This window comes from Roseateles sp. P5_E1 (assembly GCF_054049335.1).
Map to the genome: position 1 here is coordinate 55,305 of NZ_JBFUMN010000014.1, position 52,415 is coordinate 107,719.

The 52,415-nt window shown below is 68.5% G+C and carries 43 protein-coding genes and 1 riboswitch (1 of these 44 only partly in view); of the genes, 20 read left to right on the top strand and 23 right to left on the bottom strand.

The features are described from left to right. The 3 genes from ACXJKJ_RS14055 to ACXJKJ_RS14065 form a co-directional block, all read left to right on the top strand. Positions 1-1,543: the 3' portion of a M13 family metallopeptidase gene (locus ACXJKJ_RS14055; protein ID WP_457390548.1), read on the top strand. 458 nt of this gene lie to the left of the window's left edge; 1,543 of the gene's 2,001 nt are visible here — the last part of the coding sequence; its start codon lies beyond the left edge, outside the window; its stop codon occupies positions 1,541-1,543. Positions 1,544-1,692: 149 nt separating this feature from the next. After that, complete coding sequence (locus tag ACXJKJ_RS14060; RefSeq protein ID WP_056192339.1) at positions 1,693-3,576, top strand: potassium transporter Kup; 1,884 nt, start codon at positions 1,693-1,695, stop codon at positions 3,574-3,576. Positions 3,577-3,714: 138 nt separating this feature from the next. Further along, positions 3,715-5,034, top strand: coding sequence for an APC family permease (locus ACXJKJ_RS14065; protein WP_457390549.1), 1,320 nt, complete (start codon positions 3,715-3,717; stop codon positions 5,032-5,034). On the opposite strand, the gene ACXJKJ_RS14070 is transcribed toward ACXJKJ_RS14065, so the two are convergent. Next, entirely contained in the window at positions 5,031-5,801 is a 771-nt protein-coding gene (locus tag ACXJKJ_RS14070) for a class II glutamine amidotransferase (RefSeq protein ID WP_457390550.1), read from the bottom strand. The genes ACXJKJ_RS14065 and ACXJKJ_RS14070 overlap by 4 nt on opposite strands. Positions 5,802-5,992: 191 nt before the next feature. On the opposite strand from ACXJKJ_RS14070, the gene ACXJKJ_RS14075 reads away from it, so the two are divergent. Genes ACXJKJ_RS14075 through ACXJKJ_RS14085 form a run of 3 tightly spaced genes read left to right on the top strand, consistent with a single transcriptional unit; the run spans position 5,993 to position 9,943 of the window. Continuing rightward, positions 5,993-7,171, top strand: coding sequence for a benzoate/H(+) symporter BenE family transporter (locus ACXJKJ_RS14075; RefSeq protein ID WP_457390551.1), 1,179 nt, complete (start codon positions 5,993-5,995; stop codon positions 7,169-7,171). A 58-nt stretch (positions 7,172-7,229) separates the two neighbouring features. After that, the gene (gene gshB / locus ACXJKJ_RS14080) at positions 7,230-8,177 is read left to right on the top strand and encodes a glutathione synthase (RefSeq protein ID WP_457390552.1); all 948 of its coding nucleotides are present in this window, start codon (positions 7,230-7,232) and stop codon (positions 8,175-8,177) included. Next, positions 8,174-9,943, top strand: a complete 1,770-nt coding sequence (locus tag ACXJKJ_RS14085; protein ID WP_457390553.1) for a DUF885 domain-containing protein — start codon at positions 8,174-8,176, stop codon at positions 9,941-9,943. Before gshB ends, ACXJKJ_RS14085 begins: the two co-directional genes overlap by 4 nt. Before the next feature lie 150 nt (positions 9,944-10,093). Here the strand turns inward: ACXJKJ_RS14085 and ACXJKJ_RS14090 are convergent, their stop codons facing one another. Together ACXJKJ_RS14090 and ACXJKJ_RS14095 are read right to left on the bottom strand one after the other, a co-directional pair. Beyond that, positions 10,094-12,007, bottom strand: coding sequence for a hypothetical protein (locus ACXJKJ_RS14090; RefSeq protein WP_457390554.1), 1,914 nt, complete (start codon positions 12,005-12,007; stop codon positions 10,094-10,096). A gap of 33 nt (positions 12,008-12,040) precedes the next feature. Continuing rightward, the gene (locus ACXJKJ_RS14095; protein WP_457390555.1) at positions 12,041-13,264 is read right to left on the bottom strand and encodes a flavin-dependent oxidoreductase; all 1,224 of its coding nucleotides are present in this window, start codon (positions 13,262-13,264) and stop codon (positions 12,041-12,043) included. A gap of 64 nt (positions 13,265-13,328) precedes the next feature. Between ACXJKJ_RS14095 and ACXJKJ_RS14100 the strand changes: the two genes are divergently transcribed. Genes ACXJKJ_RS14100 through ACXJKJ_RS14120 form a run of 5 tightly spaced genes read left to right on the top strand, consistent with a single transcriptional unit; the run spans position 13,329 to position 20,492 of the window. After that, entirely contained in the window at positions 13,329-13,832 is a 504-nt protein-coding gene (locus tag ACXJKJ_RS14100; protein ID WP_457390556.1) for a MarR family winged helix-turn-helix transcriptional regulator, read from the top strand. A 26-nt stretch (positions 13,833-13,858) separates the two neighbouring features. Continuing rightward, positions 13,859-14,818 (top strand): Bug family tripartite tricarboxylate transporter substrate binding protein, encoded by a 960-nt coding sequence (locus ACXJKJ_RS14105; protein WP_457390557.1) that lies wholly within the window; start codon positions 13,859-13,861, stop codon positions 14,816-14,818. Positions 14,819-14,845: 27 nt separating this feature from the next. Then, entirely contained in the window at positions 14,846-17,266 is a 2,421-nt protein-coding gene (locus ACXJKJ_RS14110; RefSeq protein ID WP_457390558.1) for a tetratricopeptide repeat protein, read from the top strand. Then, on the top strand, positions 17,263-19,389 hold the full coding sequence (locus tag ACXJKJ_RS14115; RefSeq protein WP_056192374.1) for an FUSC family protein: 2,127 nt from the start codon (positions 17,263-17,265) through the stop codon (positions 19,387-19,389). Before ACXJKJ_RS14110 ends, ACXJKJ_RS14115 begins: the two co-directional genes overlap by 4 nt. Positions 19,390-19,391: 2 nt before the next feature. Further along, on the top strand, positions 19,392-20,492 hold the full coding sequence (locus ACXJKJ_RS14120) for an S-(hydroxymethyl)glutathione dehydrogenase/class III alcohol dehydrogenase (protein WP_457390583.1): 1,101 nt from the start codon (positions 19,392-19,394) through the stop codon (positions 20,490-20,492). Between the two features lie 590 nt (positions 20,493-21,082). Here the strand turns inward: ACXJKJ_RS14120 and ACXJKJ_RS14125 are convergent. The 4 genes from ACXJKJ_RS14125 to ACXJKJ_RS14140 all read right to left on the bottom strand — a co-directional run bounded on the left by ACXJKJ_RS14125 (position 21,083) and on the right by ACXJKJ_RS14140 (position 25,088). Then, positions 21,083-21,391 (bottom strand): DUF1272 domain-containing protein, encoded by a 309-nt coding sequence (locus ACXJKJ_RS14125; RefSeq protein ID WP_457390559.1) that lies wholly within the window; start codon positions 21,389-21,391, stop codon positions 21,083-21,085. 1 nt (position 21,392) lies between these two features. Continuing rightward, the gene (locus tag ACXJKJ_RS14130; RefSeq protein ID WP_457390560.1) at positions 21,393-22,073 is read right to left on the bottom strand and encodes a glutathione S-transferase family protein; all 681 of its coding nucleotides are present in this window, start codon (positions 22,071-22,073) and stop codon (positions 21,393-21,395) included. Between the two features lie 82 nt (positions 22,074-22,155). Then, positions 22,156-23,109, bottom strand: a complete 954-nt coding sequence (locus ACXJKJ_RS14135; RefSeq protein ID WP_056192383.1) for a complex I NDUFA9 subunit family protein — start codon at positions 23,107-23,109, stop codon at positions 22,156-22,158. Continuing rightward, entirely contained in the window at positions 23,106-25,088 is a 1,983-nt protein-coding gene (locus ACXJKJ_RS14140) for a transglycosylase SLT domain-containing protein (RefSeq protein ID WP_457390561.1), read from the bottom strand. The genes ACXJKJ_RS14135 and ACXJKJ_RS14140 overlap by 4 nt, the downstream gene beginning before the upstream one ends. 245 nt (positions 25,089-25,333) lie before the next feature. On the opposite strand from ACXJKJ_RS14140, the gene ACXJKJ_RS14145 reads away from it, so the two are divergent. Continuing rightward, a complete protein-coding gene (locus tag ACXJKJ_RS14145; protein WP_457390562.1) occupies positions 25,334-25,906 on the top strand; it encodes a DUF4114 domain-containing protein in 573 nt (190 codons plus the stop codon). Position 25,907: 1 nt separating this feature from the next. Here ACXJKJ_RS14145 and ACXJKJ_RS14150 read toward each other — a convergent pair whose 3' ends face one another. Next, positions 25,908-27,542: a hypothetical protein gene (locus ACXJKJ_RS14150; RefSeq protein WP_457352634.1), complete on the bottom strand. Its 1,635-nt coding sequence runs from the start codon at positions 27,540-27,542 to the stop codon at positions 25,908-25,910. A gap of 113 nt (positions 27,543-27,655) precedes the next feature. Between ACXJKJ_RS14150 and ACXJKJ_RS14155 the strand changes: the two genes are divergently transcribed. Together ACXJKJ_RS14155 and ACXJKJ_RS14160 are read left to right on the top strand one after the other, a co-directional pair. Then, positions 27,656-28,198, top strand: a complete 543-nt coding sequence (locus ACXJKJ_RS14155) for a 5-formyltetrahydrofolate cyclo-ligase (RefSeq protein WP_457390563.1) — start codon at positions 27,656-27,658, stop codon at positions 28,196-28,198. 6 nt (positions 28,199-28,204) lie between these two features. Continuing rightward, positions 28,205-29,860 carry a cation:proton antiporter gene (locus ACXJKJ_RS14160; protein ID WP_457390564.1) on the top strand — a complete coding sequence of 552 codons (1,656 nt, stop codon included), beginning with the start codon at positions 28,205-28,207 and terminating at the stop codon, positions 29,858-29,860. Here ACXJKJ_RS14160 and ACXJKJ_RS14165 read toward each other — a convergent pair. The 3 genes from ACXJKJ_RS14165 to ACXJKJ_RS14175 are packed head-to-tail and all read right to left on the bottom strand — an operon-like array spanning position 29,857 to position 32,024. Beyond that, the gene (locus ACXJKJ_RS14165; protein WP_457390565.1) at positions 29,857-30,483 is read right to left on the bottom strand and encodes a LysE family translocator; all 627 of its coding nucleotides are present in this window, start codon (positions 30,481-30,483) and stop codon (positions 29,857-29,859) included. The two genes, ACXJKJ_RS14160 and ACXJKJ_RS14165, sit on opposite strands and share 4 nt — an antisense overlap. Positions 30,484-30,493: 10 nt before the next feature. After that, a complete protein-coding gene (locus ACXJKJ_RS14170) occupies positions 30,494-31,027 on the bottom strand; it encodes a DUF4199 domain-containing protein (protein ID WP_457390566.1) in 534 nt (177 codons plus the stop codon). A gap of 40 nt (positions 31,028-31,067) precedes the next feature. Next, on the bottom strand, positions 31,068-32,024 hold the full coding sequence (locus tag ACXJKJ_RS14175) for a LysR substrate-binding domain-containing protein (protein ID WP_457323066.1): 957 nt from the start codon (positions 32,022-32,024) through the stop codon (positions 31,068-31,070). A gap of 90 nt (positions 32,025-32,114) precedes the next feature. Here ACXJKJ_RS14175 and ACXJKJ_RS14180 point away from each other — a divergent pair, with 90 nt between their 5' ends. After that, positions 32,115-32,411, top strand: coding sequence for a DUF2917 domain-containing protein (locus ACXJKJ_RS14180; protein WP_082532395.1), 297 nt, complete (start codon positions 32,115-32,117; stop codon positions 32,409-32,411). Here ACXJKJ_RS14180 and ACXJKJ_RS14185 read toward each other — a convergent pair. Beyond that, the gene (locus ACXJKJ_RS14185) at positions 32,361-32,768 is read right to left on the bottom strand and encodes a TfoX/Sxy family protein (RefSeq protein ID WP_457390567.1); all 408 of its coding nucleotides are present in this window, start codon (positions 32,766-32,768) and stop codon (positions 32,361-32,363) included. The two genes, ACXJKJ_RS14180 and ACXJKJ_RS14185, sit on opposite strands and share 51 nt — an antisense overlap. A gap of 6 nt (positions 32,769-32,774) precedes the next feature. Next, a complete protein-coding gene (locus ACXJKJ_RS14190) occupies positions 32,775-33,902 on the bottom strand; it encodes a sterol desaturase family protein (protein ID WP_057298115.1) in 1,128 nt (375 codons plus the stop codon). A 99-nt stretch (positions 33,903-34,001) separates the two neighbouring features. Here ACXJKJ_RS14190 and ACXJKJ_RS14195 point away from each other — a divergent pair, with 99 nt between their 5' ends. The 4 genes from ACXJKJ_RS14195 (at position 34,002) to ACXJKJ_RS14210 (ending at position 37,993) form a co-directional block, all read left to right on the top strand. After that, positions 34,002-34,571, top strand: coding sequence for a 5-formyltetrahydrofolate cyclo-ligase (locus ACXJKJ_RS14195; protein ID WP_457390568.1), 570 nt, complete (start codon positions 34,002-34,004; stop codon positions 34,569-34,571). A 655-nt stretch (positions 34,572-35,226) separates the two neighbouring features. After that, positions 35,227-35,466: a DUF1161 domain-containing protein gene (locus tag ACXJKJ_RS14200; RefSeq protein ID WP_457390569.1), complete on the top strand. Its 240-nt coding sequence runs from the start codon at positions 35,227-35,229 to the stop codon at positions 35,464-35,466. Between the two features lie 8 nt (positions 35,467-35,474). Continuing rightward, positions 35,475-36,791 (top strand): Xaa-Pro dipeptidase, encoded by a 1,317-nt coding sequence (pepQ, locus tag ACXJKJ_RS14205; RefSeq protein ID WP_457390570.1) that lies wholly within the window; start codon positions 35,475-35,477, stop codon positions 36,789-36,791. Positions 36,792-36,943: 152 nt separating this feature from the next. Further along, positions 36,944-37,993 (top strand): hypothetical protein, encoded by a 1,050-nt coding sequence (locus ACXJKJ_RS14210; RefSeq protein ID WP_457390571.1) that lies wholly within the window; start codon positions 36,944-36,946, stop codon positions 37,991-37,993. On the opposite strand, the gene ACXJKJ_RS14215 is transcribed toward ACXJKJ_RS14210, so the two are convergent. From ACXJKJ_RS14215 to ACXJKJ_RS14250, 8 genes are all read right to left on the bottom strand, one after another. After that, positions 37,990-40,236 (bottom strand): xyloglucanase, encoded by a 2,247-nt coding sequence (locus ACXJKJ_RS14215; protein ID WP_457390572.1) that lies wholly within the window; start codon positions 40,234-40,236, stop codon positions 37,990-37,992. The genes ACXJKJ_RS14210 and ACXJKJ_RS14215 overlap by 4 nt on opposite strands. Before the next feature lie 173 nt (positions 40,237-40,409). Beyond that, positions 40,410-40,877 (bottom strand): low molecular weight protein-tyrosine-phosphatase, encoded by a 468-nt coding sequence (locus ACXJKJ_RS14220; protein ID WP_457390573.1) that lies wholly within the window; start codon positions 40,875-40,877, stop codon positions 40,410-40,412. A gap of 12 nt (positions 40,878-40,889) precedes the next feature. Then, entirely contained in the window at positions 40,890-43,187 is a 2,298-nt protein-coding gene (locus tag ACXJKJ_RS14225) for a TonB-dependent receptor plug domain-containing protein (RefSeq protein ID WP_457390574.1), read from the bottom strand. Positions 43,188-43,260: 73 nt separating this feature from the next. Beyond that, the gene (locus ACXJKJ_RS14230) at positions 43,261-43,875 is read right to left on the bottom strand and encodes an OmpW/AlkL family protein (RefSeq protein ID WP_457390575.1); all 615 of its coding nucleotides are present in this window, start codon (positions 43,873-43,875) and stop codon (positions 43,261-43,263) included. 126 nt (positions 43,876-44,001) lie between these two features. Next, positions 44,002-44,841 carry a methylenetetrahydrofolate reductase [NAD(P)H] gene (gene metF / locus ACXJKJ_RS14235; RefSeq protein ID WP_457352611.1) on the bottom strand — a complete coding sequence of 280 codons (840 nt, stop codon included), beginning with the start codon at positions 44,839-44,841 and terminating at the stop codon, positions 44,002-44,004. Beyond that, the gene (locus tag ACXJKJ_RS14240) at positions 44,838-45,584 is read right to left on the bottom strand and encodes a TlyA family RNA methyltransferase (RefSeq protein WP_457390576.1); all 747 of its coding nucleotides are present in this window, start codon (positions 45,582-45,584) and stop codon (positions 44,838-44,840) included. Before ACXJKJ_RS14240 ends, metF begins: the two co-directional genes overlap by 4 nt. Positions 45,585-45,590: 6 nt before the next feature. Beyond that, complete coding sequence (gene ahcY, locus ACXJKJ_RS14245) at positions 45,591-47,003, bottom strand: adenosylhomocysteinase (protein ID WP_457390577.1); 1,413 nt, start codon at positions 47,001-47,003, stop codon at positions 45,591-45,593. Positions 47,004-47,079: 76 nt separating this feature from the next. Further along, positions 47,080-47,161: riboswitch (S-adenosyl-L-homocysteine riboswitch) on the bottom strand. Between the two features lie 10 nt (positions 47,162-47,171). Continuing rightward, complete coding sequence (locus ACXJKJ_RS14250) at positions 47,172-48,071, bottom strand: AraC family transcriptional regulator N-terminal domain-containing protein (RefSeq protein WP_457390578.1); 900 nt, start codon at positions 48,069-48,071, stop codon at positions 47,172-47,174. 156 nt (positions 48,072-48,227) lie between these two features. Here ACXJKJ_RS14250 and ACXJKJ_RS14255 point away from each other — a divergent pair, with 156 nt between their 5' ends. After that, entirely contained in the window at positions 48,228-49,229 is a 1,002-nt protein-coding gene (locus ACXJKJ_RS14255; RefSeq protein ID WP_457390579.1) for an aldo/keto reductase, read from the top strand. Here the strand turns inward: ACXJKJ_RS14255 and ACXJKJ_RS14260 are convergent. Further along, complete coding sequence (locus tag ACXJKJ_RS14260; RefSeq protein ID WP_457390580.1) at positions 49,219-50,442, bottom strand: MFS transporter; 1,224 nt, start codon at positions 50,440-50,442, stop codon at positions 49,219-49,221. The two genes, ACXJKJ_RS14255 and ACXJKJ_RS14260, sit on opposite strands and share 11 nt — an antisense overlap. Then, on the bottom strand, positions 50,443-51,942 hold the full coding sequence (locus tag ACXJKJ_RS14265) for a hypothetical protein (protein ID WP_457390581.1): 1,500 nt from the start codon (positions 51,940-51,942) through the stop codon (positions 50,443-50,445). It lies immediately after the preceding gene. Positions 51,943-52,415 lie beyond the last annotated feature (473 nt).

Here is a 52,415-nt window from a genome sequence, read left to right on the forward strand (position 1 = left end):
TGCCGACTTCAAGCAGCCCGGCATCAACCGCCTGACGCTGAACCAGACCGGCCTGGGCCTGCCGAACCGCGACTACTACCTGAAGGACGACGCCCGCATGGCGGCGGCCCGCACGGCCTACCAGGCGTATTTGCAGACGCTGGCCAGCGCTGCCGGCCTGCCCGAGGGCGCTGCGGCGCGCGCCTACGCCGTCGAACAGCGCCTGGCCGAAGCGCAGTGGCCGGCGGAGGACAACCGCGACCCGCAGAAGATCTACAACCCCATGACGCCGGCCGAACTGGCCACCAAGCTACCGGGCCTGGACTGGACGGCATTGCTGGCCGCCGCATCCGTGCCGTCACCGGACCGCGTCATCGTGGCCCAGCCCAGCTACGCCGCTGCCGCCGCCAAGCTGCTGGCCGAGGCGCCCCTCGACGACCTGCGTGCCTACCTGGTGCTGCGTGCGCTGGATGGCCGGGCCGACGTGCTGCCCCAGGCCTTCCGCGAGGCCCGCTTCACCTTCCGCGGCACGGCGCTCAGCGGCGCCAAGACCGAGCAGCCACGCTGGCAGCAGGCCGTGACCGACCTGAACAACGCGCTGGGCGAGGCGGTCGGCGAAGCCTATGTGAAGCGCAACTTCCAGGCCGCCGACAAGGCCCGCATGCTCAAGCTGGTCAACAACCTGATGGCCGCCTATGGCGAGTCCATCGACGGCCTGGGCTGGATGACGCCCGCCACCAAGGCCAAGGCCAAGGACAAGCTCTCCAAATACCTGGTCAAGATCGGCTACCCCGATGTCTGGCGCAGTTATGCCGCGCTGGACGTGAAGGTGGGAGATCCGCTGGGCAACCGCCAGCGCGCCGCGCAGTTCGAATGGCAGCGCCAGGTGGCCAAGGCCGGTAAGCCGGTCGACAAGCGCGAATGGGGCATGACGCCCCAGACCGTCAACGCCTACTACAACCCGACCTTCAACGAGATCGTCTTCCCGGCCGCCGTGCTGCAGCCGCCGCTGTACAACACCCGCGCCGACGACGCGGTCAACTACGGCGCCATCGGGGCCGTCATCGGCCACGAGATCAGCCATGGCTTCGACGACGAGGGCAGCCAGTTCGACGGCGACGGGGCGCTGGCCAACTGGTGGACCGATGCCGACCGCCAGGCTTTCGAGAAGGTCGGCGAGCGCCTGGTGGCCCAGTACGCCGCCTACGAGCCCATTGCGGGCAAGCATGTGAACGGCAAGCTGACGCTGGGCGAGAACATGGCCGACCTGTCCGGCCTGCAGATCGCCTACAAGGCCTATCTGCGCTCGCTGGGCGGCAAGCCGGCCCCGGTCATCGACGGCCTGACCGGCCCGCAGCGCTTCTTCATGGGTTGGTCGCAGGCCTGGCGGGAGAAGATGCGCGAGCCGCGCCGCCTGCAGCAGCTGACGGCCGACCCGCATTCGCCGGCGGAATTCCGCGCCAATGGCGCCGCCGTCAACCACGACGGCTTCCACGAGGCCTTCAAGACCCAGGCCGGCGACGGGATGTTCAAGCCCGCGGAGGCGCGCATCCGCATCTGGTGAGAGGGTCGCCCGCGCTTACGCCTGCAGAGGGGCAGGCGTCAAGCCTCGGAACCATGGTTTTGCTGCGCTGCACAAAAACCCAAAACCGGGCGCAGAATCCCCTCTTTCGAACAACAAAAGCCACTGCTCAAGCCAGTGGYCTTCGCGAAGTGAGTTCTTCTCATGCGGCCCGCAGCCCCTCGGCGCTGGCGGGTCTGACCCTCGGGGCCCTCGGAGTGGTCTATGGCGACATCGGCACCAGCCCGCTGTATGCCCTCAAAGAAGTCTTCCATGGCGGTCATGTCAGCACGACGCCCGAGAACATCCTTGGCGTGCTGTCCCTGCTGTTCTGGACGCTGACCGTCGTCGTTTCGATCAAGTATGTGCTGCTGATCCTGCGCGCCGACAACAACGGTGAGGGCGGCCTCATCGCCATGCTGGCGCTGGCCACCAATGCCGTGAACGACAAGCCGCCGCTGCGCCGCACGCTGATGCTGGTCGGCCTGTTCGGCACGGCCATCTTCTTTGGCGACGCCGTCATCACGCCGGCCATGACGGTGCTGGGCGCCGTCGAGGGCATCGACGTCTATGAGCCGCATCTGCACGACGCCATCCTGCCGATCACGCTGATCGTCATGGTCGGCCTGTTCGCCGTGCAGCGCTTTGGCACCGGCGGCATCGGCAAGGCCTTCGGGCCCATCATGATGCTGTGGTTCCTGACGCTGGTGGCCCTGGGCCTGCCGCACATCTTCGAGAACCCGCGCGTGCTGGCGGCCGTCAATCCCGTCTATGCGCTGCACTTCTGCCTCGAATACCGCTGGGTCGCCTTTGTCGCCCTGGGCGCCGTCGTGCTCGTCGTCACGGGCGGCGAGGCTCTCTATGCCGACCTGGGCCATTTCGGCAAGAAGCCCATACGCATCGCCTGGTATGGCGTCGTCATGCCGGCCCTGGTGATCAACTATTTCGGCCAGGGCGCCATGCTGCTGGACAACCCCGAAGGCGTGAAGAACCCTTTCTTCCTGCTGGCACCCGGCTGGGCCGAGATCCCCCTCTTCCTGCTTGCCACTGGCGCGGCCATCGTTGCGTCGCAGGCCCTGATCACGGCGGCCTTCTCGGTCACCAAGCAGGCCATCCAGCTCGGCATCCTGCCGCGGCTGCGCGTGCTGCACACCAGCGTGCGCGACATCGGCCAGATCTACGTGCCCTTCATCAACTGGGGCCTGTTCAGCCTGGTGATCCTGGCCGTCGTCTTCTTCGGCTCGTCCACCAAGCTGGCCGGGGCCTACGGCGTGGCCGTCACCATCGACATGACGATCACCACGGTGATGACCTTCTTCGTCATCCGCTACGGCTGGAAATACCCGCTGGCGCTGTGCATCGCGGCCACGGGCATCTTCTTCCTCATCGACGTCACCTTCCTCGCGTCCAACCTGCTCAAGGTTGCCGCCGGCGGTTGGTTCCCGCTCTTGATCGGTATCGGCATGTTCACGCTGATGCTGACCTGGAAGCAGGGCCGCAAGCAGCTGTCCGACAAGCTGCGCGAGGACGCCATCGAGCTGGACACCTTCCTCGACGCCGTCTTCATCAACCCGCCGACCCGCGTGGCCGGTACGGCCGTCTTCCTGTCGTCCGAGAAGGGCTCCACGCCCAACGCGCTGCTGCACAACCTCAAGCACAACAAGGTGCTGCACGAGCAGAACGTCTTCGTCACCGTCAAGCACCATGAGGTGCCCTGGGTCGGCTTCGAGAAGCGCTGCGAGGTTGAGGCCCTGGGGCACTGCTGCTGGCAGGTGGCCCTGCACTTCGGCTTCAAGAACGAGCCCGACGTGCCCGAGGCCCTGGCCCTGCTGAAGAAGCATGGCGTGCAGCTCGACGAGATGGAGACCAGCTACTTCCTGAGCCGCGACATCGTCATCCCGACCATCGGCTCGGGCATGGCGCTGTGGCGCGAGAAGCTGTTCGCCAGCATGCACCGCAACGCGGCCGCGGCGGCCGACTTCTTGCACCTGCCAACCAACCGCATCGTCGAGCTGGGCAGCAAGGTCGAGATATAGGCCCACCCCCTACGCGCTTCGCGCGCCCCCTCAAGGGGGCACTGCCAGTGGCCCGGCAGAGCCGGTTCCACGGCAGTCGCGCGAGGGTGCGTCCGGCTGCGCCGGCCGCAGAGCGTCGAGCTTTAGCATCGCGGGCCTATGTCACTGCCCACCCCTGAACGTCGTCTTGGCGCGCGGCATGCCGGCGCGCTCTGCGTCGGCATGGTCGTCGGTGCCGGCATCTTCAAGACCTCGCCCATGGTGGCGCAGTCCCTGCCCGACGCGGGGCAGCTCTATCTCGCCTGGGCGCTGGGCGGCGTGCTGTCCTTTGTCGGCGCGCTGTGCTTTGCCGAGCTGGCTTCGGCATTCCCCGATGCCGGCGGCGACTATCACTTCCTGCGCCGGGCTTTTGGCCGGCGGCTGGGCTTCCTGTTCGCCTGGTCGCGCTTCGCCGTCATCCACACCGGCTCGATGGCGCTGCTGGGTTTCGTCTTCGGCGACTATCTCGCACAGGTGGTCGATCTGAGCCCCTGGCTGGGCACCCATGCCAGCGCATTGCTGGCGGCCGCGCTGATCGTGCTGCTGACCGGGCTGAACCTGCTGGGCGTGCGCGTGGGCCTGGGCACGCAGCTGGGCCTGACGACGCTGGTGATTGCCGGCCTGCTACTGCTTGGCTTCGCGGCCGGCGCGCAGCAGCTCGGCGGTCGGCCGCCCGCGACGCAAGGCGCGGCCACCCTGGAGACCAACTGGGGCACGGCCATGGTCTTCGTCTTCCTGGCCTATGGCGGCTGGAGCGACGCGGCGACGCTGTCGGCTGAAATGCGCGACGAGAAGCGCGGCATCGTCCGTGCGCTGCTGCTGGGCTTGAGCGTGGTGATGGTCCTCTACCTGCTCGCCAACTGGGCCTATGTGCGCGTGCTGGGCCTGCCCGGGCTGGCGCGCAGCGAGGCGCCGGCCGCCGAGCTGATGCGCCTTGCCCTTGGCCGTGGTGCCGAGTTGCTGATGGTGGGTGTGGTCACGTTGACCGCGCTGTCGGTCATGAACGCCATCCTGATCGCCGGCCCGCGCACCACCTATGCCGCGGCGCGCGATCTCGCGGCCGAGTGGCGGCTGGCGCACTGGAACGCGCGCCGCGGCACGCCCAGTGCGGCCGTCGTCGCGACATCGGCCGTGGCTCTGTTGCTCGTCGGCCTTGGCGACCTGACGCGTGGTGGTTTCTCGACCATGGTGGACTATCTGTCGCCCGTCTACTGGTTCTTCCTGGTGCTCAGCGGCCTGGCGCTGATCGTGCTGCGCCGCCGCGAGCCCGAGCGGCTGCGACCGTTTCGCGTGCCGCTGTACCCGTGGCTGCCCCTGCTGTTCAGCGCCTGCAGCAGCTATGTGCTGTGGTCCAGCCTGGTCTATGTGAAGGCCGGCGCCATCGTCGGCGTGGTCGTGCTGGCGGTGGGCGCGTTGCTGCTTTGGTGGCGAGGCACCTAGCCGCAGAGCAGCCGGCGCTCGATGCGCCCGTCATGCACATGCACGACCTCGCCCTTGGCCAGCGGCTGCCAGGCCTCGGCGTCGTCGCCCAGCGGCTCCGACGCAATCGCCCAGCCGCCCGGCTGGGGCTTGAGATAGAGGCTGGGCGGCTTGTCGTCGCTGGCCCAGCGCACGGCCCAGAGCTGCTCGCCATCGGCCAGCGCGGCCGAAAAACGCAGCGGCGTCGTGATGCCACGGGCCTGCATCTCGTCCACCGTGTCCAGCAGCACCTGGCGCGTCGCTGCCTCCACCGTGGCGCCGGCCTTCACGCGGCCCATGATGAGCAGGAAGAGCAGCTCCGAATCCGTCGCGCCGCGACGCAGGTCGTAGAGCTCGTCGCTCAGCTGCGTCTCCATCACCCGGCGCAGGCGCGGGAAGTCGCCGATCTGGCCGTTGTGGATGAAGAGATAGCGGTCCAGATGAAAGGGATGGCAGTTCTGCCTGGAGACGCCGCCCCCGGTCGCCGCCCGCACATGGGCCATGAAGAGGTGGGAGCGCACATTGGCGCACAGGGCCATCAGGTTGTCGTCGCTCCAGGCCGGCATCACCTCGCGGTAGACGCCCGGCGTGTCGCGCTCGCCATACCAGCCGATGCCGAAGCCGTCACCATTGGTGACCGACTTGGCCTCCGAAGCCTGCAGGCTCTGGCGCACCAGCGAATGGCGCGGCTTGCAGACCAGGTCTTCCAGAAAGATCGCGTCGCCCGAGTAGGCGAGGAAACGGCACATCGACAGATCTCCTCAGGTCACATCATGCCTCGGCTGTATTCGGGCCGAGCGCCGGGCCGCCCCAAGCCGGCCCGCCTGTGGCTGCACGCGGCTCGATGCCGCGGGCGGCCTCGTCCCCGCGGGGGACCGGTCAGGCGCGCCCGCGTCCAGCGGCGCGAGCCTGGCCGAGGGGCTCAACTTATGCTGGCCGCATGACACGCTTGCTGCAAGACTTTTCGCCCTCGACCGTTGTTGCCGGCTTCGTTGCGGTGCTGGTGGGCTACACCAGCTCGGTGGCCATCATCTTCCAGGCCACCGTGGCACTGGGCGCCACGCAGGCCCAGACCGCCTCCTGGCTGTGGGCCCTGGGCCTGGGCATGGGCGTCACCAGCCTTGCCTTGAGCTTGTGGACCCGCCAGCCCGTGCTGACGGCCTGGTCCACGCCGGGCGCCGCCCTGCTCGCGTCCACCTCGGGCCTGGACATGCCCGAGGCGGTCGGCGCCTTCATCGTCTGCGGCCTGCTCATTGCCTGGGCCGGCGCCAGTGGCTGGTTCGAGAGGCTGATGGACCGCATCCCCGTGGCCGTCGCCTCGGCGCTGCTGGCCGGCGTGCTGGCCCGTTTCGGCCTGGACGCGGTGACCAGCGCCAAGACCGCGCCGGAGCTCGTCCTGGCGATGGCCGCGGCCTATCTGCTGGGGCGGCGCCTGTGGCCGCGCTATGCCGTGCCCGGCGTGCTGATCGCCGGCGTCATCGTCGCCCTGGTCCAGGGCCGGCTCAGCTTCCTCGGCATCGACACGGGCCAGATCTTCGTGACGCCGGTCTGGACCGCGCCCCAGTTCACCTGGCATGCCGCGATCGGCGTGGCCCTGCCGCTGTTCATCGTCACCATGGCCTCGCAGAACCTGCCCGGTGTCGCGGCCCAGCGGGCCAGTGGCTATGCAACGCCGGTGTCTGCCTCCATCGCCGTGACCGGCGCGGCGACGACGCTGCTGGCGCCCTTCGGCGGCTATGCCTTCAACCTGGCCGCCATCACGGCCGCCATCTGCATGGGCCGTGAGGCGCATGAGGACCCGGCGCGGCGCTACACGGCGTCCATCGCCGCGGGCCTGTTCTATGTCCTCGTCGGCCTGGCGGGCGGCGCCGTCGCCATGCTGCTGGCCGCCTTCCCGCGCGAACTCGTCGCGGCCATCGCCGGCCTGGCCCTGCTGGGCACCATCGCCGGCGCGCTCGCCACGTCGCTGAAGGACGAGGCCCACCGCGACGCGGCCATCCTGACCTTCCTGGTCTGCCTGTCCGGCATCAGCGTCTTCGGCATCGGCGCGGCCTTCTGGGGTGTGGTGGCGGGCGGCATCGCGACGCTCGCCGCGACCTTCCGCCGCACTCGGCCTTAGGTGGGCGAGGCGGCCGGCCCTGTGCAACACTGGCCGGATTGCACAGGCCCCATCGATCATGAAGCTGCTCTTCGTTGCCGACCCCCTCGACACCTTCAAGACCTACAAGGACTCCACCTTCGCCATGATGCGCGAGGCCGCCCGGCGCGGCCACAGCATCGTCGCCTGCGAGGCCAGCCAGCTCGTCTGGCTGCGCGGCGGCCGCGTCACGGCGCGCGGCGCGCTGGAGATCTCGCTGACGGGCGATGCCGATGCCTGGTACACCGTCACGTCGACCGGTGATGTCGCCCTGGCCGACGTCGATGCCGTGCTGATGCGCAAGGACCCGCCCTTTGACAGCGAGTTCTTCTACGCCACCCACCTGCTCAGCCAGGCCGAGCGAGAGGGCGCCCGCGTTTTCAACCGGGCCAGCGCCCTGCGCGAGCACCCCGAGAAGCTGGCCATCCTCGAGTTCCCGCAGTTCATCTCGCCCACCCTGGTCACGCGCGACCCGGCCGAGATCCGCGCCTTCCATGCCGAGCAGCGCGACATCATCTTGAAGCCCCTGGACGGCATGGGCGGCATGGGCATCTTCCGCGTCAAGGAAGATGGCCTGAACCTTGGCAGCATCATCGAGACGCTGAACAAGGACGGCACGCAGACGGTGATGGTGCAGCGCTTCATCCCGGCCATCACGGAGGGCGACAAGCGCATCCTCATCATTGGAGGCAAGCCGGTGCCGCATTGCCTGGCGCGCATCCCGCAGGGCAACGAGGTGCGCGGCAACCTGGCCGCCGGCGGCAAGGGCGTGGCCCGCCCGCTGACCGCTCGCGACCGCGAGATCGCCGAATACCTCGGCCCCATCCTGGCCGCACGCGGCCTGCTGCTGGTGGGCCTGGACGTCATCGGCGAGAACGTCACCGAGATCAACGTGACCAGCCCGACCTGCTTCCAGGAGATCACGGACCAAAGCGGCTTCGACGTGGCCAAGATGTTCGTCGATGCGTTGGAAGAGGCCATGGCATGACCTATCAGCCCCCACGCTCGTTGCACGAGCTGCCCCCCGAGGGGGCGCACCGCGCCTCCGGGCGGCCGAGCGCCGCGGTGACGCGCCGCGAGTTCACCGCCTTGGGATTGAGCGCCTTCTCACTGCCGGCGCTGGCGCAGGACGCCGGCTTCGACAAGCTGACCGAAGCCTTTCTCGAAGCGCTGTGGCGCGAAGACCCCGATGCGGCGGTCGCGGCGGGTCGCTTTGAGTTCGCGTCGCGCGTGACGCTGCCGAGCAATGCCCAGCGCGAGCGCCTGCGCGCCTTCCACCAGCAATGGCTGGCTAGGTTCGAGCAGCAATCCGAAGGTCCGTTGAACACCAGCCAGCGCATGGACCGCGCCCTGCTTGTGGCCAAGATCCAGAGCGACCTCTGGCGACTGGACACGCTGCGCGAATGGTCCTGGAACCCTGCCGAGCACAACCCCGCGGCGCCCCTGGACCTGCTGCTCAACACCGACTACGCCCCGCTGGCCGCCCGCCTGGCGGCGCTGAAGCCGCGCATCGCAGCACTGCCCGCCTACTACCGCGCGGCGCGAACCAGCCTGGCCGGCGCCACGCGCGAGCACACTGAGCTGGCCATCCAGCAGGCACCGGGCGTGCTCAGCGTGCTCGACGACATTGCCAAGCGTGCGGCCGAAGCGGGCCAGGCCGTGGCCTTCAAAGCGCCGTTGAACCAGGCCCGCGCCGCGGTGAGCAGCTATGTGGGCCATCTGAAGCAACTGCTGCCTACGGCACGGCGGCCCTTCCGCCTCGGCGCGACGCTGTACGAGCCCAAGTTCGCCCACGACATCCAGTCGGCCCGCACAGCCCGCGAAACCTATGAGCTGGCCCAGCAACGCCGCGAGGAGGTGTTGGCCAGCATGCAGACTCAGGCGGCCGCGCTGTGGCCCACCGTCATCGGCAGCGAGGCGCCGCCCACCGACCGCGTTGCACTGATCGGCCGCGTTATCGCCAAGCTCAGCGAACGCCACGTCGCGCGCGAGCGCTTCGTCGACGAGATCCGTGCCCAGATCCCGCAGCTCGAGGCCTGGGTGCGCGAGCACGACCTGCTGAGCCAGGACGCCAGCAAGCCCCTGGCTGTGCGCGAGACGCCCGAATACCAGCGCGGCGTGGCCGGCGCCAGCATCGAGGCGCCCGGCGCCTACCGGCCCCAGGACCGTACCTACTACAACGTCACGCCGCTGGACGACCTCACACCTGCCGAGGCCGAGAGTTCACTGCGCGAATACAACCACTGGATCCTGCAGATCCTCAACATCCACGAGGCCATCCCCGGCCACTACACCCAGCTCGTGCACGCCAACCGCGCGCCGAGCAAGGTCAAAGCCCTGTTCGGCAACGGTGCGATGGTGGAAGGCTGGGCCGTCTATGGCGAGCGCATGATGATCGAGAGCGGCTACGGCGCCTCGCCGGAGATGACGCTGATGTACGGCAAATGGCATCTGCGCTCGGTGACCAACACCGTGCTCGACTACAGCGTGCATGTGCTCGGCATGAGTGAGGCCGACGCGCTGGATCTGCTGACTCGCCAGGCCTTCCAGACCCAGCGCGAGGCCACGGAAAAGTGGCGCCGCGTGCAGCTGAGCTCCGTGCAGCTGACCAGCTATTTCAGCGGCTACAGCGAAATCTTTGCGCTGCGCGAGGCGTTGAAAGCCAAGCCAGGCTTCAACCTCAAGGCCTTCCACGAGCAGTTCCTGAGCTACGGCAACGCGCCGGTGCGGTTGATCGCGGCGGAGATGTTGTGAGCCCCTCGCCCAGGCTTGCTCCGCTGAACGCGGCAAGCCTGGTCGGTCCCCCAAGGGGACGGCGATGCTTGCGGCATTGGGCCGCAAGCACATCGCCCGCGAGCCAGCTCGGGAGCGGCCCAGCGCTTGGCTCGCGGTCAGTCGGGACGCTTACACCGTGAACTGATCGTGCACCCGCGGCGCCGTTGCCGCGGGGTCGTCGTTGCGCCACACCGGCCCCGGCTCGCCCGCACGCCGCCAGCGCCGCGGCACGCGGTCGATGGCGATGAAAAAGGCCGTCAGCCCGCCGTCCGGCGAAATCCGAAAGCGCAGAAACCCTTTGTGATCCTGCCCGTCCAGGGCCGAGTAGGCGTTGTTGGTCAGCAGCCCCAGCCGGCACATCAGCGCCAGATAGCCGCCAAACAGCGCCGAGCCCAGCACGGCGCCGCCGATGAACACGCCCACGCCGACCAGCAGCGAGTGCAGGATCAGCCCCAGCCACTGGTCGCGGCTGCCCAGGCCCGCCCACAGGCTGACGGCCTGGTGCATGAAAAACTCCAGGCTGAACACGGCCAGCACGTGCACGCCCGCATGCACGGCACCCATGCCCCAGGTGACGGCCCAGCGCTTGGTGCGACCGTCGTCGGGTGACAGCTCGTCCACGGCCTCGCGGCCCATGGTCATGCAGCCAAAGGCCATCAGCCCGTTGATCAGAAAGCCCAGCGGGCTGAACACCATCGCCTTGAGCCACAGCGCCAGCACGGCCAGGTAGTCGCCCGGCCCGTAGGCCCACAGCGGCTGGAAACCATCGGCCCGGAGCGACCAGGAGAAGGGGCTGGAGTTCAGGTAGGCGTTGAACCAGTACAGCGCGCCGAGCAGCAGCGCAAAGCCCACGTTGCCGTTGCCGCCCTCCCGACGCGGCAGGAAGGCGAACAGATTGCGCCAGCCCCGCCCCCGCGACGCTTCGGCCGCCGGGTAGACGGTGGCTTCCTTGCGCTCGAAATGCACACCCCGGGCGCGCCGGCCCGTCAGGCCGACCTTGAGGGCCGGCGTCTCGGTGCGTGGCTCGGGCGGGATGCAGTCCTCGGTGTCGAAGGCCTGCAGCCGCACGGGCCGTGTGGTCGCCCTGGTGTGCGTCGGGTGGGTGAAGGCGCCGCCGCAGCCGCAGGTGACGAGGCGGCCGTCTCGGGCCAGATCTTGGGAGTCCCAACGCATGTAGTGGTGCAGGTCGCCGGCCAGGCGCAGCCGGATGCGACCGCGCAGCAGGCCTTCCAGGCGCTGGTAGCGCTTGGGGTGGCTCTCATCGGCGCCGTCGCCGATGGGCCGTGTCCAGTAGGGCTCGGGGTAGATGAGGATGACCTTGTCGCCCGGGCCGATGACGGCCGGCTTGCCATGGCCGCCGATGGCCAGGGTCTCGAACTGCTCGTACTGGTCGCGATCGATGTCGCGCGTCAGTGCAAAGTCCAGGGCCAGGGCCCACCAGCCGCCCGGCAGCTTGACGCAGAAATAGGACTGGCGCTGCGGGATGTCGGCGCCCAGCAGCGGTGCCGAGTCGTAGCCGCGCACGAAGTAACGGCTGAAGGTCGAGGCCGAGTCCATCCAGTCGTGGTTCTGCGGCACGGCCGCCAGCGTCAGCCGCCGGCCGCGCACCAGGGTGTCAGCGAAGTCGTTGCGCACCGCTTCGAACATCTCGACGAAGCGGTAGCGGTAGTCCTCGGTGCTGGCGGCCGGGTAGGCGAGGTCGCCACCGAAGAGCAGCAGCTGGCCTCTTGGGAGTGTCTGCAGGGTCTCGCCGTCGAGCGCCAGCTCGGGCGCCAGCGCGGCGCTCGCCACCGCATAGCTGGCGTTGCCGCCGTCACCGGTGTCGGCGATGAAATCAAACCAGAACGTACCGTCGGCCTCGGGCTGGCTGCGGTCGATGACCACCAGCGGTTGCGGCTGTGCCTCGCGGCCGTCGCGGTTGCGCAGCTGGTCCAGTGACGACAGCACCTGGTTGGCGGCCGTCCACAGCACGCTGGGTTGGTACCAGGCGACCGGATGGCGTTCGTGGGGTGGAACGGAGCGGCCGAGCTTGGGTGAAGGCATGGGGCGCGATGATCCTCGCGGCCCCGGCGGTGATCAAGGGGCGCGTGTGCGATGCCCCGCAGCCGCCTTGTACGCATTGATCTCGGCCGCCACCTCGGCGGGGTCGATGACGTCCGCCAGCCGGGCAAAGCCCTCCGGCGCCAGCGCCTCCACGCGGTCGAGGATGGCGTCCAGCCCTTCGCGGCGGTTCATCTCGACGATGCGGGCGCACATGGGCCGCCGTTCGTCCTCGTAGGCGGCCAGCGCCGTGTCGAGATCGGCGTGCGTGCTCAGGGCCTCGGCCAGCGCCTTGGCATCCATGATGGCCTGGGTCGCGCCGTTGGAGCCGATCGGCACCATCGGGTGGGCTGCGTCACCCAGCAGCGTCGAGCGGCCGAGCTGCCAGCGTGGCAGCGGATCGCGATCCACCATGGGCCATTCCAGCATCTGCTCGGCGCGGCTGATGAGGCCAGGCACGTCCAGCCAGTCGAAGTGCCAGTGGCCAAAGGTGGGCAGCAGGTCGTCGAGATTGCCGGCGCGGCTCCAGTCGGCGCGGTCGGGGGCGGTCAGGCCGGGCGTGGGCTCCTGCACGCGGCGGTCGGCGATCCAGTTGATGAGCTGCAGCCCGTCGGCCCGCGGTGCGCCAATCGGGTAGACGACGAACTTGGCCTGGCTGTGGCCGGCCTGCACCATGGTGCGGCCGTCCAGGAAGGGCGGCGCCCAGGTCGTGCCACGCCACATCATGACGCCGCGCCAACAGGGCGCACCTTCGTCGGGTGCCAGGCGGCGGCGCAGGGCGGAGTGGATGCCGTCGGCGCCAATGACGAGATCGGCCGCCTGCTCGCGCGGGCCGTCCACGGTTGCGACCTCGGCAATGGCGCGGTCGCCTTCATCGCGCACGTTGACGACGCGCTGGCCGTCGAGCACCGTGACCTTGGCCGAGGCTTCGGCCCAGAGCCGCATCTGCAGCTCACCGCGATGGATGCTGAACTGCGCATGGCTGTAGCCGCCCTCCAGGCCGCGCGGGTCGCGGTAGATGGCCTGGCCGTGCTTGTTGGCGAAGACGAGGGCCGAGGTCTCGACGGCCATGCCGCGCAGCGCCGGCAGCAGGCCCAATTCGTCCAGCACGGCGACCGCATGCGGCAGCAGATTGATGCCCACGCCCAGCGGTTTAGGTTCCCGCACCGACTCCAGCACCGTCACGGCGTGGCCGCGTGCGTGCAGGGCCAGCGCGGCCGTCAGCCCGCCGATGCCACCGCCTGCGATCAGGATCTTCATGAGCTCAGGTTAACTCAGGGTAAGCGAGATAGTTGCAGTGAGCAACAAAAACTAAGCTGGATTGGTGAGCACGCCCGACGGCCCCAGCGCCATTCCTCCCGAAGGCCCGATGTTGCCTGTTCCCGGGCTGGATTACGGCCTGCTGGACGGCTTGCTGGGCTATGCGCTGCGGCGCGCGCAGAACGCGCTCTACCTGGACTTCTACCGCGCCACCGCCGAGTGGGACATCAGCCCGCCACGCTTTGCCGCCCTGGTGCTGATCGCACGCAACCCCGGCCTGCGCCAGGGGCTGCTCGGCCAGGCCATGGGCCTGCACCGCAGCGGCGCACTGCGCCTGACCGACTGGCTCACCGCCCAGGGCTGGGTCGAGCGCCGCGACGCGCCCGACGACGCGCGCAGCTGGGGCCTGCATCTGACGCCGGCCGGCAAAAGACTGCTGGCCAAGCTTGAAGCCGCCGTCGCCGAGCATGACCGTGCACTGGTCCAGGCCCTGGGCGACCAGGGGCCTGCACTGAAAACGGCCCTGGAGCGCCTCGCCCGCGTTGCCACTGCAGCGCCTATCAACTGACAACACGACCGGAGACAAGAGAAATGATGCAACGACGCCACCTGATGCTTTCCTTCGCGGCCTTGCCGCTCGCTGCGCGCGCGCAAGGCCAGCCGCCGCGCATCCTCGTCGGCTTCCCGGCCGGTGGCTCGGTGGACACGACGGCCCGCCGCTTCGCCGAATTCGGCCGCGGCAAGCTGGCCGAGACCATCCTCGTCGAGCAGAAGGTGGGCGCCGGTGGCCGCATCGCCATCGGCGCGTTGAAGGACGCGGCCCCCGACGGCCTGACGATGCTGCTCGGCCCTTCGTCCATGTTCACCGTCTACCCGCATGCCTACCGCAAGCTGGCCTACAACCCGGCGACCGACGTCATCCCGGTCTCGCCGCTGGCGCTGTCGACCTGCGGCTTCGGCGTCGGGCCCCAGGTGCCGGCCACCGTCAAGACACTGGCGCAACTGGCCGACTGGCTGAAGGCCAACCCCGACAAGGCCGCCTACGCCTCGCCCGCAGCGGGCGCCATGCCCCACTTCCTCGGCAACCAGTTCGAGCACGCGGCCGGCCTCAAGCTCACGCACGCGCCCTACCGTGGCGCGGCGCCCGGCATGCAGGACCTGATGGGCGGCCAGATTGCCGCGGGCTGCTTCTCCATCGGCGACTTCCTGCCCCACCTCGCCTCCGGCCGCGTGCGCCTGCTCGGCGTGACCGACAAGGCCCGCTCGCGCTTCGTGCCCGATGTGCCCACCTTCGAGGAGCAGGGCTTCAAGGGCATCGTTGGCGTCGAGACCTATGGCCTCTTCCTGCCGGCCAAGACGCCGCAGGCGACGGTCGACAAGCTGGCTGAGGTGGCCCGCGCCGCGGTGCGCGAGCCCGGCGTCATCGAGGCCCTGGCCAAGCTGGGCTTCGAGCCGCTGTCGCTGCCGCCGGCAGACTACGCCAAGCGCCTGGCCGCCGAACGCGAGTACTGGGGGCCGGTCGTCAAGGCTTCGGGGTTCTCGTCGGACGATTAGCATCGGCGCTCCACTCATGGAGCCTGAATGCCCTGGCGTCGACTGGCTGTTGGCCTCGCTGCTTGCCTTGCTGTTTGCCTGACCCTGAATGCGGCCCATGCGGCGACCGACGCCGCGCGGCTGCAGGCGTTGCTGACCGAACAGCAATACGCCGCGGTGAGCACCGATGTCGACGCATTGCTGCGCGCCAGGCAACCCGATGCCACCGAGCGCGGTGTCATCTACCAATGGCTGTTCGCCCGTGATGACGGGGCTGCCATCGATCGCCGCACGCGTCATGTGCTGACCACTTCCAACGTCGACGCCATCGACCTGCTCGCCGCCGGCCGCCTTGCGCTGGACCGGCGCGATTTCGAGCGCGCCAGGCAGTGCTTCGAGAAAGCCCTTGAGCGGGCAAAGCGGCCCGTCGACAAGGCGCAGGCCCTGCGCGGCCTGGGCCAGCGCCATTACCAGCTGCGTGAGTTCGACGCCTCGCTACAAAAGCTCGAAGCCGGCATCGCCGCCGAACGCACCGCCGACGGCCTGGCCGCGCTGGCCGACACGTTGATCCGGCTCGGCCGCACCGAAGACGCGATTGCTGCGGCCGAGGGCGCCGTCGCGCTGAACCGTCATCACGAAGCTGCCCACTACCTGCTCGGCAACGGCTATGTGCGCGAGAACTACAGCCAGCTCGCTGCCCGCCTGGGCGACGGCTTCGCGCCGCTGATGGCCGACGTGCGTCGCGCGTCGGACGCCTTCGACAAGGGCGACTTCGACACGGCCCTGAGCATCAGCCTGGCCGTGCTGGAGCGTTGCCCGCAGCTCGGTCGGGCCCACGCCATCGCAGCGAAAGCGCTGGAGTCGCAGCGCTTTGCCATCGACGTGCACCGCGCCGACTACGAGCGCCGCTTCAAGGCCCAGCCCATGCCCGCCGTGCCGGGCATCGAGCGCTATGTACTGAACTGGCAGGACCTGTCGCCGCGCCACAAGAAGCGCGTCTCCCTGTCCGTCGCGCCGTGGAAGGCCTTCATCCCGGTGCTGGTGGAAGGGGGCGCTACCCACTTCATCAAGCCGATGTGGATGCGCCTGTCCGAGACGCCGCAGGCCCATGCGCTCAAGGATGCGCGCATCGACTACGACTCGCGGCTGTGGGACGACGTGCGCGGCATGGGCGGCCACTTCACCGTCACCGGCATCGAAGACGTCGAGCGCAGCATCTTCGATCGCTACAACACTGTGCTGCACGAGCTGACCCACCAGGTCCATGGCGTGCTGACGGCCGACCAGGCGCGCAGCATCGAGACCCTCTACCAGCAGGCCAAGTCGCGTGACGCCAGGACACGCAACGGCTTCCTGTCGCGGTATGCCGGCGGCTCGGTGTGGGAGTATTTCGCCGAGGGCGCCAATGCCGCGGCCTCGCCACGGCGCGACGCGTATGACGGCCGCGAGATCGTGCGCGAGCGCCTCATCGAGATGGACCCGGCCCTGCGTGCCGAGATCCGGCGCTTCTTCGCCCAGCGCGACACGCGCGCCAGCTTGCCTGTGGCCCTGGTCAATGCCGGCAACCAGAAGCTGGAAGATGGCCAGCTGGCCGAGGCCAAGCCGCTGTTTGCGCGCGCTCTCAAGCTCGCGCCCACCGACGAGCGCGCGCTGACGGCCCAGCTCAATGCGCTGGCCATCGAGGGTGATGGCGCCGCCGTTGCTGAACTGGCGGCCCGCGCCCTGGCTGCTCATCCGCGCAGCGGTGCGCTGCGCGCGGGTGTCGCCGACGCCCTCTGGCATGGCGGCCGCCCACTGGCTGCCGAGGTTGTGCCTGGCCTGGGGCGCGATGTCGAGGCGCTGAAGGGCGAGGACCGCTTCCGCGTCGACCTCGCGCTGGGCGACTACTACCGGCGCCTCGGCGATGTGCCGCGGGCGCTGGCGGCCTATGAGGCCGTGCTGGCCTACCAGGGCGACCAGCCTGAGGCGCTGTGGGGCCGTGCCGCCACGCTGGCGCTGGACAGCCGCTGGGACGACGCCTTCAAGCAGTACGAGGCCGTGTTGCGGCTGCGCACCGGCCTCGTGCCGCTGCGCCGCGATTACGCGCTGGACCTGCTGCGCGCCGGCCGAAAGGAGGCGGCGCGAGCGCAGATCAAGGAAGCGCTGATCCTCGACCCGACCGACCCCGACACGCTGGCGCTGAAGGGCTGGCTGGCCCTTCTCGATGGCGACGCCGATGCCGCACGCCGCGATGCCGAGGAAGCGCTGCGGCTGGGGCCGTGGAGCGATCTGGCCGTCATCGTCGAGGCCGCCGCACTGCAGGCCCTGGGGCAGGGCGAGGCGGCGCAGGTGACTCTCGCGCCTTTGAAGCAGCGCATCGCCGGCAACGCGGCACCGCAATACGTCTACCGGCCCGAAAAGTCGGGCTGGTTCTCGGTGCATGAGCTGCCGGCCAGCGAGCGCCGTGTCATGGAGCTGTTCGTCAAGTGAGATTCATCAAGCGCCTGGAGGCGGCCCATCTGAATGGCCTCAGCGTGGCCCTGGGCGTGGCCGCCACGCATCTCGCGGTCGGCGCGCTGTTCGGCGAGACGGCGGGCCTGGCGGCCGTGGGGGGCGCCGTCTGCGCTAGCCTGACCGATCTGCCCAACCCGCCCCAGCGCGTGCTGCCGCGCGTGTTGCCGGCAGCGGCCGCCGCGGCGCTCGTGACGCTGCTGGTCGGACTGACGGACCACTCGCTCGCGTTGACCGTCGGCCTGATCGCCGTCGTCACCTTCCTGTCGTTGATGGCCCTGGCCTGGGGCCTGCGTGCCGGGCCGCTGTCGTTCGCACCGGTGCTGGCCATGGTCTTCGCGATGGCCTGGGACCGCACGGCCGGCGCCACGTCGCCGCTGGAGCACGCGCTCTGGGTGGGCCTGGGCGGCTGCGTTTATGCCGGCTGGGCGCGCGGCAGCGCGGTCGTGCTGCGCCACCGGCTGCGCGAGTTGGCACTGGCTACGGCACTGCGCGCCACCGAGAAGCGGCTGCGTTCGCGTGCCCAGCGCATTGCCGGCGCGGTGGGCGGCGCCGAGGCGAACATCCGTGCCTCCATTGCCGATGATGTGCTGCTCGCCGATGCATTGCAGGCCGCGCGCGACCAGGTTTTTTCCGCACGGCGCTCACCGCGCAGCCGCCGCCAGACCGACCTCGTGCTTGGCCTCATCGAGCTGCGCGACCTGCTGCTGGCCAGCCGGCTGGACACGGAGCTGCTGGGCCAGGACTTCCCAGGCCGCCAGTGGCGCGCCGCGCTGGCCGACGCGCTGCGCCACCTCGCCGACGTGCTCGCAGCCCTGGCCGACACCGTGGCCTATGGCGCACCCTTGCCCGAGGTGTCTGCCGACGCCTGGCGGGCGCAGTTGGCGGCGCGGCTGGCCGATGTCAGCGCGCCGGCTGGCGACTCGCGCACCCATCTCGCGTCCGCGCTGGCGTCGCGCGTCGGCCACATGCTGGACGACGTCAGCGCCATGGTGGCCCGCCAGACTGCCGCGGACAACCCCGACAGCCCCTGGACACCCGAGCGCCTCGCGCCCTTCGTGTCGCCCGAGGGCTGGCCGCTGGCGGCGCTGAAACCTCATCTGAACCTGCAATCCGGCGTCATGCGCCATGCGCTGCGCTCGGCGCTGGCGCTGTCGTTCGCCTATGCGCTGGGTGCGGCCTTGCCCTGGGCAGCCCACCCCTTCTGGTTGATGCTCAGCGTGGCCGTCGTGCTGCGCGGCAACCTGGAGCAGACGCTGTCACGCCGCAACGAACGGATCATCGGCACCGTGCAGGGCTGCCTGCTGGTGCTGCTGCTGGCGCACGTGAGCTGGACGCCGCTGCTGAGCCTGTGCTTCATCGCGGCCGTGGGCACGGCCCATGCCTATGTGAACCGCCGCTACCGTGTCGCCGCGACGGCCGCGACGTTGATGGCCCTGCTGCAGCCGCTGATGCTGGCGCCCGGCAGCGACCCCTTTATCGCTGAACGCCTGGCCGACACCGTCATCGGCGCGGGCCTGGCATGGCTGTTCAGCTTCGTGCTGCCGTCATGGGAGCGCGCCGCGGTGCCGAGGTTGGGGGCGCAGTTGCGCGGTGCGCTGGCACGGCATTCGGCCAACATGCTGCGCTGGATGCCGAGTGCCGAAGAACAGACCGCCCAGCGCCTGTCGCGCCAGCAGGCCTACACGGCGTTGGCCGCTCTTGCCGCGGCCGCCCAGCGCACGCGTGTCGAGCCGGAGCGCGTGCGCCTGCCGGAGGCCGAGATCGAGTCCGCGCTCAGCCACGGCTATCGGCTGATGGCACTGCTCGGCGCGGTGCAGCACCAGGTGCAGCGCCGCACGGCCCGGCTGGACGCCGCCAAGGCCGAGACCGCACTGCCGCTGGCGCGCAAAGCCTGCGTGGATGTGCTCAAGGGCGAGCCCATGACGGGCACCGACCCGGCGGAGACGCCCGATGGAGACGCGGGCGCCTGGCCCGAGCATCTCGGCCAGCAGGACCTGACGCCCTGGCTGCTGCGCCGGCTCAGGCTGTGCCGCCTTGAAGCGCGCGAATTCGTCGCCGCACTGACCCGACTTCAAACCCCTGCAGGAGAACCGAAATGAGCATCCAGACCCGCGCCGCCGTCGCCTGGAAGGCCGGCCAACCGCTGAGCATCGAAACCCTGGACCTGGAAGGCCCGCGCGACGGCGAGGTGCTGGTTGAGGTCAAGGCCACCGGCATCTGCCACACCGATGACTTCACGCTGTCGGGCGCTGACCCCGAAGGCCTGTTCCCGGCCGTGCTCGGCCACGAGGGCGCGGGCGTCGTGCTGGAGAGCAAGGTGCCCTGGCTCAAAGCCGGCGACCATGTCATTCCTCTGTATACGCCCGAATGCCGCGAGTGCAAGTTCTGCCTGAGCCGCAAGACCAATCTCTGCCAGGCCATCCGCTCGACGCAGGGCAAGGGCCTGATGCCCAACGGCACGTCGCGCTTCTCGTTGAACGGCGAGCCGATCTTTCACTACATGGGCACCAGCACGTTCTCGAACCACATCGTCGTGCCCGGCATTGCGCTGGCCAAGATCCGGCCTGATGCGCCCTTCGACAAGGTCTGCTACATCGGCTGCGGTGTGACGACCGGCGTGGGTGCCGTGCTGTTCACGGCCAAGGTGGAGGCGGGCGCCAACGTGGTGGTCTTCGGCCTCGGCGGCATCGGCCTGAACGTGATCCAGGGCGCCAAGATGGTGGGCGCCGGCAAGATCATCGGCGTGGACATCAACCCGGCGCGCGAGGCGATGGCGCGGCAGTTCGGCATGACGGACTTCGTGAACCCGAAGGACGTCGGGAACGTCGTTGACCACATCGTGCAGCTGACCGACGGCGGCGCGGACTATTCCTTCGAATGCGTCGGCAACGTGCAGCTGATGCGCCAGGCGCTGGAATGCACGCACAAGGGCTGGGGGCGCAGCATCATCATCGGCGTGGCGCCGGCGGGGGCGGAGATTGCGACGCGGCCGTTCCAGTTGGTGACGGGGCGGAAGTGGGAAGGCTCGGCGTTTGGTGGCGCGCGTGGCCGGACGGATGTGCCGAAGATCGTCGACTGGTACATGGAAGGCAAGGTAAGGATCGATGAGCTGATCACGCACAAGTTGCCGCTGGAGAGGATCAACGAGGGGTTTGAGTTGATGCGAAGAGGAGAGAGCATTCGCTCGGTGGTGGAGTTTTGAGGAGGCCTTTGCCCAGTACCTCATGACTCGGTGCAGTGAGCCGGGAGTCCGCCCCGGCAGGGCGGGTAACTTTTCTCTGACGCGCCAGAGAAAAGTCACCAAAAGAGGAGCGCTCAATGCAATCCGCACTCGAGTGGGATGAGGCGCTCGCGTTGCTCGAACTGGGCCGCACGCCGAAGCGAGCCGCTGCGCTCTCGCCCACCACTTGTGCCGAGCGCCATCCATCGCCCCTTCAAGCCGCTTAACGCCGGCTGCACGCCGGGCTCATCAGGAAATACGGAACAGCCGCGTCGCCCGAGCGACGCTGCATTGGGCTGTTTTGATGAGCCCGGCGTGCAGCCGCGCGTCGAACGGGATGCTGGTGCGATGAATCCGGCTCGTGACAAGTGGTGGGCGAGAGCGCAGCGGGTCGCGTCTACGCGCAATCCACCGAGCGTTTTCGCGCGTCGCTCTTGGCAGCGTGGTGCTCGAGTGCGGTTCAGCGCCTCTTCTTTGATGACTTTCTTCTGGCGCCGCAGAAGAAAGTTATCCGGCCGCCGGGACGGACTCCCGGCAATGCATCGATCAGTGGCGCTCTTCGCAAAAGCGTCCTACCGCTCCTCCGGCGGCAACCCTTGCAGCGACTCCACCAACGCCGCATGCGCCTCCAAATCCACCAGCCTCAACTTCGGCACCGTCCTTGCCGGATAGTCCCCAAGATAGTTCCCGCCCTTCCAGTTTCGCGCTGGCCTCACGGGCCGCGGCACAAAGCCGCCGCCGCAGTTGGGGCAGACATTGCCGAGCAGGCCTTCCGCACAGCCCGCACAGAAGGTGCACTCAAAGCTGCAAATGCGCGCAGCCGTCGATTCAGGCGGCAGCGCGACGGCGCAATGCTCACAGCTGGGTCGCAGCTCCAGCATGTCAGCGGCTCTTGCGGTAAGGCTCGTCCTCGACGATGAAATCCTGTTCACGCATCGAGTCCGCGATCCAGTCCTCTACCGCCGGGTGTGCCAGCAGCGAATCGCGATACGTCGCAGCCGCTTCCGACACCGGCAGGCCAAAGCGGCTCAGCCGCACCGCTACCGGCGCAAAGTAGGCATCCGCCGCGCTGAACTTGCCGAACAGGAAAGGTCCCCCGCTGCTGGCCAGCGCACCGCTCCACGCCGCATCCAGCCGCGCCACGTCGGCTCGCAGGGCCTCGTCCTCAGCCCAGAGCTTGGCGCCGACGTCGGGGAAGAAGACCTCGATGTTCATCGGGCAAACCGTGCGCAGCCGCATGAAGCTGGCATGCATCTCGGCGCACAGGCTGCGCGCGCGGGCGCGGGCCTTGGTGTCGCGGGGCCAGATCGCGTGTTCAGGATGGCGGTCGGCGATGTACTCGGCGATGGCCAGCGTCTCCCAGACCGTGAAGCCGTCGTCCTCGACGAGCACGGGCACGCGCTTGGTCGGCGTGATGCCGGCGATGACGCGGGTCCATTCCGAGTCCGGCGTGAAGTCGAAGCGCAGCTTGACCTCTTCAAACGGAATGCCGAAGGCCGCCAGCAGCACACCGCTGCGCATGGACCAGGACGAGTAGTTCTTGTTGCCGATGTAGAGCTTCATGACACCTTTCGCGTTGAGCCGGCGAGCTTAAACAGCCGCTGCCGCGCCGGGGATGAGCAATCCGCAACGGATTGATGCGCGCTCAGCGCCTGGCGCGCCAGGCGTCCAGACGTGCAACGCCGCCGTCAGGCGACAGATAAGTCGGCAGCACGGCCTCCAGCGAACTGGCCTGAATGCCCAGTTCCGCCAGGCCCGGCAGCTTGCCACTCGGTACATTGGGCACGGTGAGCGATGCGAGGTTGTCGCGCGACAGCAGCGGCTCGCCGGGCAGGCATTCCATGAAGAGGGCTTGCAGCGTCGCCAGCGCGCCGGGCAGGCGCAGGATGGGCCGCTCGCAGCCCGCAACGCGGCCGGCCAGCCGCACCAGCTCGGCCAACGTCAGTTCACGCGGGCCGGCGATCTCGTAGGTCTGGCCGATGGTCTCGCGGCGCAGCAGCGTCTCGACGAGGGCACGGGCCAAGTCCTGCACCCACACCGGCTGCAGCCGCGCATTCGCCCCGCCCAACGGCATCACCGGGAACAAGCCCTGCAGCCGCGCGAACAGGTTGACGCTCTTGTCGCCGTCGCCAAAAACCAGCGAGGGGCGCAGCAGCGTCAGCTCCAGTGGATGGGTCTGCGCCGCGACCTGCAGCGCAGCTTCGCCAGCGGCCTTGCTGCGCAGATAGCGCGACGGCGCATGCTCGCTCATCCCCCCACCAATGCCCAGGGCGCTGACATGCACGAGGCGCTTCGCACCGGCCGCGGCAATGCGCTTGGGCAACTCGACATGCACATGCTCGAAGGCGGCCATGCTGCCCTGCAGGATGGCGACGAGGTTGACGACGGCGTCATGGCCTCTCACCAGGTCTGGCAGGTCGTGGAACACGTCGGCTTGCACGACGGTGACGCCTGGCAGGCTCTGCACGGCTTGCGCATGCGGCAGGCGGCGCGTGGGCACGGTGACGCGAGCCTCGGCGCCGAGGCGGCGCGTCAGCTGTTCGCACAAGGCGCGGCCGACAAAGCCGCTGCCGCCCAGGACCAATACGGACAGGCTCATGATTTGGACTCCCCCACCGCTGCGGGCGGCACGTCGCTGACGTCGGCATCGCGTGCGCCGGCAGGCCCGATGCTTTGCCCCAGGCGCTCGCGCAGCTTGGTGGCTGGCAGGCCCAGCACCTGGGCGTAGATGGCGCCGCCGAGCAGCACCTTGCGCACATAGTCGCGCGTCTCGTTGAACGGAATGTTCTCGGCCCAGATGGCCGCGTCGATGACGGGGCCATCGCGCCAGCGCGCGGGGCGGCCGGGGCCGGCGTTGTAGGCCGCCGCGGCCAGGGCCTGGGCGCCTTCGAAGCGGTCCAGTACCAGCTTCAGGTAGTTGGTGCCGATGCGCAGGTTGAAGTCGCGGTCGTGCATCAACTCGGCGTTGTAGTTCAGGCCCACCTTCTTGGCCGTCCATTTGGCGGTGGCGGGCATGACCTGCATCAGGCCGGCCGCACCGACGTGCGAGCGTGCGTCCAGCACGAAACGCGATTCCTGGCGGATCAGGCCGTAGACATAGGCGGCGTCGAGCCCGGCGGCCTGCGCTTCGCGCTGCAACTCGACGCGATGCGGCGTGGGGTAGCGCTGGGCGATGTCGATCTCGGCCTTGGTGCGCTCGCTGGTGTTGATGCAGCGGTCCCAGACCTCACGGTCGCAGGCTTCCTGGGCGGCGGCCAGCAAGGCGCGGTCGCCCATGCCGCGCAGCGAGAAATTCCATTCGCGCACGCCCTCGCTGCGCAGGCCGAGGTTGATCAGCGACAAGGCCCGGGTCAGGCCCGGGTGGCTGCGCGCGGCGCGGCGCTCCTCGGTCGTCAGCGGCGCGGGCGCGGGCGGCAGCGGCGTGGGCAGGCCGATGTCCTCGGCGGCGAGGCGGCCGAAGTAGTTCAGCGGCGTGGTCGCCAGCGCGGCGAGCTGGGCACGAGCGGCCGGCTGGTCGCCCTGTTGCCGCGTGGCGCGGGCCTTCCAGTAGACCCAGGCCGGGTCGCGCTGCTCGATCGACGTCATGCGCTCGATCGCGCGCAGGGCTGCGGCCGGCTGGCGGGCGCGCAGCGCGGCGCGGGCGTGCCACGCCAGGGCGTCGTCGGTCCAGGGGAGGTCGGGCGCGAGCTTCTCGGCGCGAGCGAAGGCGGCGAGGGCGTCGTCCTGCAGGCGCAGCGCGGACTGGCGGCCGATCTGCACCCACAGCCAAGCCTGCAGGTCGGCGGGCAGCTTGCTCCATTTGTCCTGCAGCAGGTCGCCGGCCTGATCGGGGTCGTTGCCGGCGACGCGGGCCAGGGCCAGCGCCGTCAGCTCCGCCTCGGGGCGCGGCGAGGTGCGGGCCTTGCGCGTCAGGTAGCGGCCGGCGTTGTCCTGCAGCTCGGCGAGCTTCTGGTCGAGGGGCTTGGCTGAAAGCAGGGCGACGGCCTGACGCGCGGCGCGCGGGCGGCCCTGCTCGGTGGCCAGGCGGGCCTTGGCCCACAGGGTGTCGGGCTTGAACTGGCCGGCCTCGACCATGGCGGCCGCGAGCTGCTGGCAGCCGTCATCGCCGTCCTTCTGGGTCATCCACGTGGTGCGGGCGGCGTCGGCATCGACCTTGGTGCCGGCGACATGGTCCGCCAGCATGACGTAACAGGCGACCTCGCGGTCGTCGCGCATCTGATAGCTGGCATGGTCGCGCCTGAAATTGGCCCAGTCGCGGCGGTGGCCCAGTTCCAGCAGCCAGTCGTTACGCAGCCTGTCCTCGACATAGCTGCCGGGATAGCGCGCGTAGAAGGCGTCCATCTCGGGCTGGCGCACTTCGCTGAGCCGCGCATTGAGGTCGAAGTACTCGACCCAGCCGGCCAGCGGATGGTTCTGGGCGCGAGCCGCCTCGACGAAGGCTGTGAGGCGCTTGCGGTCGCGCTTGACCCAGGCGTCGCGGGCCTGCACGGCGAGGTCGGCATCGGCGGGGGGCACCGGCGGGGCGGCGTCGGCGCTCAACGCCGCCGACAGCAGCAGGGCCAGCGCCCCGCGGCTCATGCATTCCAAGACTCGACCACCCATCTGACTCATGCGCTTCACGCCTCGCGACTGCTTCACTTTGCGTGAGCGCCGGCCAGCTGGCCGAGCGCCGCGCCTTGATGCCGAATTTAACCCAGGGAAACCCGGGGCTTCGCGCTTTACGCAGGCGCGCGGTTTGCCCACGAATTTGTCCACGAGTTAGGGGCTGGTGATAGCGCTATCCAATCCGCTAACCTCACATCCAATCGACGAGGAGACTGTTGATGAAGACCGCTGCAAAACGTCTGTTGTTGGTGGCCTCCGCCGCGCTGCTGAGCCTGGCCGCCCAGGCCAACCCTGCCGTCTACCCGACGCCCGGCACGCCGGCGCCACCCAGCAGCTTCACGGCGGCCACCAGCGGCCTGCTGGTGGCCTACTACACCGGCGCGGCTGGCGGCTTCACCAACCTCGTCGGCGCGCGCATCAACGGCGTCGACGGCACGCCCGGCCTGGATAACCATGCCAGCGCCTATGGCCAGACCTTTGTGCTGGGCGCCGTGTCGGCCGGTGACAGCCTGGTGTTCTTCATCGATGCCAACAGCGGTGCGGCGCGCTATTACAGCGACGTCAGCCTGAACAGCGATGGCGTCAACCATGTCTGGGCCGCGCCGGTTGCCGGCGACGCCAAGGTGCCGGCCGGCACCAACCTCGCCTTCGAGGACCTGCCCAGCGGCGGTGATTTCAACTACAACGACCACAGCTTCGTCTACCAGATTACCGCCGTGCCCGAACCTGCCAGCTGGGCGCTGCTGCTGGCCGGCGCCGCCGGCCTGGCCTGGCGCCGTCGCCTTCGCTGACTCAGCTCGCGTCCACGTTCCAGCCCTCGATCTCGAAGCGCAGCCGCCCGCGGATGCCGGGGTTGGTGGGCTTCATCTTGCCGTTGGTGGCGACCGCGCTGCTGTCAAAAGGCACGCTGACCTCGATGCGGCCCGACTTCAGCTGCTTGGCCGCGATCTCTGTGTCGGCCATGGACACGCCGGCATCCTGCCAGGCGTACTTGACCTTCCAGGCCTCGCCCTCGTTGGCCGGCGGCACCATCTCCAGGATCAGCGCATTGCGGAACAGATAGCCGCCCTCGAAGTGCTCGTTGAGCCACAGGCGCTTTTCGATTTCGTAGTCGGGCACGCGCACGCCCAGCGTCATGCCATAGGCGAGCGACTTGCGGCGCGGGTTGATCTTGGCCCGGTTGGCGAGGAAGACGCTGCTGAGGTAGAGGCTGGCGTTTTTCTTCCAATCGGCCTGGGCCACGCAGGCGACGGAATCCTCCTCCGTGGTGCGCCGCGTCAGGTACCAGAGCTTGCCGCGCGGCGAAGCCTGCACCTCGATCTGGTAGAGGGCATTGACGGCCCGGCCGGCGTCGGCTTCCTCCTGCACCTTGTCGGGCAGGCGGATGTCGTCGATCTCCAGCCACAGGTCCACCCGCACGTCGCCGAACAGGAAGCGGGCCAGGTTCTGGAAACCCTCCTCGCTGTTGACGATGCCGAAATAGCCCGAGTGGGCGCGGTAGACGAAGGCCTTGGCACACTGGTCGGTGATGTTGCCCTTGGCGTCCAGGCCGCACAGCGTCGCGTTCTCGATCTTGACGAGGCCATCGCTGCCATGGCCGACGAAGCTGCGCGACACGCCGGCCGCGGCTTCGTAGTCCAGCCGGTTGGTGCCCACCAGCGTGAAGACGCGCCGCGACGGGAAGCGGGCCTCAGGGATGAGGTCGGCGCGCTTGTGCTTCTTGGCAGCCGTGGCCAGGTCGAGGTAGGCCGGCATGCGCTTGTCGCGGTCAAAGTTGGAGATGTCGTTGACGCTCAGCCAGGACGGGATGTTCTGGCCCAGCACGTCGATGCCGTTGTGCGGCGTGGCATAAGTGAAGAACTTGTCGACGAGCTTCGCGACCTTCTCGGTGTCCAGCGCCGCGTTCTGCAGGAAGGCGCGACAGACCAGGCCGCCCATGGAGTGGGCAACGAGGTAGCAGCGGAAGTCGGCCGGCTTGATCTTGTTGTCGGGGTTCTTGCAGACCAGGTCGCGCACCCGGGCGACCAGCTTGGACAGCCCCTTGGCGAAGTCCTCGATCTCCGGCGTCTTGCCGCTGCCCAGATAGGAGGAAGCGGCGTCGTAATAGCGATAGATGACGATGCAGCGGTTGCCCAGCTTGTTGTCGGTCGGCTTGCCCAGGGAGTCGGCCTCCCACTCCGGGTCGACGATGTCGTAGCCGTCCTCGTAGACGTCCTTGTACTGGTACTCCGAGGCCAGCCGCACGACGGGCGACTCGAACACGTACTTGCGGGGCCTGTCGGTCTTGTTGGGCACGGCGCGGTACATCGTCGAGCCGAGGTTGAAGCCGCAGAAGGGGTCGGCCGTGGTCTCGTCGATCTCGCCGCGCGACATCGCATAGCCGCGCACGTAGATGATGGGATGGAAGGGGGTGTCGGGCGTGGGCATGGCGGCCTCCGGGCGTTGGCGACGAAGGCGACCATAGCCCCAGCCGGGCGTTGTGAGGAGCCGTGGCGTCATCAGGGCTGAGGAGCAGACTGGCCCTGGGTTTTAATTGGCCGATGACTGCTTCTCACCCCGACCGTCCTTCACTGCGCCGCGAGCTGCTGGCCGCGCGCCGCGGCTTTGCTGCCAGCCCGGCCTTCCAGACCGCGCAGGCCGCAATCACGCTGGGCCTTCACGAGCTGCTGGCCCAGCTGGAGCCGGAACTGCTGGGCGTGTACTGGCCGCTACCCGGCGAGTTCGATCCCGGCCCCCTGCCACTGGCGCGCGCGCTGCCGTTTGCGCGCCGTGAACCCGCTGAGATGGTCTATCGCCGCTGGGACGGCGGCGTACCCGCGGCCCAGGACGAATGTGGCATCGCCTCGTCGACCGGTGCGGTCGTCATACCCGACGTCGTGCTGGTGCCCTGCGTCGGCTTCACGCGAGAGGGCTTTCGCCTGGGCTATGGCGGCGGCTATTTCGATCGCTGGCTGGCCGAACACCCGGGCGTGACGACCGTCGGCCTGGCATGGTCCGCGGCCGAAACCCATTTCCCCGTCGAGGCGCATGACCGTGCGTTGACGCTGATCCTCACCGAGCGCGAGCTCCTCACTCCTGAGTAATTGGCGATGCACGATGGCATGACCCTGATCTCGACGCTGGCCGCTGCCTTTGGCCTGGCCCTGGTGCTGGGCCTGCTCGCGCAATGGGCGCGGCTGCCGGCCCTCGTGGGCTACTTGCTGGCCGGCGTGCTGATCGGGCCGCACACGCCGGGCTTTGTTGGCGACGTGCACCTGGCCCAGCAGCTGTCAGAGGTCGGCGTCATGCTGCTGATGTTCGGCGTGGGCCTGCATTTTTCGGTGCACGACCTGGTGTCGGTCAAGGGCATCGCACTGCCCGGTGCGCTGGTGCAGATGGCCGCGGCGACGGCGATGGGCGCGGGCCTGGCTCACGGGTGGTGGGGCTGGGACCTGGGCGCGTCGCTGGTGTTTGGCCTGGCGCTGTCGGTGGCCAGCACGGTGGTCCTGCTGCGCGCGCTGGAATCACGCGAGCTGCTGCACACCGGCAATGGCCGCATCGCCGTGGGCTGGCTGGTGGTCGAGGACCTGGCCATGGTGCTGGCCCTCGTGTTGATGCCGGTGCTCAGCGGCAAGGGCGATGGCGGCGGCAACCTGGCCGTCACCATCCTGACAACCTTGCTCGCCGTGGCGGCCTTTGTCGCCGTCATGCTCATCGTTGGCCGGCGCCTGCTGCCGTGGCTGCTGTGGCAGGTCAACCGCACCGGCTCGCGCGAGCTGTTCACGTTGGCCACCGTGGCCGCCGCCATCGGCCTGGCGGTGGGGGCGGCGGCGCTGTTCGGTGTCAGCGTGGCGCTCGGCGCCTTCTTCGCCGGCCTGGTGCTGCGCGAATCGGCGTTCAGCGAGCGCGCGGCCCACGAGAGCCTGCCGCTGCGCGACGCCTTCGCCGTGCTGTTCTTCGTTGCGGTGGGCATGCTGTTCGACCCGCGCATCCTCGTCGAGCAGCCGTTGGCGGTGCTGGCGACGGTGGCCGTCATCCTGGTCGGCAAGACGTTCGCCGCCGGCGCGCTGGTGCTGCTGCTGCGCTATCCGCTGTCGACCGCGCTGACGGTGGCGGTCAGCCTGGCGCAGATCGGTGAATTCAGCTTCATTCTGATGGGGCTGGGGCAGAGCCTCAACCTGATTCCCCCCGAGGCGACCAGCCTCGTCGTCGCGGGTGCCATCGTGTCCATCGCGCTGAACCCGCTGCTGTTCTCGGGCGTGGAGCCGCTGCGCCGCTGGGTGCTGAAGCGTTCGGCCTGGGCGCGCAAGCTGGAGGCACGCGACGACCCGCTGGCCGAGTTGCCGGCCGACACGCCCGAGAGCGCGCTGGCGGGCCAGGTGGTGCTGGTCGGGCACGGGTCGCTGGGCACGGCCCTGCATGACGAGCTGGGCAGCCGCCCGCTGGTGGTCATCGACCGCGGTCGCGAGGTCGTCGAGAAGCTGCGTGCCGCCGGCCATGCGGCCGTGCTTGGCGACGCCAGCGAGGCCATGACGCTGGTGCAGGCCCACATTGCCCAGGCGGATTGGCTGGTAGTGGCCGTGACTGATGTGCGGGTCGTGCCGGCCATGCTGGCCACGGCGCGCCAGCTCAATCCCGGGCTGCGCTGTGCCGTCGTCGCCCAAACGCCGGAAGAGGCGCGGTGGCTGGAAGATGCCGGCGTCAACCATGTGCTGCGTTCGCAGCAGGCGCTGGCACAGGCGCTCGCTCGGGTCGTGGCCGCCTAGGCTTTCTGCTTGCCGCCAAAGGCCGCATACAGGCCCAGGGCGAAGTACACCAGCGCCGACACATAGCGCCCGCGGCCACCGGCACCGCGCAACAGCGGCTTTATCCAGCCGGCCAGCAGCGCATAGCCGCTGTCCGTCACCGCGGCGACCGCGACGAAGAGGATGCTCAGCGTCAAGGCTTGCGCGGCCTGCGAGCCCTCAGGGTGCAGGAACTGCGGGATGAAGGCGGCGAAGAACAGCGTCGTCTTGGGGTTGAGCAACGCGACGAAGAAGCCGTCGCGGAAGAGCTTGCGTGGCTCGGCGGGTGCAGGCGGCGTGCCGTCAGCCACTGCGGCCGGCTGGCGCAGGGCCTGGATGCCAAGGTAGACGAGATAGGCCGCGCCGGCCCAGCGCACGGCGGTGAAGGCCAGCGCCGACGCCGCGAACAGCGCCGCCAGGCCGATGGACGCGCCGACCGCATTCGTCAAATTGCCGAGGGCGACGCCGGCGACCGACGCAAGGCCTGCCGTGCGCCCCTGCGCCAGCGTGCGCGCGACGATGAAGACGACGCCCGGTCCCGGCGTCAGCGCGAGCACCAGGGTGGCGATCAGGAAGGCGTAGAGGGCGGCGCCGGTGGGCAACATGGGTGTCTCCTCAGGTCCGCTTCGAAGCCATGAAGCGCGGGTTGCGCAGCAAGGCCGCCGAGATCAGTGACACCAGCAGGCCGACCGGCACGATCTCGGCCATGGTCATCGGGAAGCGGAACAGCGGGTTGGCGTAGTTGCGCTTGAACTCGTCCATCTCGGCGGCGAGCTTGGCCAGCTCGGCCTCGGGCAGGCCCTTGGCCTTGCTCTGGGCCATGTACATCTTGGCCCACTCGGTGCCGAAGTCCAGCTTGGTGACGGCCAGCGTGACTTCCCAGGCCGCCGCATAAACGACGCCTGCGACGAGGCTGATGGCCAGGCCCAGCGCGAAGGCGGGCCAGAAACGGATGACGCCGCCGAGTTCGTCGTCACGGCGGCGCTTGATGGCGACGAAGATCAGGCTCAGCGCGATCAGCATCAGCGTGTAGCCGATGACCATGCCGTGAGCCGGCGGCGCCCCCCGGTTCAGGATCAGCAGGGCGAACAGCGGGATGCCGGCAGCCAAGCCGGCGACGGCACCGAAGCACACGATGGTCTTCAGCATGGGCCGATGTTCAGACCGGCCCGGCCGGTAGCGCAACAGGTCAGACCCCGGCCACCTGGGCCCGCGTGATGGCAGCCTGCTCGCGCACCCAGTCCGCAAACTGCTGCACCTCGGGCCGGCGCGCCGCGTTCGGCCCCAGCATCATCCAGTAGCTGAACGGGCAGCCCAGCCGCCCGGCCTTGCCGAAGGGCTCGACGAGCTCGCCGCGCGTCAGATGTTCGTGCACCAGGGGCAGGCGGGCCAGCGCCACACCCTGACCGGTCAGCGCGGCCTGCACCTGCTGGTAGGTGAAGTTCAGGTACAGCCAGCGGCGCGGCTGCAGGTCGTGCTCCCCCATCTCGGTCAGCCAGCGACGCCAGCTCAGGAACTCGGCGCTGGGGCGGGCGTCGTCTTCTTCGGCCAGCGCATGGCCGGCGAGGTCGGCGGCGCGCTTCAGCGGCGCCGGTGGGTTCTGCAGATACCAGGGGCTGACGCAGGGCGACAGCAGTTCCTCGAAGAGCTGCTCGGCGTCCGCCGGCACCGAGGGGCGGTCGTCATAGCGCAGCGCCAGGTCGCTTTCGCCGTCCTCCAAGTCGACCTTGCGGTCATAGGCCGACACGCGGATGTCGATGTCGGCATGCTCACGCTGGAAGGCCTCCATGCGCGGGATCAGCCACAGCGATGCGAAGGACGCAAAGGTGCTGACGTTGACGACGCGCCGGCCACGCGAGCGGCGGATCTGGCGCACGGTCTGGTCCAGCCGGGACAGCACGGCCACGGCGGTGGGCAGCAGCACGGCGCCATCACTGGACAGCTCCACCTTGCGCGTGCCGCGCAGGAAGAGCACGCAGCCGATCTCCTCCTCCAACGACTGGATCTGCCGGCTGATGGCCGACTGCGTCAGGCTCAGTTCCTCGGCCGCCGCGCGGAAGGACAGCAGGCGGGCGACGGCCTCGAAGGCGCGCAGCGGGCCGATGGACAGGGGTCTTTGGCGGACTGGTTGCTTCGGCTGATTCATGCGTGAATGGTATCAATCGGCGCCGCGGAGTCATTGGACCGCCTTGGGTGAAATAAGCAGAATCCCTGACATCAACCCAGGAGTCTCATCATGAGCGACGCGCAATCTGTTTGGCATTTGGACGGTGGCCGGGCCATGACCTTGGCCGGTGGCGCCGAGTCTCGCCGCCTGGCGGTGGCCCGTGGCCGCGTCTGGCTGACGCTGTCGGGCACCCCCGACGAGCCGGCCGAAGACAAGTGGCTGGAGGCCGGCGAGGCCGTGGCGCTGGCGCCGGGCCAGACGGCGGTGCTGGAAGGCTGGCCCGCCGCCGACTTCGAGCTGCTGGTGCCGCCGGTATCAGCCTCGGCGAGCCGTGGTTTTCTTGCCCGCCGGTTTTTGGGCCGCTGATTTCTTCCTGGCCACGGGCTTCGCGGCCTTGGCGTTGGCGGCACGCAAGGCCGCCTCGAGCGCCAGCCGCGCCCAGGGCAGCATCAGCGCAGGTGATTCCAGCGTCTCCTCGGGCGGCTGGTAGTAGCTCATCACCTGGCGCTCGCCGTTCTTGGTACCGTAGCTGAAGGGCTCGCAGCCGGCTGCGACGAAACGCTCACGCGACACGTCGTCGGTCTTCAGATAGAGCTGGTTCGAGATGACCAAGGCCATGAACAGGCCGTCCACGTAGATGCCGTGGCCGCCAAACATGCGGCGCGGCTGCACCGGGCCGAGGGGCTGCAGCAGCTCGACGCAGAGCTCGATGAAGGCGTCCATGCGTGATCAGCCCTTCCAGGTGAACGGGAAGTGCAGCTGGCGCAGGAAGCCGTCGGGCACATAGTCACCCAGCACGCCGTAGTGCTCCGGCCATTTGCGATCCGACTGCACGGCGGTGCCGAACAGGTGGTCAAGAAAGGCGAAGTGAGCCGCGTAGTTCTTGTCCAGCGCCTCCTGGTCCTGCGAGTGGTGCCAGTGGTGGAAGTTGGGCGTCACGATGAGGTAGCGCAGCGGCCCCAGGCGCACGCTGACGTTGGCGTGGTTGAACACGGCCTGGAAGCCGACGACGACGATGTAGGCGTCGATGACTTCCTTGCTGAAGCCCAGCACGAAGATGGGTGCCAGCACCAGGGTGCGCGTGATGATGAGCTCCAGGATGTGTTGGCGCGAGCCGGCCAGCCAGTCCATGCTCTTCACGCTGTGGTGCACCGCGTGCAGGCGCCACAGCGTCGGCACCTCGTGATAGGCCCGGTGCGTCCAGTACTGCACCAGGTCGGCCACCAGGACGATGAGGAAGAGGGCGACGGGGAAGGGCAGGCCCTGCACCCAGCCCTGGATGCCGTCCTTGGCCGCCCAGCCGAAGAACTTGTGCACCAGGAGATTGGTGGCCAGCATCACGAAGCCCACGGCCAGGTGGTTGACGATGAAGTGGTGGAAATCCGTCTGCCACTCGGGGCGGAACACCGGCTGGTCACGGCGCAGCGCGAACAGCTTCTCGATGAAGACGAAGATCAGCGTCGAGCCCAGCAGGTCGAGGATGAACCAGTCCAGGCCGACATAGGGCGTGTGGTCGGGGAAGTTCGGGTCCACCTCGACCTTGTGCCCGCCCAGCGCCAATGCCAGGCCCAGCAGCACGAAGGTCCACAGCGCCAGCCAGCGCATGCGGCTGAACACGATGTTGAACAGCGCCAGCCCGCCGGACAGCACCAAGGCCCAGTACAGCAGGCGCCGGATCACGTCGACGTCGTAGGACTGGCGCAACTGCGGCGTCGTCAGGTATTCGGGGAAGTGGAAGGCCAGCACGCCGAGGAAGCACAGGATGGCCAGCGTGAGCGCGATGACGCCGCTGATCATGCCGCGGCCCGGCTTGAGCGCCCCGCTTGATTCGCTGAGCTGGTTGAGCTTGTTCAGCACTGGTGGTTCTCCCTGCGTTTCCGTTGGGTCGGGACTCTAGCGAGGTCGGCGCTTGGCCCACAATGGCCAGATTCACAGGTCCGGAAGAAAGCCACGCTCTTGGACGCCAACGACCGCGCCGCCATCCGGCACAAGCTGATCGAACAACGGCTGGCCCTGCCCAACCGCCTGGACCTGGCCGCCGAGCTGCAGGAGGTGCTGAGCGTCTGGCTGCTGCGCCGGCGCGAGACCACCATCGGTGCCTACTGGCCCATCAAGGGTGAGTTCGACCCCCTGCCCACCCTTTACCGATGGGGTGAGAACCACCCCCATCGCCGCATCGGCCTGCCGGTGGTGGACAAGGTGCACGGCACGCTGCGCTTTCATGTCTGGTACCCCGGCTGCCCGATGGAGGAAGACGCCTTCCACATCCCCAAGCCCAAGGACACCGAGGAGTTCAAGCCCCAGCTGATGCTGGTGCCCTGCCTGGGCTTCGGACCTGCCGGCCTGCGGCTGGGCTATGGCGGTGGCTTCATGGACAAGACGCTGGCCGAGATGGATCCCAGGCCGGCGGCTGTTGGGATCGGCTATGCGCATGGCTTTTTGCCGTTGTTGAAGCCGAGTCAGCTGGATGTGGCGTTGGATGCGATGCTGACGGAGGAGGGGGTGGTTTGGGATCGGGAGGGGTGACGGTGGTTTGGGTTGCTTTTGCTTAGGGCGTGTCTGCTCGCTGCATTGCCGGGAGTCCGTCCCGGCGGCCGGGTAACTTTCTTCTGCGGGGCCAGAAGAAAGTCACCAAAGAAGAGGCCCTGAACCGCACACCAGCGCGACACCGCGATGAGCGGCGCGCGAAAACATCCGCTGGCATTGCGCGAAGAAGCGACCCGCTGCGCTCTCGCGTCTGACTTGTCACGACCAACATCCATCGCACCAGCGGCCCGTTCGACGCGCGGCTGCACGCCGGGCTCATCAGAAAACCAAATGCAGCGTCGCCCGAGCGACGCGGCTGTTCGGTATTTGTCGGGCGTCGGCGTGCAGCCGCGACTTAAGCGGCGTGAAGGTCTGATCGCTGGTGCTCGGCACAAGTGGTGGGCGAGAGCGCAGCGGTTCGCTTCGGGGTGCAGCCCGCTTCGAGCAACGCGAGCACCTGATCCCGCTCGAGTGCGGATTGCATTGAGCGCTCCTCTTTTGGTGACTTTTCTCTGGCGCGTCAGAGAAAAGTTACCCGCCCTCGCGGGGCGGATTCCCGCGGCAGTGCACGCGAGTCATGAGGACTTGGGCAAAGACAACCGGATGAGTCCGCCTGTCTCACAATCCAATATCTCCCCTGACACACGCAAATCCGATGTCCAAGCCCACCCTGCTGATCCTGAGCGCCGCCGCCGCCGCTCTGCTGCTGACCCAGGCCGCCCACGCCGCGTCCAAGCCCTGCGACGAACTCAAGACCGAGATCGCCGCCAAGCTCGACGAGAAGGGCGTCAAGGGCTACGAGATCGCTGCCGTTGACAACGACAAGGTCGGCGACGCCAAGGTCATCGGTAGCTGCGACGGCGGCACGAAGAAGCTGACCTACGTGCGCAAGTGAGCCGAGCGATGAGCCTCTACACCGACCACCTTGCCGCATTGCAGCAGCACGCGGAATCGGCACTCGAGCGCACCGGCTTCGACACACTGCTGATCGCCTCCGGCATCGAGAAATACGCCTTCCTCGACGACCGGCCCTATCTCTTCCAGGCCAACCCGCATTTCAAGCACTGGCTGCCGCTGACCAACCACCCGCACTCCTGGCTGGCCGTGCGCCCGGGCAGGAAGCCGCGCGTCGTCTACTACCAGCCCGACGACTACTGGCATGTGCCGCCCAGTGCGCCGAGCGGCGAGTGGGTGGATGCGGTCGAGCTGGTCGTCATTCGCGAACCGGAAGAGGCTGCCGCCGCGCTGGCCGACTGCATCACGCCGCGCACAGCCATCCTCGGTGAAGCCGATGCCGCGCTGCCGGGCGTGACCCCCAACAACCCCGAGACCCTGCTGAACCTGCTGCACTGGTCCCGTGGCGTGAAGAGCCCCTATGAGCTGGAGCAGATGCGCGCCGCCCAGCGCCGCGCGGTGCCGGGTCACAACGCCGCCCGCGCCGCCTTCCTGCGCGGCGAGAGTGAGGCCGGCATCCACCGCGCCTACCTCCTCGCCACTGGCCACACCGACCGCGACCTGCCTTACTCCAACATCGTCGGCCTCAACGAGCACGCCGCGGTGCTGCACTACCAGTACCAGGACGAGAGCCCGCCGGCCGAGTCGCGCAGCTTCCTCATCGACGCGGGTGCCCAGGTCAACAGCTATGCCAGCGACATCACCCGCACCTGGGCGGCGTCCGGTCACGACGAGTTCGCGGCGCTGATCGCGGCCATGGAGCGTGAGCAGCTGGGCTTGGTCGACGAAGTGCGCGAGGGCGTGGACTACCGCGACATCCACCTCAGCACGCACCGCCGCGTCGCCCGCGTGCTGCGCGAGGCCGGTATCGTCAACATGAGCGATGAGGCGATGGTGGCCGAAGGCGTCACCAAACTCTTCTTCCCGCATGGCATCGGCCATCTGCTGGGCCTGCAGGTGCATGACGTCGGCGGCTTCATGGCCAGCGAGGACGGCGGCGTGGCCGACAAGCCCGAGGGCCACCGCTACCTGCGCCTGACGCGGCCGCTGCAGGCCGGCATGGTGGTCACCATCGAGCCGGGGCTGTATTTCATCCCGATGCTGTTGCGCCAGCTGCGCGCGTCGCCGCAGGCGAGCCAGGTGGACTGGAATGCCGTCGAGCGGCTGGCGCGTTATGGCGGCATCCGCATCGAGGACGACGTGGCCTGCCGCGGTGCCGGCGAGGCGCCCGAGAACCTGACGCGGGACGCGTTCGCGGCGGTGTGACATGAAGCCCCCGCCCGTTCTTGCTGCGCTGCACGCGCGCAAGCCTGGTCGGCCCCCGGCGGGGGCGGCGATGCTCGCGGCATCAAGCTGCAAGCACATCGCCCTGGGCGGGCCGGCTAGGGAGCGGCCCGGCGCCCGGCCCGCAAGCTGACATGGACCTGGTGGTGGCCTTGCTGGCCGGCGCGCTCGCGCTGCCCGCCAGCGCGCCACCGCCCGACGCCCAGCTCGGCCGCGTCGAGGTGCAGGGCGAAGCTGCCACGGCGCGCGAGAGGAAGACGCTGGGCCAGCTCTTCAAGGCCGAGTCGTTGTTCGACAAACACCATGCCCTCGCGCCGGCCGCGGCGCTGAAGTTCAAGGTCTATGCGCGCACTCAGGCCGAGACGACGCAAGCGCTCGAACTGGGCCTGATGACGCGCGGTGGCCGCCAGCCGGTGGTGCTGGATGCCGAGGACCGTTTCGTCGTCGACCCGACGTGGCACGCGCTCGATGAGCGCACCGAGGTGCGCAGCCGTCTGGCCGATGGTCGCGTGACCTGGCGGCCCGACATCCGCACGCCCGGCGTGCCCGAGAGCGAGCGGCGCCTGGGCGACCTGCGGCTGCAATGCCGCGTCGCCTTCGGCAGCGGCGTGGCACGCGGCGCGACGTTCCTGTTTGGGCTGCTGCAGCTGGACACCGCCGATTGCGCGGACCGTGACTGGAGCCCCAGCAACTTCGCCGACCGGCCCATCTTTGCCGTGACGCTGGTGCACGGCGAGCGTCGCCTGACCCTCAGCGCACGCCTGCTGCACGGCCTGCGCGACGACGGCGGGCCCGACTACGACTGGGGCTACTCGCTGCGTGAGCGCATGTTCCGCCTGCCGATGGGTGATGCGAGCTGGCCGGACGATACGCGCGTCGTCTTCGAGGCCATGGACGATCCGCCCGCGCCGCCGGATGCGGGCGTTCAAGCGATCAAGGACGACTGGGCCCAGGCTGCCCTGGCCCTCACGGCTGGCACGACGCCCGCCGAGGTGGCGCAGCGGCTGGGCAAGGCGAGCGACGACACGCGCTTTGAATCCGGCCGGCGGCTGCAGCGCCATCTGCATGAGATCAAGACGCCGGCCGGGCCGCTGCAACTGGAACTGGTCAGCCTGTTCGGCGCAGACGACCGGCTGCTGAAGTCGTCGTTGCGGCGGCTGGAGTTGCCCAAGCCCAAGCCTTAGCGCGCCGGGTCGCCGTATTGCACGCCCCGCCCATGCGTGCCGACGTAGACGCGGCCAAACACCTTGGGGTCGCCGCTGATCTGCAGGATCAGGCCCCACTGGTGCGCGTCGTCGTTGATGCGCCGCCAGCTCGCTGCACTGTCGGCCGACCAGAAGATGCCGTATTGGCCGGAGACGACACCGACGAGGTAGAGGGCCGGCTCGGCTGAGCCTGGCGACGCGCGGCCAAAGCCGAAGGCGTGGATCTGCGTGACGGCGGGCTGCCGCTTGAAGCCTTGGCCATCACCGGCGCGGTACAGGCCGTGGTAGGCCGCGAGCCACAGGTCGCCCTCGCGGCCGGGCGTGGCGTAGAGCCTGTCCTGGCCGCCGCGGTGGTCGCCGCGGCCGCCGCCGTCGTGGTTGCGCGGCGCGGGGCGTTCGACGGCACCGTCGGGCAGGGCCAGCGGCCGGGCGCTGAAGGTCTTGCCGCCGTCGTCACTCGTGTACAGCTTGTCGTCGAACAGCGCCATTGCGTGGAAGCGGCGCGGGTTCACGCGGTCGGCAACGACACGGGTGCCGGCGGGCAGGCCCTGCGCCGCGGTCCACGTGTCGCCGCGGTCGTGGCTGACATGGGGCTGCCCACCCTTCGGTGTCCAGACCCAGGCCTTGCCATCCGCAGACACGGCGATGAAGCCGTCGCCGGACTTGGGGTCGGGCACGGCGGCCGGCTCACGCCAGGTCTTGCCGCCGTCCAGCGAGTAGCCCAGGTTTTTGCCGATGCGTGCATGGCCGATGCGCACGATGACCTCGGGCGCCAGCTCGGCGCCGGTCACGTCGTGCGTGTTGCCGAAGAAGGGCGGCTTGGGGTTGCCGGGTGCGGGCACGTCGAGGTCGGCATGGACGAAGCCCGAGTAGTCACCGATGGCCGTGACGAGCGGGACGCCCTGGGTCGGGCTGTGCAGCGCCAGGGCCACGGTCTCCTCGATGCCGGTGCTCATGACCTGCCAATGCGTGGGCTTGGCGTTGTCGGCCTGGGTCAGGTCCAGCGTTTCCCAGCCGCCATAGCCGGTGGTGAAGAGGGCATGGTCGGGGTTGGCGGGGTTGATCTTGACGTCGTACATCCAGTGCACCGGCGTGTCGGCAACGTAAGGCGCGGCGGCGGCGTCGAACTTCGCAGCGAGGAACGGCGGCTTCCACGTCGCGCCGCCATCGGTGCTGCGAAAGAGCTGGTCGCCCGCGCCTCGGCCGACCGTGCTGGCGAGCAGGCGCTGCGGGTTCGCGGCATCGACGGCGACGGTGGCATAACCGAAGGGGAGGGCGGCGCTGGGGCGCTCGGGCGTGATGTCGGCCCAAGCCTGCTTGGGGATGTCATAGCGCCAGACCGCGCCGTCTTTCATACGGTGCGGGCCGGGGTCGCTGGCATAGGCGATGTAGAGCTTGCCGTCACTCGCGAGCGCGGCGCGCATCGGGCGGTACTGCGTCGGGGCACCGGGGATAGGCAGCCAGCTCGTGCCGGCATCGCGACTCACCCAAAGGCTGGGCCGGCCGATGACCGACACGCCCGCGTAGATCGTTCGGCTGGGCTGGCCGCGTGTGCCACTGCTCGGGTCGAAGAGCACGAAGTTGATCGTCGCCTTGCCGTCGCTGCCGCCCCAGCTGGGTGGCGGGCCGTCGGCCGCGTCGCGGCGCCAGGCCGAGTCGGGGAAAGCGTCCACGCGCTGGAAGCTCTTGGCTGCATCCGCGCTGCGCCACAGGCCGGCAAAGCGGCTGGCGAGGTAGAGCACGCGGCCGTCATTGGGGTCCACGGCCAGCCGCTCGCCATTGCCGCGGCCGCCCTCATTGCCGCCGAGCTTGAAGGGCAAGTCGGTGCGCTGGAAGGTGCGGCCGCGATCGTGTGAGCGCAGCACGGCGCCATTGGGAACGGCGGGGTTGGTGTAGGTGCCGCAAGCCAGATACAGGGCGTCGGAGTCGTTGGGGTCGACGGCCAGGCTCTCCACGCCCATCAGGTTCACGTCGGCCAGCGGCAACCAGTCCAGCAGCGGCTGCCAGGGGCCGGTGGCCGTGTCGCGGCGGTAGGCGCCGCCCATGTCGGTGCGGGCATAGGCCAGGCCCGGCACGGCGGGCTGGAAGACGATGCCATCCACAAAGCCGCCGCCACCGATGGCGACCGGGCGCCAGTTGTAGGACACGTCGGCAGGTGGCGCGGCCTGGGCAGTTGCGGCGGCGAGCAGCAGGGCGCCCAGCAGGGGCTTGATGGGGTTCATGTCTCCAGCACTTCTTATGACAGCGCTCGACATCGTAATTTGTTCGCTCGACGAACAAATACGGTTTACCCCAAGAAACTCGATGTCACCGCTGCTGATTGGATGTGGCGCGGCACGCTCTCAAGAGCGGAACGTCGATCCAGCCCGGACTGCATGGACGCGAGGCGAAACGATCATCGCTTGCGAAGGCTCTCAACCAATCCATCACAAGCTGCTTCGACCAAGTCCAGCACCTCATCGAAGCCGGCAGCGCCGCCGTAGTAGGGGTCAGGCACTTGCGGGTTGCCTGCGTGAGGCGCGTAGTCCATCAGCAGCTTCAGTCGAGGCCGCTGGCTGGGCGGGCACAGCCGTTCCGCATGGGTGAGGTTGTCGGCATCCATCGCCAGCACAAGGTCGAAGCGGGCGAAGTCCTCCGCCACCAGCTTGCGGGCGCGCAAGCGACTCAGGTCATAGCCACGCTTCAGCGCGTGCTCCTGGCTGCGCTCGTCGGGCGGCGCACCGACGTGATAGCCATGCGTGCCGGCAGAGTCCACCTCCACATCGAGGCCGGCGGCCGCCAGCTTCGCGCGCATGACGCCCTCGGCCGTCGGGCTGCGACAGATGTTGCCCATGCAGAAGAACAGGATGCGGCGTGTGCTCATGCGCCGCATTGTCTAGAACCGCATGTCTGCCCGCAGCGAGATCACCCGGAAGGTGCGGTTGCGTGACCAGCTGTCGGTGACGATGTTGTGGCTGGTGATGGTGTCGATGTAGACGGCCTCCGACGTGACCTGTGCATCGCGCGGCAGCAGGTTGGCCAGGGACAGGCGCCAGTTGATGCCGTCGCGCACCGAGCCGCTGGCCCAGGACAGGTAGGCATCGAACTGGCGGCGGGCGGTCTCCTCACGCTTCAGGTTGAGGGTCTGCTGCACGCTGCTGGCCGGCACGTAGTTGAAGTTGAAGCCGCTGCCGAAGTTCTGGCCCAGGGCCTTCCAGCGGTGGTCGAGGCCGAAGTTCAGGCTGCCGCGCGGCTGCTGGTCCAGGCGGGCATTGGAGCCCGGGATGCCCTTGACCTTGCTGTCGAAGACGGCGATGTTGAAGCGCAGCAGCAGCAACTGCCATTCGGGCGGCGCTTCCTCCCACAGTTCGTCCAGGCGCGCCTTGACCTCGAACTCGAAGCCCATGGTGCGCGCGCCTTCCATGTTGCGCGGCCGGCTGACCCAGCGCTGCGACTCGTCCCAGGGCACCGTCTCCAGCTGCAGGTTGCTGCGGATCAGGCTCTTGATGTCGCGCACGAAAGCGCTGCCCGACACGATGCCGCCGGTGGGCAGCCAGTGCTCCAGGCTCAGGTCCACGCCGGTGGCCAGCTCGGGTTTGAGGTCGGGGTTGCCGGCACGGTCGGCGTAGGTGGGCAGGTTGGGGCCGGTGGGGTAGGTGGTGTTGATGGTCGGCCGGGCGATCAGGTCGTTGAGGTTGGGCGAGCGGTAGCTGCGCGTCAGGCTCAGCCGCACCTGGTCCTTGGGGAAGGCCTCGGGCTTCCACAGCAGGTGAAAGAGCGGTGACGTGACCTGCGAGACGTTGCGCGTGTCGGGCAGCAAGCCGCTGGCATCGGCGCGGGTCTCGATGCGTTCGTAGCGGATGCCGGCATAGACCGACCAGATCTTGCTCGGGCTCCACTCGTCCTGCGTGTAGGCGGCAAAACGCTGGTTGCGCGAGCCCAGCGTGTCGCCGAACTTCTGCAGCGCGGGCGACTCCACCCCGTCGATCAGCGTGCGGCGCACCTGCACCCGGTGGCTCTGCTCGCTCTCGGCGCCGGTCACCCACTGGTGCTCCTTGGCGGTCTTGAGGCTCCACTTGGCGCCCAGGCTGGTCTGGTCTTCGTCGGTGACGTTGTGGTCGTCCTGGATGCGCTCCAGGTCGATGCCAATGTCCTTCAGCGTCTCGCGGCGCTGGCTGTTGCTGGTGGACTTGAAGCCGCCACGGCCCACGCGCAGGTCCCAGCTCTCACCGACGGCGGGCCGATAGTTGGCCGACAGGTTGAGTCTCAGGTTGTGCACGCGGCTGTCGTTTTCGCCTTGCACGTCGCGAAAGCGCGTGAAGCCGACGGCGTTGTTCTGGCTTGAACCTTCGCTCTGCGACAGCGCGAAGAAGGGCGCGAGGTTGAAGCTCAGCGTGTCGCTGTATTTCCAGCGCAGGCGCGCATTGCCGTTGAGGTTGGCGCTGTTGCCCACGCTCGTGCCTTGCTGCACGGTCTCGTTGAGCACCTGGCCGGTGTCGGTGTCGACGACGCGGTTGTGCGAGTCGATGTTGTTGAAGCGACGGTGCAGGCCGGCGTTGGTCGACACCGCGCCGACGAACTCGTCGCCATTCGGCCCGCCCCACTTCAGGTTGCGCGTCCAGCTGGCGTCGGCCTGCGGCTCGCCGCGGTCCTGGCCGAGGCTCAGGCGCAGCTCGTTCGTGGCCTTGAGCAGCGGCTCGCGCAGGATGATGTTGATGGTGCCGGCAATGGCGCGCGCTCCAGTCTCGGCGGTGGGCGCGCGGTAGATCTCGATGCGCTCGACCTGGTCCGGCGGCAGGTCCTCCACCGCGAAGCCGGCCGGCGCGCGTTCGCCGTCGACGAGGATCTGCGTGAAGCCGCTGCCCAGGCCGCGCATGCGGATGTCGCCGCCACGCCCGGGCCGGCCGCCGATGGTGACGCCGGGCAGGCGGCGCAGCACGTCGCCCAGCACCGTGTCGCCGTAGCGATCCAGGTCTTCGCGCTCGATGACGATCTTGCTGGCCGTGCTGTTGCGGCGGCGGCTGTTGGCCGTCGGCCCGCCGTTGACCTCGACGCGGTCCAGGCGGTTGGCGGCGCCGCTGGCGGCGGAGGCCGGCGCGGCGGGCGGGGGCGGGGGCGTTTTTTGGGGCGTTGTCTGGGCCGCGCACAGGGCGTTGGCACACAGCATTGCCAGCGCAACAAGAAGGCGGCTCATGGCCGCGCATTCTTGCGGAGCGAAGTGACCTTTGCTTACGTAAAGCGCTCATTTACATGAGCGCAAGCGGCCGTCAGAACCGCCAACCCAGGCCGACGCTGGCAAGTGTCGGGTTGACCTTGAACTTGCCGGCCGACGCGCCGTTGGCATAGACCGTCGTCTGCAGGTCGACCTTCTTCACGTCGAAGTTCAGATAGGTGCCCTTGCTGATCTCGACGTCTGCGCCGATCTGCCAGGCAGCGCCCCAGCTGTTGTGCTTGATGCTGGGATGAAGAGCGGTCTGCACGGCAGGCGCGAACTCGACGCTGGAGAAGTTCGTGTAGTTCACGCCTGCGCCGACGTAGGGACGCACGGTGCCGGTCGGGTTGAAGTGGTACTGCAGCGTCAGCGTCGGCGGCAGGTGCTTGAGCGAGCCGATCTCGCTGCCGTTGGAGTAGATCGTCTGCTTCTGCGGATAGGTCAGGATCAGCTCGGCTGCGATGTTGGGCGCGATGAAGTAGCTGAAATCAACTTCTGGGAAGGTCTTGTTGTTGATCGACAGGCCCAGGCCCGTGCTGTCCTTGTTGGCGGAATCCAGGTGCAGCGCCCGCACGCGTACCAGCAGCGGGCCTTCATCGGCAAAGGCGGGCTGCAGGGCAAGGGCGGYGGCGGCAACGGCGGCCAGGCGCAGGGCGGAAGAGAACTTCATCAATGGCTCCAGTGAATGGGACGTGTCCCGATGGAGGCATTGCACGCGCCGGCGGCTCACGGCGGTTTGAGGCAACACAAGGTGGCGCCTCGCAGCGCCACACTCGATGTGGGGTTTTGAGCTGGATCAAACCTTGTTGCCAAGGCCGAGGCGTTTGCACAACTCCAGCGTCAGCGCGCTCTGGTTGAGCGTGTAGAAGTGGATGCCCGGCGCGCCGCCGTCGATGAGGCGTTCGCACAGCCGCGTGATGACGTCCAGGCCGAAGGCACGGATGCTGGCGGCGTCGTCCATGAAGCCTTCCATCTTCATCTGCACCCAGCGCGGGATGTCGATGCCGTCACGCTGCGCGAACTGGGCGATGCGGCCGTAGTTGTGGAAGGGCATGATGCCCGGCACGATGGGCTGGGTGACGCCCAGGCGGCGCGCCTCGTCGACGAAGTGGAAGTAGGCGTCGGCGTTGAAGAAGAACTGCGTGATCGCGCCATCGGCGCCGGCCTTCATCTTGTCGACGAAGTGCTGCAGGTCGCGCGCCGCATAGCGCTGCTGCGGGTGCACCTCGGGGTAGGCCGCGACCTCGATATGCCAATCCTTGCCCTGGGTCTCGCGGATGAAGCTGACCAGTTCGGAGGCGTAGCGGAACTCGCCCGCCGTGGCCGTGCCGCTGGGCAGGTCGCCGCGCAGCGCGACGACGCGGTGGATGTCCTGGGCACGGTAGGTGGCCAGGATCTCGGCGATGTTCTCGCGCGTGGAGCCCACGCAGGAGAGATGCGGTGCGGCATTGAAGCCGGCCGCGGCGATGTCCATCACGGCGCCCAGGGTCTTGTCGCGCGTGGAGCCGCCGGCGCCGTAGGTGACGCTGAAGTACTGGGGCGACATCGCGCCCAGCTCCTGCACGACGGTCTTGAGCTTTTCGACGCCGACCGGCGTGTTCGGGGGGAAAAATTCGAAACTGACAAGGGTGCTCATCGGGAGGCCCACAAGAAGAATTCGCGGTTGCCATCACCGCCGGTGATGGGGCTGTCGAAGTAGTCCAGCACCTTGAGGCCGAGGGCCGTGCAGGCCAGGCGCACGCGGGCTTCCAGTCGCGGGTAGTCGGCCTCGTCCTTGACGAGACCGCCCTTGCCCAGGGCTTGTGGCCCCAGTTCGAACTGCGGCTTGATGAGCACGAGCAGATGGCCGTGCACCTCCAGCCAAGGCAGCAACTCCGGGAGGCTGCCCACCATGGAAATGAAACTCAGGTCGCCGACGATCAGCGTGAAGCCGCCCGTCGGCGCGTGCTGGCGCAACACGTCCAGCTCGCGCACATGCACGCCTTCCAGCGCCGTGACGCGCGGGTCGGCCAGCAGCTTGGCATGCAGCTGGCCATGGCCCACGTCCACGCCAACGACATGGCGGGCGCCGTGAGCCAGCAGGCAGTCTGTGAAGCCGCCCGTGCTCTGGCCGACGTCCAGCACAATGTGCGTCGTGACGTCGAAGCCGACGCGGGTGAGCGCCCCTTCCAGCTTGAGCCCGCCGCGCGATACATAGCGCAGCTCCGCGTCGTCGGTGACGCGCAGCTGCGCCGTCTCGGGCAGGTCCTCGCCGGCCTTCTTCAACATCGCCCAGCCGGTGGGCGAGGCCCATTCGGCGGCGGCGTTCGAGATCAAGCGCTGGGCCACCGAGCGGGTCGGTGCCAGGCCTTGGGCGACGAGGAGCTGGTCAGCGCGCATCGACGATCAGTACCGATAAGTGTCGGGCTTGTACGGGCCGGCCTTGTTGACGCCGATGTAGGCGGCCTGCTCTTCCGTCAGCTCGGTCAGCTGCGCATTCAGCGTGGTCAGCTGCAGGCGCGCGACCTTCTCGTCCAGGTGCTTGGGCAGCACATAGACCTGGCCGATGGCGTAGTTGTCCTTGTGCGCGTAGAGCTCGATCTGGGCGATGGTCTGGTTCGCGAACGAGCTGCTCATCACATAGCTCGGGTGACCCGTGCCGCAGCCCAGGTTCACCAGGCGGCCCTTGGCCAAGAGAATGATCCGCTTGCCGTCCGGGAAGATCACATGGTCGACCTGGGGCTTGATCTCTTCCCACTCGTACTGCTCCAGCGCCGCGACCTCGATCTCGTTGTCGAAGTGGCCGATGTTGCAGACGATGGCGTTGTTCTTCATCGCCAGCATGTGCTCGTGGCGGATGACGTTCTTGTTGCCGGTCGTCGTCACGAAGATGTCGGCCTTGCTTTGGGCGTACTCCATCGTCACGACGCGATAGCCTTCCATCGCGGCCTGCAGKGCGYWGATSGGGTCGATCTCGGTGACCCACACTTGCGCCGACAGCGCACGCAGCGCCTGGGCCGAGCCCTTGCCCACGTCGCCATAGCCGGCCACGACGGCGATCTTGCCGGCGACCATCACGTCGGTAGCGCGCTTGATGCCGTCCACCAGCGATTCACGGCAGCCGTAGAGGTTGTCGAACTTGCTCTTGGTGACCGAGTCGTTGACGTTGATGGCGCGGAACAGCAGCGTGCCCTTGGCCGACATTTCCTTCAGGCGGTGCACGCCCGTGGTCGTCTCTTCGGTCACGCCGATGATCTCAGCGCTCTTGCGGGTGTACCAGCTGCCGTCTTCGGCGACCTTCTTCTTGATGGCCGCGAATAGGATGCGCTCTTCCTCGCTGCCGGGGTTGGCCAGCACGGACAGATCCTTCTCGGCCTTCTGGCCCAGGTGCATCAGCAGCGTCGCGTCGCCGCCGTCGTCCAGGATCATGTTGGGGCCTTCGCCCGCTTCACCCTTGCCGGCAAATTCGAAGATGCGGTGGGTGTAGTCCCAGTAGTCTTCCAGCGTCTCGCCCTTGTAGGCGAACACGGGCGTGCCGACGGCGGCCAGCGCGGCGGCGGCGTGGTCCTGCGTCGAGAAGATGTTGCACGAGGCCCAGCGCACTTCGGCGCCCAGGGCTTGCAGCGTCTCGACCAGCACGGCCGTCTGGATGGTCATGTGCAGCGAACCGGTGACGCGCGCGCCCTTGAGCGGCTGTGTGGCGGCGTATTCCTTGCGAATGGCCATCAACGCCGGCATCTCATGCTCGGCGATCTTGATTTCCTTGCGGCCCCAGTCGGCCAGCGACAGGTCCTTGACGATGTGATTCGTGGTGCTCATGCAGGGCTCCTTCAAGCGAATGAAGCCGCTGGCGGGTCGTACGGGGGGATCAAACCTCACCCAGGCACGGATTGCCAGCGGGTGAGCGCAGTTGCAGGGGGTCAGAACTTCCGAGCCTGGCCTCAATAGGTGCTGAGGTTGCAACGCTCCTCGGAAGGAGGCGGCATTCTAGCCGGCAGCGCTGCGCAGCAGCGAGATGTCCTCGCGTGGCGGCGCGCCAAAAAGGCGACGATATTCACGGCTGAACTGCGAAGGGCTCTCGTAACCAACCCGGTGCGCGGCACTGGCGGCATCCAGGCCATCGCCCAGCATCAGCCGGCGTGCCTGCTGCAGGCGCAGGTTTTTCTGAAACTGGAGCGGTGACAGGGCGGTCAGCTGCTTGAAGCGCAGGTGCAGCGTCGATGGGCTCATGTGGGCGAGGGCGGCCAGTTCGTCGATGGACAGAGGTTCGGCATAGCGGCGCGACAGCTGCTCGATGACGCGGCCCACGCGGCGGGTGACGCCGTCGGTATGCGCCAGCGAACGCAGCCGCGGGCCCAGCGGGCCGGTCAGCACGCGGTAGAGGATCTCGCGCTGCACCAACGGTGCCAGCGTCTTCAGATCCTGCGGGCTGTCCAGCAGCTGCAGCAGACGCAGGGCAGCGTCCAGCAGCGGCGCGGTGACGGGCGCGACATGCAGGCCGGCGTCGTTGCCTTCAGGCGGTGCATCGCCGTCCAGCAGCAGCTCGGTCAGCGCCTGCGTCTCGCAGCTCAGGCGCATACAGACATAGGGCTTGGCCGGGCTGGCCTCCAGCACTTGGCCGCGCGGCAGCATGGTCATGGGTACGACGAGGCACTGCATGGCGTCGTAATGCACCACGCGCTCGCCGAGCTGCGCGCGCTTGCGGCCCTGCAGCACCAGCACCAGGCCGGGCTCGTAAACCGCCGGCACAGGCTGGGCCGGCGCGCTGGCGCGGATCAGCCGCAGCCAGGGCAGGGCGGTCGTGTGCAGGCCATCTGCGGGCGCGCGGGCCAGGGCCTGCGCGATCGTGCGCTCGCGCAGAGCTTGCAGGTCATCGTCGTTTGGCATGCGGGTGATTGTGCAAACACTTGCCGATGGGCGGCGCAATGCGGGTTCAAGCGCTGGAGGATCGGGCAAACATGCGCCAGCTTTGTGCTGGGCGCGCAGGGTTGAGTTTCCTAAGCTGTCCCCATCCCATTGATGATCCCTTCAAGGAGTTCCACCATGACGCATTCGACCCTTCCCCGCCGCCGCCTCGGCGCTCACGGCCCCGTGGTTTCTGCCCTGGGCCTGGGCTGCATGGGCATGTCTGAGTTCTACGGCCCGGCCGATGATGCCCAGTCGCTGGCCGTGCTGCACCACGCGCTGGACATCGGCATCAACTTCCTCGACACGGCCGATATGTATGGCACCGGCGCCAACGAGCGCCTGCTGTCGCAGTTGCTGGCCACGCGTCGCGACGAGGTGATCGTCGCGACAAAGTTCGGCCATGTGCGTGCGCCGGATGGCGCGGCGGTGCGCATCGACGGCAGCCCGGCCTATGTGCGCGAGGCCTGCGATGCGAGTCTCAAGCGCCTGGGTGTGGACCACATCGACCTCTACTACCAGCACCGCGTCGACAAGAACGTGCCCATCGAAGAAACCGTCGGCGCGATGGCCGGGCTGGTCAAGGCCGGCAAGGTCGGGCACCTGGGCCTTTCGGAGGCCTCGGCCGCGACCATCCGCCGCGCGCATGCGGTGCACCGAATAGCCGCTGTGCAGACCGAATACTCGCTGTGGAGCCGCGACGTCGAAGCCGAGATCCTGCCCACCTGCCGTGAGTTGGGCATCACGCTGGTGCCCTACAGCCCGCTGGGCCGCGGCTTCCTGACCGGCGCCATCCGTTCGGCCGAGCAACTGGCACCCGACGATCGCCGCCGCATCCATCCGCGCTTCCAGGGCGGCAACCTGGACCACAACCTCGCGCTGGCGGATGCGCTGTCGGCGTTGGCCGAGGAGTGGAGCTACATGCCGGCCCAGCTCGCGCTGGCCTGGCTGCTGCACCAGGGCGAGGACATCGTGCCCATTCCCGGCACGCGCAGCATCAAGCGGCTCGATGAGAACGCGCTGGCGTCCCACATCCACTTCGATGCCGGCCGGCGCGAGCGCATCGAGGCGCTGCTGGCCGCGCACATGGTGGCCGGCACGCGCTACCCGGCGGCGCAGATGAGCGCAGTCAACGTGTGATGCTGCGATAGGCCCAGAAGCGCGGCAACAGGAAGCCGGTGGCGATGACACCGGCCAGGCAGATCACGCCGCCGATCCAGATCGCCGGCGCCACGCCCCAGGCGTCGGCCATGAAGCCTGCCCGCGCGTTGCCGACCAGCGGGCCGGTCAGGTAGCTGATCATCTCAATGCCCGCGAGCCGCCCGCGCAGCGTGTTCGGGATGGTCTCGTTCCAGATGGTGCCGCGGAACACGCCGCTGACCATGTCGGCGGCACCCGCCACCGCCAGGCAGGCCAGGCCCAGCATCAGGCTGGGTGCAAAGCCCAGCGCCACGATGCCCAGAGCCCACACCGCCGCCGCGATGACGACCGCGCGGCCGTGGTGGCTGACCTTGCCCGTCCAGCCGCTGAACAGGCCGATGACCAGCGCGCCGACCGACATCGCCGACAGCAGCCAACCCACCGATTCGGTGCGCCCGTCCGCCGCCGCCATCGCCGGGAACAGCGCCACCGGGAAGGCAAAGGCCATCGCGACGATGTCGACGATGTAGGTGCCCATCAGCTCGGGCCGCGCCCACGCGAAGCGCAGGCCTTCGGCAAGATCGGCCAGCAGATGCGGCCGTTCGCCTGGTGCGTCGACCGTGCCGATGGTTTCGCGCGGTATGCGGGCGATGAAGAACAGCGCCGCGATGAAGGTCGCGAGGTCGAAGATGTAGGCACCGACCGCGCCCCATTTCGCCAGCAGGATGCCCGCGAGAGCCGGCCCAGCCACCATGCCCACCGTGCCGCGCACGGAGGACAAGGCTGCGACCGCCGCGAACTCCTCGGGCCGCGCGAGCTTCTGCGTCAGCGCCTCCAGCGCCGGGCGGTGAAAGCCGCTGGCGCCCTGTAGCACCGCCACCAGCGCGTAGATGGCCAGCACGCTCGGCGTGGCGCTCAGCGCATTCATCAGCAGGCCGGCCAGGCACAACGCCATCAAGGCCTCCGAGCCGATCAGCAGACGCTTGCGGTCGACCCGGTCCGCCACCGCGCCGCCCAGTAGGCCGCAGACGACGACGGGAATCAGCTGCACCAGGCCGAGCAGGCCGACCTGGGCGTTGGAGTGCGTCAGCTCATAGAGCTGCCAGGGCACGGCCACATAGCTGACCATGGTGCCCAGGCCCGAGATGAACTGACTGGCGAAGAGGCGGCGAAAGGCGGTGTTGCGGCGCAGCGGCGCGATATCAAGAAGCATTCAGTGAACTTGGCTTTCGAAGCGGGCAAAGCGTGCTTCGAGGTCCCATTGCAGGCGGGCCTTGGTGTGGGTGGAAAGGAAGTCGCGGCAGCGCGCCGTCTTGGGCTCAGCTCCGGTGCGTTCGCCTGTGCAGCTTGCAACGAAGCGGCCGCTGCCGGTGTCGGCCAGCAAAGCCTGACCTTCGACGAAGCCGTAGTGGAGGGCATTGCGCGACAGCTGCTTGAAGTCACGGTAGCTCAGCTTCGGATAGGTGGCCGCGGCGCGCTGGTATTCGTTCGTCAGGTCGATGCGGAACACGCCTTCATCGTCGGCCGACAAGGCCGTGGGCACGCCGAACTGGCGGTACAGCAGGAAGGGGTGCTGATCGCCCTTGAGGTCGTGCACGATGGCATTGCTGGTCAGGTTGATCTCAACCATCACGCCCCGCTTGGCCATCTCGCGCAGCGTGTCGAAGGCGCCGGTCTCCAGGCCGATCGCCTCGCCGTGACCGATGCGGCGCGCGCCGGCGACGTCCAGCGCCTGGCGGATGTGGTCCTTGAAATCCTCGGGCGGTACGAGGCCGAATCCGAACTCGCCCGCATGCAGCGTGACCTTCACCTCGGGGTAGAGCTTGCTTAAGCGCCCGATGACGCTCATCTGCTCCTTGTAGTGGCGTAGCGTGCCGGGGTCGTCCTCGGGCGCGACGAGATTGAGCCCGACGTAGCGCGGGTCGGCCTTCACAAGCAGGAAGGCCAGCGCGATCTGCGCATTGACCTGCTCGGGCGGGAAGGTGCGGATGACCTGGGCCAGATAGCGCAGCGCCACGCCGCAGCCCGGCTCGGCATTGGCCTGGTTGCAGTGCGCCAGCTCGCGCCAGCGCTTCTCGATGCGGTCCAGCTCGGCGCGCGTGTCGGCGACGATGCGCTGTAGGGCCGGGTGATGGGCCCAGTCGCTGGCGGGCCGGTCGGCGCGGAAGGCACCGGCCTCGGCCGCCGCGATGGCGCGCGCCTTGTCCATGCCCCAGGACTGCAACAGCTCCAGGTAGACCGTGTTCTCCGCGCCGCGGCGGTTGGTCGCCTCACGCAGCATGTCGCCCTCGCGGCCGAGCGTGCCGGGGATGAAGCGGCCGAAGGTGACGAAGGTCTGGTCGTGGCCGGACTTGCTGCCGCGCTCGTAGTTGCGCACCGAGTAGGCGTCGACGAGCTGGCTGTAGCGGGCGCTGTCGGCCGCGTAGTCCCTCATCAGGGGCCGCGCCGTGTCGCAGGGCGGGAAACTGATCTGGCCACTGGCCGGGTCCACGCATTTGCCGTCCGCGCTGGCCCAGCCAATGATGTTCTCGGCGTAGATGCTGCCGTCCAGGTGGTTGTGCAGGTCGCCGCCCTTGGGGAAGGCGGCCATGAATTGCCGCAGCAGCCAGGGGTTGCTGCGGGCTTGCTCAAGCGCGCGGGCTGCACCGGCCTCGTCGGCATGGGCCAGCGGGCACAGGGTCAGGGCGAGAAGCAGTGGGGCAAGACGGCGCATGGCGGCAACTCGGGCGGCAATCGTGACCGGGCGATCCTAGGTGTGATCGACCCAGGCGCCGCGATCTCGTAGATCCGGGCACGATGGCGTTGCTGTCGATAAGTCGGATGCGGTACAACGATGTGCTCTCGCCAAGCCCTGCGCCAAGCGTTCGCATGCAGCCAGGGATCGATGCCGCCAATCACAAGCGCGGCGCCCTCCAGCCCGACATGTATGGGCTCCTAGCCTTCGGTGAAATCTTCAAGCTGCATAACGAGGCTGGGCAATAACCCGATTTCTGCGATGCCCGCAGCGGCTGATCACCGTGGATGCTGAGGAATTCTTCATCGTTTGATGCATCGAGCCGCCGGCCCGATTGGATTGGACCTCGTGAATGCCCTGCGTGGCGCTCTCGGCGCCTTGCTCGCGTTGCGCATCTTTCCCATTCCTCATGATCGTTCGCCTCTGTTGGCGATCTTCTCGATGTTGTGCAC

Bases quoted from the DNA above. Each gene is read 5' to 3' on its own strand.
- ACXJKJ_RS14065 (WP_457390549.1), top strand. From the start codon at position 3,715: ATGTCACTGCCCACCCCTGAACGTCGTCTTGGCGCGCGGCATGCCGGC.
- ACXJKJ_RS14070 (WP_457390550.1), bottom strand. From the start codon at position 5,801: ATGTGCCGTTTCCTCGCCTACTCGGGCGACGCGATCTTTCTGGAAGAC.
- ACXJKJ_RS14075 (WP_457390551.1), top strand. From the start codon at position 5,993: ATGACACGCTTGCTGCAAGACTTTTCGCCCTCGACCGTTGTTGCCGGC.
- gshB (WP_457390552.1), top strand. From the start codon at position 7,230: ATGAAGCTGCTCTTCGTTGCCGACCCCCTCGACACCTTCAAGACCTAC.
- ACXJKJ_RS14085 (WP_457390553.1), top strand. From the start codon at position 8,174: ATGACCTATCAGCCCCCACGCTCGTTGCACGAGCTGCCCCCCGAGGGG.
- ACXJKJ_RS14090 (WP_457390554.1), bottom strand. From the start codon at position 12,007: ATGCCTTCACCCAAGCTCGGCCGCTCCGTTCCACCCCACGAACGCCAT.
- ACXJKJ_RS14095 (WP_457390555.1), bottom strand. From the start codon at position 13,264: ATGAAGATCCTGATCGCAGGCGGTGGCATCGGCGGGCTGACGGCCGCG.
- ACXJKJ_RS14105 (WP_457390557.1), top strand. From the start codon at position 13,859: ATGCAACGACGCCACCTGATGCTTTCCTTCGCGGCCTTGCCGCTCGCT.
- ACXJKJ_RS14110 (WP_457390558.1), top strand. From the start codon at position 14,846: ATGCCCTGGCGTCGACTGGCTGTTGGCCTCGCTGCTTGCCTTGCTGTT.
- ACXJKJ_RS14125 (WP_457390559.1), bottom strand. From the start codon at position 21,391: ATGCTGGAGCTGCGACCCAGCTGTGAGCATTGCGCCGTCGCGCTGCCG.
- ACXJKJ_RS14130 (WP_457390560.1), bottom strand. From the start codon at position 22,073: ATGAAGCTCTACATCGGCAACAAGAACTACTCGTCCTGGTCCATGCGC.
- ACXJKJ_RS14135 (WP_056192383.1), bottom strand. From the start codon at position 23,109: ATGAGCCTGTCCGTATTGGTCCTGGGCGGCAGCGGCTTTGTCGGCCGC.
- ACXJKJ_RS14140 (WP_457390561.1), bottom strand. From the start codon at position 25,088: ATGAGCCGCGGGGCGCTGGCCCTGCTGCTGTCGGCGGCGTTGAGCGCC.
- ACXJKJ_RS14145 (WP_457390562.1), top strand. From the start codon at position 25,334: ATGAAGACCGCTGCAAAACGTCTGTTGTTGGTGGCCTCCGCCGCGCTG.
- ACXJKJ_RS14150 (WP_457352634.1), bottom strand. From the start codon at position 27,542: ATGCCCACGCCCGACACCCCCTTCCATCCCATCATCTACGTGCGCGGC.
- ACXJKJ_RS14155 (WP_457390563.1), top strand. From the start codon at position 27,656: ATGACTGCTTCTCACCCCGACCGTCCTTCACTGCGCCGCGAGCTGCTG.
- ACXJKJ_RS14160 (WP_457390564.1), top strand. From the start codon at position 28,205: ATGCACGATGGCATGACCCTGATCTCGACGCTGGCCGCTGCCTTTGGC.
- ACXJKJ_RS14165 (WP_457390565.1), bottom strand. From the start codon at position 30,483: ATGTTGCCCACCGGCGCCGCCCTCTACGCCTTCCTGATCGCCACCCTG.
- ACXJKJ_RS14170 (WP_457390566.1), bottom strand. From the start codon at position 31,027: ATGCTGAAGACCATCGTGTGCTTCGGTGCCGTCGCCGGCTTGGCTGCC.
- ACXJKJ_RS14175 (WP_457323066.1), bottom strand. From the start codon at position 32,024: ATGAATCAGCCGAAGCAACCAGTCCGCCAAAGACCCCTGTCCATCGGC.
- ACXJKJ_RS14180 (WP_082532395.1), top strand. From the start codon at position 32,115: ATGAGCGACGCGCAATCTGTTTGGCATTTGGACGGTGGCCGGGCCATG.
- ACXJKJ_RS14185 (WP_457390567.1), bottom strand. From the start codon at position 32,768: ATGGACGCCTTCATCGAGCTCTGCGTCGAGCTGCTGCAGCCCCTCGGC.
- ACXJKJ_RS14200 (WP_457390569.1), top strand. From the start codon at position 35,227: ATGTCCAAGCCCACCCTGCTGATCCTGAGCGCCGCCGCCGCCGCTCTG.
- pepQ (WP_457390570.1), top strand. From the start codon at position 35,475: ATGAGCCTCTACACCGACCACCTTGCCGCATTGCAGCAGCACGCGGAA.
- ACXJKJ_RS14210 (WP_457390571.1), top strand. From the start codon at position 36,944: ATGGACCTGGTGGTGGCCTTGCTGGCCGGCGCGCTCGCGCTGCCCGCC.
- ACXJKJ_RS14215 (WP_457390572.1), bottom strand. From the start codon at position 40,236: ATGAACCCCATCAAGCCCCTGCTGGGCGCCCTGCTGCTCGCCGCCGCA.
- ACXJKJ_RS14220 (WP_457390573.1), bottom strand. From the start codon at position 40,877: ATGAGCACACGCCGCATCCTGTTCTTCTGCATGGGCAACATCTGTCGC.
- ACXJKJ_RS14225 (WP_457390574.1), bottom strand. From the start codon at position 43,187: ATGAGCCGCCTTCTTGTTGCGCTGGCAATGCTGTGTGCCAACGCCCTG.
- metF (WP_457352611.1), bottom strand. From the start codon at position 44,841: ATGAGCACCCTTGTCAGTTTCGAATTTTTCCCCCCGAACACGCCGGTC.
- ACXJKJ_RS14240 (WP_457390576.1), bottom strand. From the start codon at position 45,584: ATGCGCGCTGACCAGCTCCTCGTCGCCCAAGGCCTGGCACCGACCCGC.
- ACXJKJ_RS14250 (WP_457390578.1), bottom strand. From the start codon at position 48,071: ATGCCAAACGACGATGACCTGCAAGCTCTGCGCGAGCGCACGATCGCG.
- ACXJKJ_RS14255 (WP_457390579.1), top strand. From the start codon at position 48,228: ATGACGCATTCGACCCTTCCCCGCCGCCGCCTCGGCGCTCACGGCCCC.
- ACXJKJ_RS14260 (WP_457390580.1), bottom strand. From the start codon at position 50,442: ATGCTTCTTGATATCGCGCCGCTGCGCCGCAACACCGCCTTTCGCCGC.
- ACXJKJ_RS14265 (WP_457390581.1), bottom strand. From the start codon at position 51,942: ATGCGCCGTCTTGCCCCACTGCTTCTCGCCCTGACCCTGTGCCCGCTG.